The organism is Micromonospora sp. BL1, from assembly GCF_003667485.1.
Lineage (GTDB): Bacteria > Actinomycetota > Actinomycetes > Mycobacteriales > Micromonosporaceae > Micromonospora > Micromonospora tulbaghiae.
The window spans coordinates 1-57,671 of sequence record NZ_RCVK01000241.1 but is presented as its reverse complement, the minus strand read 5'-3'; the positions used below and the strand labels follow the sequence as shown (position 1 = coordinate 57,671).

Sequence of the window (57,671 nt, the reverse complement as noted above, 5' to 3'; positions counted from 1 at the left end):
GAAAATGGCCGCGATGACCACGACCGACAGCACGTTCGGGATGTAGAGGATGAACCGGTAGAGGTTTCGGCCGCGCAGCTTCTGCCGGGTCATGATGGCCGCCAGCGAAAGGCCCAGGCCCATCGTCACGACGGTGACGATCACGAGCAACGCGACCGTGTTCTGGAAGGCGCGCAGGAACTGCTGGTCGTCGATCAGCTTGGTGAAGTTGTCCAAGCCGACGAAGCGCATTTTCGGGGAGAAGCCGCTCCACGTGTAGAGCGACATCCGGAAGACGCTCAGCGTGGGCCAGATCATGAAGAGCGCGAACAGCGCCAGCGCAGGCAGCAGGCAGGCGGCGACGAATCGGCCGTTGCCACGCCGCCGGCGGGTGACGGCGTGGCGCAGGCGCGCCGGGGGTTCGCTGGGTGCCTGCTCGGCGGCGCCCGATGGTGGGGTGATGGTGGTTGTCACCGTGACCGGTCCTTGCCTCTAGCCGGGACGGGATGGCCGCAACGAACGGCCGGGAAGGACATTGGGGTGACCCGCGCGAGCGGGCGCGGCGGCAGCCCAGCCCCGGGGCTGCCGCCGCGTGCTCACTTGCCGGCCAGCCGCAGCTTCTCGCTGGCGTCGTTGAGCGCGGCCTGCCACTGCTCCACGGTCTTGTCGCCGCTGACGATGCTGTTGGCGGTGTCGAACAGGGTGGTCTTGATGCTCACGCCCTCGACCGGGGCGCTACTGGCGAAGCCGCCGACCAGCGCGGTGATGGCAGGGTCGTCGTAGAGCTTGTAGAAGTCGGCGATCTCGCCGGTCACGCTGGAAGCGATGCCCTTGATCGGCTGGATCGCGCTGGACTTTGCGAAGATCTTGGCGGCCTCGTCCGAGTACAGGTAGGCGATGAACTGCTTGGCGGCGTCCTTGTTGGCGGCGCCGCTCGGGATCCAGGACGACTCGATGATCGTGGTGAGGTGACGCTTACCACCGGCGGTGACCGCCGGCAGCGGGGTCATGGCCCACGCGAAGCCCTTCGCCCGCGGCGCGTCCTTCATCTCGCCGACGACCCAGGTGCCGTTCGGCATGAACAGCGCCTTGTTGTCCAGGATCGACTGCTGGTTCTTGGTGAAGTCCTGCTCGTTGGCGTAGCCGACCGTGGTCTTCGCCGCGTAGCCCAGCAGCCTGGCGGTGATGTCCAGGGTCTGGCGTGCCTGCGGGGTCTGCCAGACGCCCTGCTGGTAGGTCATCACATTGTTGAAGAACTCCGTGCCGCCGACGTTGGCGAGCATCGCGTAGAAGTACGAGTCGAGGTACCCGGCGGTCGGGTAGGTGAACAGCGCGATGCCCTGCGCCTTGGCCTTCTCGCCGAGCGCGAACATCTCGTCCCAGGTGGCCGGGACCTGCCAGCCGTGCTGCGCGAAGAGGGCCTTGTTGTAGACCAGGCCGGTCGGCGCGTAGAACATCGGCATGAGGTAGGTCTTGTCATCGCCGTACGGGTTGGTGCCGAGGCCGATGATCCCGTCGGCCAGCTTGGCCCGCACGGTGGTCTGCTCGCCGGGCACGGTCATGTCCAGCACGCCGGTCAGGTCCTCCAGCGCCTTGTCCTTGACCAGAGTCTCGGACAGGGCGGCCTTGCGGCCCTGGGGCAGCACCACGACGTCCGGGAACTTGCCGGCCTTCATGTTCGGGCTGATCTCGTCCTCGAGAGACTTCGAGATCTGCAGCTGCACGTCCAGGCCGGGGTTCTTGGCCTGGTACGCGGCGACGAGCTCGGTGTACATCTCGCGGCCGTAGCCGCCTTCGAAGGCGGCAATCTTGAGGATCTTCTTGTCCCCGGCAGTGGCGTCGCCGCCTCCGGAACAGCCGGCGATCAGGCTCAGCGCCGTCGCCGCCGCGGCGGCGAGGACGAATGATCTTTTCATCATGAGTGGTCCTTCGTGGGCGAGCGCGCATGGGTGAATTGGCCTGCGCCAAATCGCTCGGTCAGCCAGGCATTGTTACTGTGGCACCGATAACATGAGTAGTCAAGATCGATGCTGATGCGGAGGGACACGCTCCGTCCGGCAGCGGCGGCGGGCATGGCCGACGGGACGGGCCGGTCGGCCCGTCAGCAGGGCGGCGGTACGGCGGGTCAGCGGGCCGGCGGCGCCGTGGAGGCCCGGACCGTCAGGGTCGGCGGCTCGACGGCGGGCTCGACGGCGCCTGCGGAGCCGAGCAGCACGGCGACCGCGGCCGCGCCCGACCGGTAGAAGTCCTGCCGCACCGTGGTCAGCGGCGGGTGGCAGTAGGCCGCCAGGTCGATGTCGTCCACGCCCACGATCGACACGTCCTCCGGCACCGACCGGCCCCGTTCACGCAACGCCTTGATCACTCCGAACGCCATCTCGTCGCTGGCCGCGAAGACCGCGGTGACCTCGGGGATCATCGCGAGGATCCGGCCCTGCCGGTAGCCCGACTCCGGCGACCAGTCGCCCTCCAGCGGCGGCGGCGCGTCGATACCGGCCTCGGCCAGGGCCTCCTGCCAGCCCTGCCGGCGCTGGCGCGCCTCGATCCACTCGTCCGGCCCGGCCACGTGCCAGACCTGACGGTGTCCCAGCTCCAGGAGGTGCTGCGTGGCGATCCGGCCGGCCTCGCGCTGGTCGATGCCGAGCACCTTGGCGCCGGTGGTCCGGGAGCCGTCCACCGTGACGGTGGGGATCTCCCGGGTGATGTCCTCCATCCGCTGGGTCACCGAGATCAGCGGAACCGCGATGACGATGCCGTCGACACCCTGGTCGGAGAGCTTGAACAGGGCCTTCTCCATCAGCGCCGGATCCAGCTCGGCGATGGTGGTGATGCTGACGGAGTAGCCCGCGGCGCGGGCCGCGGCCTCCACGCCGTCGGTCACCGCGGACCGCGAGAAGTAGCCGCCGGCCTGCAGCAGCACGAGCCCGAGCGTGAAGCTGCGACCCGAGGACAGCACCTTGGGGGCGCTGTTGTAGCGGTATCCGAGCTGGTCGACGGCGTCGAGCACCCGCCGGCGAGTCTCCGCGTTGACGTTCGGAGAATCGCGCAGGGTCCGCGAGACCGTCTGCGCCGACACACCGGCAGCGCGTGCCACGTCAGCCATGCTCGGCTGCCTGTTACGCGTGATGGCCTCGGTCATGCTGTTCTGCCGCTCCTCAGACTCGGGGTGGCCTGATCATAGCGCCATTGTTCGCTATGGCATCGGTAACATAGGCTCACGCCATGATCGAGACGACCACGTCGGGCGTAGCGCCGGAGCCGGCCACCACGGTCTCCCCCACGCTCGGCTGGCATGACCGGCGGCTGTACAGGCGCGGCATCCCGCACCGCATCCTGTCCGGGGCCATGCACTACTTCCGCGTGCACCCCGACCTCTGGCACGACCGGATCCGGCGACTGGTCGACCTCGGGCTCAACACCGTCGACACGTACGTGGCCTGGAACTTCCACCAGCCGCGCGCGGACCGGGCGCCCCGGTTCGACGGCTGGCACGACGTCGAGGCGTTCATCGCGCTGGCCGGCGCCGAGGGCCTGGACGTGATCGTGCGGCCCGGCCCCTACATCTGCGCGGAATGGTCGAACGGCGGCCTGCCCGCCTGGCTCACCGCCCGCGACATGGCGTTGCGCAGCTCCGATCCGGCGTTCATCGGGTCGGTCGAAAGGTGGTTCGACGAGCTCATCCCCCGGATCGCCGGGCTGCAGGCGAGCGCCGGCGGGCCAGTCGTGGCGGTCCAGATCGAGAACGAGTACGGCAGCTACGGCGACGACCACGCCTACCTGCGCTGGAACCGGTCCGCCCTGCTCGCCCGCGGCATCACCGAGCTGCTGTTCACCGCCGACGGACCGACCGAGCTCATGCTCGACGCCGGCACGATCCCCGGCACGCTCGCCGCGATCACGCTCGGCTCGAAGCCCACGGCCGCCCGGGACCTGCTCCGGCGGCTCCGCCCGGATGAGCCGTTCGTGGTCGCCGAGTACTGGAACGGGTGGTTCGACCACTGGGGCGAACGGCATCACGTCCGCGGGGTGGACAGCGCGGCCGGCACCCTGGACGCCATCGTGGCCGATGGTGGCAGCGTGAGCATCTACATGGCACACGGCGGCACCAACTTCGGGCTGTGGGCGGGCGCCAACGCCGGTCAGGGCCGGATCCAGCCCACCGTCACCAGTTACGACTCCGACGCCCCGATCGCCGAGGACGGCACGCTGACCGCCAAGTTCCACGCCATGCGGGCGGTGCTCGGCGCCACCGCGCCGGTGCGGGTGCCCGAGCGGATGCCGGTGCTGCCCCCGGCCCGGGTGCCGCTGACGCACTGCGCCGATCTGCTCGCCGGGCTGTGCGCCGTGCCGGCGCTCACGGTGAACACCCCGCAGCCGGTCAGCTTCGAGCAGCTCGGACTGGACGCGGGCATGATGCTGCTCACCGCCCGGCCGAGGATCCCGGCCGGCGAACACCGGATCGTCCTGAGCGACGTCCGGGACCGGGCGGTCGTGTTCGCCGACGGGGTGCCGCTCGGGATCGCCGACGCCGACAACCGCGAGCTGCCGATCCGCGGCACGGGGGCGGCCGTACGCCTGGAGATCCTGGTGGAGAACCTCGGCCGGATCAACTACGGGCCGCTGGTCGGGCAGCACAAGGGGCTGCTCGGGCCGGTGCTGGTCGACCGGCGGATCGTGCACGGCTGGACCAGCACACCGATCGCGCTGCCCGAGTGGACGGCCGACGACCTGCTGCGGGCCACCGGAACCGGGCCGGCCCGCACCGAGGCCGGCTTCGCGGTCGCGACGGTCCGCGTCGACGAGCCGGCCGACACCTTCCTCGCCCTGCCCGGCTCGGTGCACGGCGTGGTCTGGGTCAACGGGTTCCTGCTCGGCCGGTACTGGGACATCGGCCCGCAGGTGACGCTCTACTGCCCGGCGCCACTGCTGCGGGCCGGGGAGAACACGGTGGTGGTGCTGGAGACCGACCGGCTCGGCCCGGTCCTGGAACTGCGTGACCGCCCGGAGCTGGGACCGGCCGAGGAGTACGTCGAGGAGTTCGACTGAGCGACGGCGGTCACAGCGCCTTGCGGAGCCACTCCTCCACCCCGGCGACGTGCACGGTCGCCCAGGACCGCGCCAGGTCGGGTTGACCCGACGCGATCGCGTCGACGATGGCCTGGTGCTGCTCGCGGGTCCGGGCGACCGCGCCCTCCTGCGTGACACCGCGCCAGATCCGCGCCCGGGTGGTCGGCCCGGAGAGGCCCTCGAGCAGGGAGCACAGCACCGTGTTGCCGGAGCCCACCGCGACGAGCCGGTGGAACTCCAGGTCGTTCGCGACCAGCGCCTTGACGTCGAGGGTGTCACCGAGGCCGTCGAGCACGGCCTGCAGCTTGGCGACGTCCTCAGCGTTCATCCGCTGCGCGGCCAGCGCCGTGGCCGCCGGCTCCAGGATGCGCCGGACCTCCAGGAACTCGAGCACGGTGTCGTCCTGGTGGAAGTCCACGACGAAGCCCAGCGTGTCCAGCAGCAGCTGCGGGGCGAGGCTTGTGACGTACGTGCCGTCGCCCTGCCGGACGTCCAGCACCCGGATGATCGACAGCGCCTTCACCGCTTCGCGCAGCGAGTTGCGCGACAGGCCGAGCCGCTGTGCGAGATCACCCTCCTTGGGCAGCCGGTCACCGGGGCCGAGCTCGCCGGACGTGATCATCGACTTGATCTTGCCGATCGCCTCGTCGGTAAGGGCCATCGCTGCCTCCGCGGAAAAGTTCAGGGTACGGGCGTCGCCATGATGGCGCGGATCAGACCCGCAGGCCGTAGACGCGCGCCGCGGTGCCGCCGAGAATCGCCGTCCGGGCCGCCTCGGACAACGGCGCCAAGGCCTGCAGCAGTGCGGCCCGGACCCGGCCGTAGCTGGCAGCGAGCAGGCACACCGGCCAGTCCGAGCCGAACATGAGCCGGTCCGGCCCGAACCGCTCCAGCGCCTCCCGCGCGAAGGGGCGCAGGTCGTCGGCGCGCCACGAGTCCCAGTCCGCCTCGGTCACCAGGCCGGACACCTTGGCCGCGACGTTGGGTTGCTCGGCGAGCGCAGCGAACGGCCCGCGCCACCGGGCCAGCCCGGCCGCGCCCGCCCGGATTTCCGGCTTGCCGAGGTGATTCAGCACGAAGCGCAGCTGCGGCAGCGCGGCGGCCGCCCGGGCGGCGGACGGCAGCTGGTCGACCCGGACCACCAGATCGAAGGCGAGTCCCGCAGCCTCGACCGCCCGCAGTCCCGCCCGGACGTCCGGGCGGTCGAGGTGATCCGGATCCGGTTCGCCCTGGACCTGGCTGCGTACCCCGACCACCCGGTCACCGCCGGGCCGCCGCAGGTGCCGGGCCAGGCGGCCGGCGAGCGCCGGATCGGCCAGGTCGGCCCAGAGCACGACGCCGGCGATCTGCGGCGCCTCGGCCGCCCACCGCAACAGGTCGTCGGACTCGGCCTCGTCGCAGCGGCCACCCTCGACCAGCACGGACCGGCCCACCCCGGCGGAGCGCAGCTGCGCCTGCAGCTGCGCGACGGTGAACTGGCGGTGGATCATCCGCATCCGGTCGTCGTCCAGCCAGGCGTACGCCTGCGGCACCTGCCAGAGGTGATGGTGGGCGTCGACCGTCAGCATGCCGGCTCCCCCTCGTGATCCGCGGACGGCAGCGGCGCGTCCGGGCGCAGCAGCCCCGCCGCCACCGTGTCGGCCCACAACGCCGCCGGTGGCGGACACCGGAACAGGGCCACGTTGCGGATCAGCTCCTCGGGCGTCTGCGCGCCCAGCAGCACGCAGGCGACCGCGGGATGACCGCCGGCGAAGGCGAGCGCCGCCGCGGGCAGCGAACTGCCGTGCCGGGTGCAGACGCCGGCCAGCGCCCGCGCTCGCCGCAGCACGCCGTCGGACGCGGGGCCGTACTCGTACGGCAGGCCCTCGTGCGGGTCGGCGACGGCGAGCAGGCCGCTGTTGAACACCCCGGCGTTGATCACCTGGACGTTCCGGTCCAGGCAGGCCGGTAGCAACTCGTCCAGAGCCGGTTGCTCCAGCAGCGTGTACCGGCCGGCCAGGAGGATCGTGTCCACGTCGGTCTGCGTGACGAACCGCTGCAGGATGCCGGGGTCCTTCGACCCCACCCCGATCGTGCCCACCACGCCGGCCGCCCTCAGCTGAGCGAGAGCCGGGTACGCCTCGTCCAGCGCCGCCCGGTCGTGCCCCTCCGGGTCGTGCAGCAGCACCAGATCGACCCGGTCGAGCCCGAGCCGCTCCAGGCTCTGGTCGAGGGAGCGGCGGACGCCGTCGCGGCTGAAGTCGCGGACCCGCCGGTGGGTGGCGGGCACGACGAACCCCTCGGGATCCGGGCGGCCGGCGCCGGCCGGGTCGGGCACCAGCAGCCGGCCCACCTTGGTGCTGACCGTGTAGACGTCCCGCGGCCGGCCGCGCAGCGCGCGGCCCAGCCTCTGCTCGGACAGTCCGAGCCCGTAGTGCGGCGCGGTGTCGAAGTAGCGGATGCCGGCCGTCCAGGCCGCCTCGACGGTGGCCGCGGCGACCTCGTCGGTGACCGCCCGGTACAGGTTGCCGAGCGCGGCGCAGCCGAGGCCGAGGCCGGTCCGGGTCACGGCAGCTCCCAGACCATCGGCAGCCCTCGGCCGTCGTCGTCGTAGTCGTCGGCCACCTCGAGCAGCTTCGCCATCCGCTGTTGCCAGACCTGGTTGGCCGGGTGGTCGCGCAGCGTTCGCCGCATGTGCGCCGGGTCCGCCACCCGGACCAGGTGGAACAGGTGCTGCCCGTCCCGCCAGATCCGCCAGCCGAGCACCCCGGCCTCGCGCAGCGCCCGGTCCAGCTCTTCCGGGATCACCGCGTGCACCTCGTCGTACCGTGCCTGCGCACCCGGCTTCAGGACAGTGTGCAGAGCGATCTCCACGGCCATCGTCAGTCCTGCGCCTTTCCGGTGGTGAGCCGGGCCAGCAGCAGCGCCACCAGGATGATCAGGCCGTAGATGGCCTGGATCCATTGTGCCGACACCCCGGCGAGGGTCAGGATGTTGTTGATCAGGCCGAGGACGATGACGCCGCACAGCGCGCCGAACAGGGTGCCTTTGCCGCCGTCCATGCTGATCCCGCCGATGACCGCCGCGGCGAACACCGTGAAGATCATGCCGTCGCCCTGGGCGGCGGCGACCGAGCCGAGCCGGCCGGTCATCAGCAGGCCGGCGAGGGCGGCGAGCACCCCGCCCACCACCAGGGCGCTCCAGATCACCCGGTCGGTACGGATGCCGGCCGCCCGGGCCGCGTCGACGTTGCCGCCGACCGCGTAGAGCGCCCGCCCCTGGCGTAGGTAGCGCAGGGTCGCGATGCCGGCGCCGAACAGCAGCCCGGCCAGCCAGATGGAGGCCGGCAGGCCCAGCCACACGGCGTTGCCGAGGTAGAGCACCGATGGCGGCAGCTCGAAGAGGTTCTGCCCGCCGGTGATGCCGATCTGCAGACCGCGCAGCACGATCAGCATGCCGAGCGTCACGATGAACGCCGACAATCGCAGGCGCAGGATCAGCAGGCCGTTGAAGGCGCCGACCGCCGCACCGGCGAGCAGGCAGAGCGGGACCGCCAGCGCGGTGGCCCACTCGGTGCCGAGGCCGTTGCTGCCTGCCGGGATGACCAGAGCCACAGCCAGCGCGGGCGCCAGACCGACGACCGACTCCAGCGACAGGTCGAACTTGCCGCTGATCAGGATGATCGCCTCGGCCAGTACGACCAGGGCCAGTTCGGTCTGCTGCTGCAGCACGTTGATGAGGTTGACCCGGGTGAGGAAGACGGGGTCGACGAGGGCGCCGACCAACAGCAGGACCAGGATGGCCGGTACCAGCGCCAGATCCCGAAAGCGGGAGATGCGGACCACCCGGCCCGGTGCCGGAGCCACCGGCGTCATTGCGGTCATGGGGTTCCTTCCTCTGCGGCCAGCCCCTCGATCGCGGCGACCATCTCCGCGTCGTCCCAGCCGCGGTCCAGTTCGCGGCTCACCTCGCCGTGGTACATCACCAGCACCCGGTCGCAGGAGCGCAGATCGTCGAGTTCGTCGGAGACCAGCAGGACGCCGGTCCCGGAGGTCGCGACGTCCAGCACCGCGTCGAGCAGCGTCTCCTTGGAGCGCACGTCCACCCCGGTGGTGGGCGAGATGAGCACGAGCACGTCCGGCCCGGTCGACAGGGCGCGGGCCAGGACGACCTTCTGCGCGTTGCCGCCGGACAGGTTGCTCACCGGCTCGCCGGGATCGCTGGTCTTGATGTCGTACCGCGCGATCATGTCCGCCGCCACCTTGTCTCGGCGCGCGGGCAGGATCACCGAGGCGGGGCCGAGCCGGTCGCCGATCGGCATGGTGGCGTTCTCGGCCACCGACAGCAACGGCACCAGGCCCTCGCGATGGCGGTCCTGCGGCACCAGCCCGATGCCGGCGGCCCAAGCGGCCGGCACGTCGCCCGGCCGCACCACCCGGTCCCGGACCCGGATCTCGCCGGTGTCCGCCCGGCGCAGGCCGGCCACCGTCTCGGCGAGCGCCACCTTGCCGCTGCTGCCCGAGCCGGTCACCCCGACCAGTTCCCCGGACCGCACGGCGAGCCGGACGCCGGAGTAGGAACCGGCCAGGCCGAGATCGCGCACCTCGAGCGCCACCGCCGCGTCCGCCGGCACCGGCGGCCGGGCGGCCGGCGCCATGCCGCCGGCCGCCTCGCCGGTCATCGCGTCGACCAGCGCCTCGCGGCTCAGCCCGGCGACCGGCCGAGTCAACACCCAGCGTGCGTCCCGCATCACGGTGACCGTGTCGCAGACATCGAACACCTCGTGCAGGTGATGCGAGATGAACAGCAGTGTCACCCCGGCCGCGGACAGCGCGCGCATCCGCTGGAACAACCGCTCGATCGCGTTGGCGTCCAGGCGGGCGGTCGGCTCGTCGAGGATGATGAACCGCGCGCCGGTGGACAGCGCGCGGGCGATCTCCACGAGTTGCTGCTGCTCCACGTCGAGCTCGCCGGCGGGCCGGGCCGGGTCGACCGCGAGCTCGAACTCGTCCAGCAGGTCGGCGGCTGCCCGGCGCAGGCCACGCCAGTTGATCCACGGCGTCCGGCCGCGCGGTCCGGCCTCCTCGTGCCGGTTGAGGAACAGGTTCTCCGCGACGCTGAGCTCCGGGATGACGGTGCTCTTCTGGTACACGCAGGCGACGCGCTGCCGCCACTGTCGACGGTCGGCCGTCGGAGGCGCCGGCCGGCCGTCGAAGTGCAGCGTGCCGCCGTCCGGGCGTTGCAGCCCGGTCAGGACGGACACCAGGGTGGACTTTCCGGCGCCGTTACGCCCGACCAGGGCATGTGTCGAGCCGGGCGCGACGGAGATCTGCGCGTCGGCCAGGGCGACTGTGGCGCCGAACCGCTTGCTGATGCCGGTCGCCTCGACGGCCGGGGTCACTTGCTGACCTGGTTGCCCCACAGCCCGGCGTCATCGACGTTCTCGGCCGTGACGAGCGGGGCGGGGAGCTGGTCTTCGAGGACACCGTTGCCGACGTCGACGATCGTGCTGTCGTGGTCGGTGGGGCCGGGCTGGAAGGTCCTGCCGTCGATCGCGGCCTTCGCGTAGAACAGCGCGTACTTGGCGTACAGGTCGGCGGGCTGCGAGACGGTGGCGTCGATCTCGCCCTTGCGGATCGCCTCGAACTCCTGCGGGATGCCGTCGTTGGAGACGATGAAGACGTGCTTCGGGTCGGTCGGCGGCACGAGCAGGTTCTTGGAGCGCAGCAGCTGCAGCGTCGGCGCGAGGAACACGCCGCCCGCCTGCATGTAGATGCCCTTGATGTCCGGGTGTTGGGCGAGCCGGGTCTGCAGGGCGGCGGAGGCCTTGGTGCCTTCCCACTCGGTGGGCTCTTCGAAGACGGTGATGCCTGGGAACTTCGTCCTCATGCATTCGGCGAAGGCCTCGGAGCGGTCCCGGCCGTTGATCGACGACAAGGCTCCCTGGAACTCGACGACCTTGCCCTTGCCGCCGAGCTTCTGGCCGAGGAACTCGCACGCCTTCTGCCCGTACGCGCGGTTGTCGGCGCGCACCACCATGAAGACCTTGCCCTTGTCGGGGCGGGTGTCGACGGAGACCACCGGGATCTTCTTCTGTTCCAGCATGGTGAGCGTGGTGGCGATGGCGCCGGTGTCCTGCGGCGCCATGACGATCGCCTTGGCGCCCTGGCTGACCAGGGCCTGGCTGTTGGCCACGAGCTTGGCCACGTCGTTCTGCGAGTTGGTCGGCGCCATCAGGTCGGCACCCACCTCCTCGGCGAAGGTGGGCACGTACTTGGCGTAGGAGTTCCAGAAGTCGGAGTCGGCCCGGGGCAGGTCGACACCGACCTGCGGCTTGTCCGAGTTGCCGGACGCGGCGTCCGGGGATTCGGAGCCGCACGCGGCGGTGGTCAGCAGGGCAACGGCGGCCAGGGCGGCGCCCGTGGCGCGCAGGGACCGTTTCATGAGTTCCTCATTCGGGGTCGGGCGTGACGACGGGTGGAAGAGAGGCCGGCGGCAGCCGCAGATGCTGCATGCCGCCGTCGACGGCCAGCACGGTTCCGGTGGTGGCGCCGGCGAGCGGGCTGGCCAGGTAGGCGATCGCGGTGGCCACCTCGGTGGCGGTGACCAGCCGTCCGTTGGGTTGCCGGGCGCGCAACGCGGTCAGCGTGGCGTCCGGATCGGCGGCCCCGGCCACCAGGCGGCGCACCCAGGGGCCGTCCACCGTGCCGGGGTTGACGCAGCAGACTCGGATGCCGTCGCGGACATGGTCGGCGGCCATCGCGAGGGTCAGCGCCTGCAGGGCACCCTTGCTCGCGCTGTAGAGCGCGCGGTCGGGCAGCCCGACGTGCGCGGCGACCGAGCAGGTGTTGACCACCGCGGCGTGCCGGGACCGGCGCAGGTGCGGCAGGGCGGCACGGGTCACACGCACCGCGCCGACCACGTTGACGTCCAGGACCCGGTGCCATTCGGCGTCGTCGTTGTCCGCGACGGTGCCGACCGCGCCGATGCCGGCGTTGTTCACCACGATGTCCAGCCCGCCGAACCGGTCGGCGATCCGGCACACCGCCGTACGGACAGCCGCGTCGTCGGCGAGGTCGGCCACGAACGACGGCAGGTCCGGCGCGGCCACCCGGTCGAGGCAGGCGACCCGGGCGCCGCGCTCGGCCAGCAGGCGGGCGGTCTCGGCGCCGATGCCGGAGGCGGCGCCGGTCACCACGGCCGCCAGCCCGTCGAACTCGCGCACTGTCATCGAGCCACGCCCATCCACTGCGGACCGCCGGGGAACGCGTAGCGGGCCAGGGTCTCCGGTCGCATGGTGGCGCTGAAGCCCGGACGGAGCGGCGCCTGGTAGCGGCCGGCACGCACCCGTACCGGATCGACGAAGTGGTCGTGCAGGTGATCCACGTACTCGATGACCCGGTCGCCCATGGCGCCGGAGACCGCGACGTAGTCGAACATCGACAGGTGCTGGACCAGCTCGCACAAGCCCACGCCGCCGGCGTGCGGGCACACCGGGACGCCGTACTTGGCGGCCAGCAGCAGGATGGCGATGTTCTCGTTGACACCGGCCACCCGGGCGGCGTCGAGCTGCAGGTAGGACATCCCGCCGAGCTGCAGCAGCTGCTTGAAGATCACCCGGTTGGCGACGTGCTCGCCGGTGGCGACCGGCACCGGCGCGATCCGGCGGGCGATCTCGGCGTGTCCCACGACGTCGTCCGGGCTTGTCGGCTCCTCCACCCACCAGGGCGAGTACGGGGCGAGGGCGGCAACCCACGTCACCGCGGACTCCACGTCCCAGCGCTGGTTCGCGTCGACGGCGATCCGGAAGTCCGGCCCGCACACCTCCCGGGCGATACGCATCCGGCGCACATCGTCGTCCAGGTCGGCGCCCACCTTCAGCTTGATCTGGGTGAAGCCGTCCCGGACCGCCTCGGCGCACAGCCGGCGCAGCTTGTCGTCGCTGTAGCCGAGCCATCCCGGCGAGGTGGTGTAGGCCGGATATCCCTCGGCCAGCAGCAGGCGCCGGCGTTCGGCGCGCCCGGGCACCTGCCGCCGGAGGATCTCCAGCGCCTCGGCCCGGGTGAGCGCGTCGGTCAGGTAACGGAAGTCGACGAGGTCGACCAGGTCCTCGGGCGACATCGCGGCCAGCATCTGCCACAGCGGCCGGCCGGCCGTCTTGGCCTTGAGGTCCCACAGCGCGTTGACCACCGCGGAGACCGCCATGTGCATGATCCCCTTCTCCGGGCCGAGCCAGCGCAGCTGTGAGTCGTGCACCAGCTCCCGCCAGAACCCGCCGAGGTCGTCGAGCACGTCGTTGACGTTGCGGTCGACGAGGTACGGCGCGAGGGCGTCGATGGCGGCACGCTGGACGTCGTTGCCGCGCCCGATGGTGAACGCGAACCCGTGGCCCTCCAGCCCGTCCGGGGCGTCGGTGCGCAGCACCACGTACGCCGCGGAGTAGTCGGGGTCGGGGTTCATGGCGTCCGAGCCGTCGAGCGCCGTGGAGGTCGGGAACCGGATGTCGTGGGTCTCCAGGGCCCGGAATCGCGGGATCGTCACGCCGCTCCCACCGTCTGCCGCTGCCGGCCGAGCCCGTCGATCTCCAGCTCCACCACGTCACCGGGACGCAGGTAGGGCCGCGGCTCGGGCCGGCCGAGCGCCACCCCGGCGGGTGTGCCCGTGTTGATCAGGTCGCCCGGGTACAGGGTCATGAAGTGACTCAGGTACCGGATGATCTCGGCCACCCCGAAGACCATGTCCTTGGTGTTGCCGTCCTGGCGCAGCGTGCCGTTGACCCATAGCCGCAGGCCGAGCTGCTGCGGGTCGGCGATCTCATCGGCCGTGACGAACCACGGGCCCATCGGGTTGAACGTCTCGCAGGACTTGCCCTTGTCCCATTGACCGCCGCGGTGCAGTTGGAACTCGCGCTCGGACACGTCGTGCGAGACGACGTAGCCGGCGACGCAGGCCATCGCGGCCTCGTGCGACTCCAGGTAGCGCGCCGGGCGGCCGATCACCACGCCGAGCTCGACCTCCCAGTCGGTGCAGCTGCTGCCGCGCGGCACGAGCACCGTGTCGTCCGGGCCCACCACGGTGTCCGGTGCCTTGAGGAACACCACCGGCTCGGCCGGCAGCGCCGCGCCGGTCTCCTCGGCGTGGTCGCGGTAGTTCAGGCCAATGCAGACGATCTTTCCGGGGCGCCGGATCGGCGGGCCGATCCGTGCCCCCGTCGCCGGCCGGGACGCCCGCCCCGCCAACCGCTCGCGCAGACGGCCGATGCCGCCGGCCGCGAAGAACGCCGGATCCAGGTCGTCGACCACATCGGACACATCGACGAGGCCGTCGTCGGCGCCCAGCACGGCGACCCGTTCCTCGCCCGGAGGACCTACGCGGAGAAGCTTCACCACACCACCAAATACATCGGGTGTTTTGCCGTGTCGGCATCGAACATCGGATGTCTAACATCCGCCGATCGCTCGGGCAAGACCTCCGTCCGCCCTTGATGACCTTGCAGGATCGACCTTCGGCGGCTTTAGCTGCCAAAATACTCCGACGTCTTGACATAAAAAAACATCCAATGTTAACTGCGACGTATTGAGGAGGGCTTATGCGTCTACCTGCGGGGAGCCGAACCGTTTCGCGAGCCGTCGCCGTCACCCTGCTCGTCACCCTGTCCGCCTTGCCGGCGGTCGACCGCCCGCAGCCCGCACGGGCCGCGGCCGCCGATCCCAGCCAGGCCCTGTGGTACGACGAGCCCGCGGCCAACTGGGAGAACAACGCCCTGCCGATCGGCAACGGCGCGCTCGGCGCCATGGTCTTCGGCGGCGTTCAGACCGAGCGTCTGCAGCTCAACGAGAAGACGTTGTGGACCGGCGGCCCCGGTGCCGCCGGGTACGACCACGGCAACTGGACGGCGCCCCGGCCGGGCGCCCTGGACGCCGTCCAGGCACAGATAGACCGGGACGGCCGGATGGACCCGAGCGCCGTCTCCGCGGCGCTCGGCCAGCAGCCGACCGCGTTCGGCGCGTACCAGAACCTCGCCGACATGTACCTCGACATGACCGGCACGCCCGCGACGGTGAGCGGCTACCGGCGCGAGCTGGACCTCGCCGATGCGACCGCCCGCGTCGAGTACTCGCACGGCGGTGCGACCTACCGCCGCGAGTACTTCGCCAGCTACCCCGGCAACGTCGTCGTCTCCCGGTTGTCGGCCAGCCAGGCCGGGAGGATCTCATTCGTCCTACGGCCGGTGACCGCCCAGGCCGGCAGCTCCGTCACGGTGGCGAACGGCCGGATCACCATCCGCGGCACGCTCGGCAACGGCCTCATCCACGAGACCCAGTACCGGGTGGTGACGACCGGCGGCACCCGGACCGACGGCTCCGGCCGGGTCACCGTCACGGGCGCCGACTCGGCGCTCGTCGTGCTGTCCGCCGGGACGTCGTACGCCGGCGCCTACCCCTCCTACCGCGGCGCGGACCCGCGGACGAAGGTCACCCAGGCGGTCGACGCGGCCGCGGCCGCCACCCCGGACGCGCTACGCGCCGCACACCTGGCCGACTACCGCCGCCTCTACGACCGGGTGCGGCTGAACGTGGGCGGGCAGATGCCGAACATTCCCACCGACGAACTGCGGTCGGCCTACACCGGCGCGGCCGGCCGGGCCCAGGACCGCGCGCTGGAGTCGCTGTTCTTCTCCTACGGCCGCTACCTGCTCATCGCGTCGTCGCGCGGCGGCTCCCTGCCGGCCAACCTCCAGGGCATCTGGAACAACTCCAACAGCCCGCCCTGGAACGCCGACTACCACACCAACATCAACGTGCAGATGAACTACTGGCCCGCGGAGATCACCAACCTCTCGGAGACCGCGACGCCGCTGTTCGACTTCATCGAGGCGCTGCGCGCCCCCGGCCGGGTCACCGCGCAGCGCAACTACGGCACCACCGGCTGGGTCACCCATCTCGGCACCAACCCGTACGGCTTCACCGGCGTGGAGAGCTACGCCACCGCGTTCTGGTTCCCGGAGGCGGCCGCCTGGCTGTGCCAACACCTCTACGAGCACTACCGGTTCACCGGCGACACCGCGTTCCTGCGCGACCGGGCGTACCCGGCGATGAAGGAGGCGGCCGAGTTCTGGCGCGCCAACCTGCACACCGATCCGCGCGACAACAGGCTTGTCGTCTCACCCAGCTACTCCCCCGAGCAGGGTGACTTCTCGGCCGGCGCGTCGATGAGCGAGCAGATCGTGTGGGAGCTGCTGACCAACGTCGTCGAGGCCAGCACGACGCTCGGTGTGGACACCACCCTGCGCCAGCAGTGGCAGTCGACGCTCGACCGGCTCGACCCCGGCCTGCGGATCGGCTCCTGGGGCCAGTTGCAGGAGTGGAAGACCGACTGGGACGACCGCAACAACCAGCACCGGCACATCTCGCACCTGTACGCCCTGCACCCCGGCCGGCAGATCTCGCCGCTGACCACCCCGGCGTTCGCCGAGGCCGCCAAGGTCTCGCTGAACGCGCGCGGCGACGGCGGCACCGGCTGGAGCAAGGCCTGGAAGATCAATTTCTGGGCCCGGCTGCTGGACGGCGACCGCGCCCACAAGATGCTCAGCGAGCAGCTCAAGGGCAGCACGCTGGCCAACCTGTTCGACACCCACCCGCCGTTCCAGATCGACGGCAACTTCGGTGCCACCTCCGGCATGGCCGAGATGCTGCTGCAGAGCCAGCACGGCGTCGTCGACGTGCTACCCGCCGTGCCGGCCGCTTGGCCGGCCGGCACGGTCACCGGCCTGAAGGCGCGGGGCGACGTCACGGTGGACGCCGAGTGGCGCAACCGGCAGGCCAGCCGGATCACGCTGACCGCCGGCCGCAGCGGCAACCTGACGGTACGCAACCCGATCCTGTCCACCGCCACGCTGATCGACCTGAGCACCGGCCAGGCCGTTCCGGTGACCCGCTCGGGCAACCAGATCACGTTCGCGGCCATCGCCGGCCGCCGCTACCAGGCCGTGTCCACCGGGGTCACCGGCACGATCACCGGGGTCGCCAGCAACCGCTGCGTCGACGTGCCGGGCGCCGCCACGGCCGACGGCACCGCCCTCATCCTGTGGGACTGCTCCGGCGCGGCCAACCAGATCTGGTCCCGCGAGTCCGACACCACGATCCGCAATCGCGGCAAGTGCCTCACCGCCGCGAACGGTGCCGCCACCATCAGCACCTGCGGCACCGCCACCAACCAGCGCTGGACCTACGACACCACCGCACGGACCCTGCGCAACCAGGCCACCGGCACCTGCCTGGACGCCAACGGCGGCGGCACCGCCAACAACACCCGTCTCATTCTCTGGCCGTGCACCACCGCGGCCAACCAGCAGTGGCTGATGTAGGAGACATCTCCTTGGAATCGATCACACGCGCCACCGTCCTGACCCTGACCGCTTCCTTCCTCGTCGCCGTCGCCCCCTCCTCCCCGGCCGCCGCCGAACCCGCCGCGTTCACCGGACTGATCACCGGGGTGGGCAGCGGCCGCTGCGTCGACGTCCCCGGCTCCAGCACCACCGACGGCACCGCCCTGGTCCTGTGGGACTGCTCCGGCGCGGCCAACCAGATCTGGAACCGGATGGCCGACACCACCATCCGCAACCGCGGCAAGTGCCTCACCGCCGCGAACGGCGCCGCCACCATCAGCACCTGCGGCACCGCCACCAACCAGCGCTGGACCTACGACACCACCGCACGGACCCTGCGCAACCAGGCCACCGGCACCTGCCTGGACGCCAACGGCGGCGGCACCGCCAACAACACCCGCCTCATCCTGTGGTCCTGCGGCACCGCCACCAACCAGCAGTGGCGCATCGGCGCGGCCGAATACCAGCCACTGCTCAACGTCGGGTTCGGTGGCTCGTTCACCACCGCCAGCGGGTACACCCCGGCGCCCGGCGAACTGGTCGACGGGCAGCTCACCCGCTTGGCCGGCAACGAGACCGTCGACGGCTCCGCCGTCACGCTCACCGGCGGCGGCACCGGCGTCGGCTTCGCCCCGCGCATCGCGCTGACCAGCGCCAGGTACGTGAACCGGAGCCTGCTGGCCGAGGCGGTCGTGCGCCGCCGGGCCGGGGCCACGATGGCCTTCGACACGGTGCTCAGCCTGGCCGGCGGCGCCTACTACCGATACGCCAACGGGTCGCAGAACACCACCCAGTTCGGCATGTACGGACCGGACGCGCCCTACTACGACACCCGGCAGAACGGGCCGGACCTGTCCGACACACAGAACACCCACGTGGCACTGGCCTACGAGTACGTGAGCGACGCCTCGGCTCGCCTCGAGGCGTACGTGAACGGCTGCCGCGTCGGCACCGCCGTGACCACCCCGGTCGCCGCGGCGAACGCCGCGCAGGGCCTGCTGGCGTTCGGCAACGACGCCGGCACGAGGAACCGGGGCTGGCACGGCACCCTGGACGCGATCGCGCTGGCGACGATGCGCAGCGCGGCCGGCCCCGCAGACTTCCAGCTCGACGCGCCGCTCTGCGGCGGCACCGCCCCGCCGCCGGCGGGCTGTGAGAACAACCCCGGCACCAGCGGACCGGTCACCCCGGCCACCGTCATCCCGGTCGACCGGTGCGACACGCTCGAGCGGATCCGGCAGAAGGCCGCCCACGTCGTGCCGAGCCCCGGCCAGCTCGCCTGGCAGCAGCAGGAACTGACCGCCTTCCTGCACTACGGCATGAACACCTTCACCGGCGTCGAGTGGGGCACCGGCAACGAGGACCCGGCCCTGTTCAACCCGGCCACGGTCAACCCGGCGCAGTGGATGCAGGTGCTCAAGCGCAACGGCTTCAAGGAGGTCATCCTCACCGTCAAGCACCACGACGGCTTCCTGCTCTACCCGTCGCGGTACAGCACCCACTCGGTGCGATCCAGCCCGTGGCGCGACGACATCTTCCGCGCCACCGTCGACGCCGCCCGCGCGGCCGGGCTCGGTGTCGGCTTCTACCTCTCCCCCGCCGACGGCGCGGAGATCCCCGGCCGGCGCGGCGGCGACCGGTTCGGCAACAACAGCGCCCGGCGCTCGGTGACCATCCCGACGCTGGTCGCCGGCGACACCCGCACCCCGGCGCGGACCTTCACCTACCAGGCCGACGACTACAACGCCTACTTCCTCAACCAGCTGTACGAACTGCTCACCGAGTACGGCCCGATGTCCGAGGTCTGGTTCGACGGCGCGAACCCGTACACCGCGTACCCGCAGAACTACCAGGTCGGCGACTGGTACAACCTGATCAGGTCGCTGCAGCCGAACGCCAACATCGCGATCAACGGACCGGATGTGCGCTGGATCGGCTCGGAGTCCGGCGCCTTCCGCGCCGACGAGTGGAGCGCCCTCCCGTTCAAGGGCACCAATCCCGCCGCGCTCAACCGCGACGACGACCTGCTGGGCGGGCCGCAGTCGACCGACCTGGGCTCCAGCGCGCTGATCGGGCGCAACCTCGGCACCATCACCTACCTGTCCTGGTACCCGGCCGAGGCCGACGTGTCGATCCGGCCCGGCTGGTTCTGGAAGTCCGCGCAGAACGGCTCGGTCAAGACGCCCGACGCCCTGGTCCGGCTCTACGAGAACGCGGTGGGCCGCAACGCCAACCTGCTGCTCAACGTGCCGCCCAACCAGGCCGGCGTGCTGGACACGGCAGACGTCGCCTCGCTCGACGCGTTCGGCGCCACGATCCGCGGCCGCTACGGCAGGGAACTGTTCGCCCGGGCCGACGCCACCGGCACCGCCGCCGCCCTGACCGACACGTCGCTGGCCTCGTTCTGGTCGCCGGCGAACAACGCCACCACCGGCTCGGTCGAGCTGACCTCCTGCCGGGCGCGCACCTTCGACCGGGTGCTGGTGCAGGAATCGATCGGCAACGGCCAGCGCATCGAGGGCTTCGCCGTGGACGCCTGGATCAACGGCACCTGGCAGCAGGTCGCCACCGCCGGATCGGTCGGCTACAAGCGGATCGTGCCGCTGTCGTCCGCGGTCTCCAGCGACCGGCTGCGGCTGCGGGTCGCCTCCGCGCGGGGCGTCCCACAGGTCGCCACGCTCACCGCCTACTCCACCGACACCGCCGCCAACCCCTCCTCCTGCTGACCCCGATGGGAGCTCAACACATGCGACTCCGACACCTCGCGGTCACCGGCTCGGTGGGCGCCCTCGCCGCCGCGGTGATCGCCGTGCCCGCCGGTCCGGCCGCGGCCGTACCGGGCGATCTGCAGGTCATCCCCGCTCTCAAGCAATGGACCGCCGGCACCGGCAGCTACACCTTCGGTGCCACCTCCCGAATCGTTGTCGACCCCGCCTGGACCGCCCAGCTGAACGACGACGCGGCGACGTTCGCCGCCGACCTGCGCGACCTGACCGGCCGCACGGTTCCGGTCGTCACCGGCGCCGCCGCGGCCGGCGACATCCGGCTCACCCTCGGCGGCAACCAGCCCGTCGAGGGCTACACGATGACTGTCGGCTCCAGCATCGCCATCCAGGGCTCGACCGACACCGGTGCCTTCTACGGCACCCGCACCGTGCTTCAACTGCTCAAGCAGTCCAGCACCGTGCCGGCCGGCACCACCACCGACAGCCCGGTCAAGCCCGAGCGCGGCCTGATGGTCGACCAGGGCCGCAAGTACTTCACGGTGGATTGGCTCCGTAGGCACATCAAGGAGCTGGCCTACCTGAAGATGAACCGGTTCCACTTCCACCTGTCCGACACCTTCGGTTTCCGGCTGGAGAGCACCACCCATCCCGAGGTCGTCTCCGAGCAGCACTACACCAAGCAGCAGATGCGCGAGCTCATCGCGCTGGCCCGGCAGTACCACATCGAGATCGTCCCCGAGATCGACATGCCCGGGCACATGAACGCGATCCTGGCCGATCACCCGGAACTCCAGCTCACCGACGTGCGGGGCAACCGCGACCCGTACTACCTGGACCTGTCCAAGCCGGGCGCGTACACCCTGGTCCGGGACCTGATGACCGAGTTCCTGCCGCTGTTCCCGGGTCGGTACTGGCACATCGGGGCGGACGAGTACCTCGGCGACTACGCCAGCTTCGACGACTACCCGCAGCTTCTCGAGTACGCCCGCGCCAACTACGGACCGAACGCTGTCGCCCAGGACACCTACTACGGCTTCATCAACTGGGCCAACGACATCGTCCGCGCAGCCGGCAAGACCAGCCGGATGTGGAACGACGGCATCAAGAACAACGGCACCATCCGGCCGGCCTCGAACATCATCGTCGAGGCCTGGTACGGCCTCGGCATCGGCCCGCAGGCGCTGCTCGACCGCGGGCACACCCTCGCCAACGCATCCTGGGACCCGACCTACTACGTGCCCGGCCGCAGCAAGCCGAATCTGACCTGGGCGTACGAGACCTGGCGGCCGGACATGTTCCACGGCGGCGCCACCATCTCCGACCCGTCGCGCAACCTCGGCTCGCTCGTGCACGTGTGGTGCGACAGCCCGGACAGCGAGACCGAGGACCAGATCGCCGCGGGCATCCGCACCATCCTGCGGGTGGTGGCCCAGCAGACGTGGGGCTCGCCCAAGCCGGTCACCTCGTACACCGCGTTCACCACCGTCATGGACCGGGTCGGCCGGGCGCCCGGCGGCCCGGGCGCGGACGGCAACCTGGCGCTCAACCGGCCGGTGACCGCGTCCTCCACCGAGACGGCGAGCTTCCCGGCGACCGCGGCGGTCGACGGCAACCTCGGCACCCGCTGGTCCTCGGCCTGGACCGACCCCACCACGATCCAGGTCGACCTCGGCAGCAGCCAGGAGCTCTCCCGCGTCGTGCTGCACTGGGAGGCGGCCTACGCCCGCTCGTACCAGATCCAGACCTCCGCCAACGGCACCACCTGGACCACCGTGGCGAGCACGACCACCGGCGACGGCGGCAAGGACGAGCTGGCCGTCAGCGGCACCGCCCGCTACGTGCGGATGCAGGGCACCCAGCGCGGCACCAGCTTCGGCTACTCGCTCTGGGAGTTCGAGGTCTTCGGGCCCCGCCGCGGCGTGATCACCGGTCAGGCCAGCGCGCGCTGCATCGACATCCCGGCCAGCAACAGCGCCGACGGCACCGCGGTCAACCTCTGGGACTGCAACAGCGGGGCCAATCAGACCTGGACCCAGCGGGCCAACGGCAACCTGGTCACTCTCGGCAAATGCCTCGAACCGGCCGGCGGCAGCACCGCCGACGGCACCGGCATCGTGATCCGCACCTGCACCGACGCGGCGACCCAACGCTGGACCTACGACGCCGCCAGCAGCAGCTATCGCACCGGCGGTAAGTGCCTCGACGCCAACGCCGCAGCCACCGCCAACGGCACCCGTCTGGTGCTGTGGCCGTGCACCGGCGCCGCGAACCAGCGGTGGACCCTCCCCGCCGCATGATGCATGGAGGAGCAAGGTTGCGTCACGCACAATCCCCACCCGGGCCACGGTCCCGGCGGCGGCCCCTGGCCACCGTGCTGGTCGCCGGCCTGACCGCCGGCGCGCTCGCCACACCGGGCGGCCCGCCGCCGGCCGCGGCGGCGCCACCGTCGGACCCGGCCTACGTCAACGCATCCGGCCAGGTCTTCCCCGGTGTCCAGCCGGGCCCCGCCACGGTGTCGCTGTCCGGCGGCACCTTCACGCTGGCCAACGCGGCACTGTCGGCCACCTGGAACCTCAGCGGCAGCACCGTCTCGCTGACCCGCTTCGACAACCGGGCGGCGAACCGCACGGTGCCGATGAGCCTGCGCGGGCTGTTCACGCTCACGCTGGCCGACGGCACCACCATCACCCCGGCGAACATGACGGTCACGGCCGCTCCGGCGCTCAGTGACCTGCCGGCCGACGCGGCCTCGGCCCGGCTCGCCGAGCGCTACGCCGGCAAGGCCGTCACCACCACCTTCCGGTACGCGTCCGGCGGGCGCACGCTCGAGGTGCAGTGGCAGGTACGGCTGCGCGGCGGCGCCAACTCGGTGCAGCACAGCTTCACCGTGCGGTCGGTGGCCGGCACCTTCGACATCACCTCGCTGCGCCTGGTCCAGCTGAGCCTCGGCGAGGCCCGCGTCATGGGTCAGGACGACGGCAGCCCGGTGGTGCACGGCGCCGCGGGCAGCGAGACGCTGTTCGTCGGCATCGAGAACCCGATGGCGAAGCCCACCGTGAGCGGCAGCGACGTCGACATCGCGGTGGCGCGCGCCGGTGACCTGATCCAGGGCGAGTCGTGGAACTACACGGCGTCCACCGGTGTCGCCCCGGTCGGGCAGCTGCGCCGCTCGTTCCAGTACTACGTGCAGCGGGAGCGGGCCCACGACCGCCGGACGTTCCTGCACTACCAGTCGTGGATGGACCTCAAGCCGCCGGGTCTGGTCATCAACAGCGCGGAGCTGACCCGGGCGGTGAACCTGTTCGGCACGCAGCTGACCAACCGCGGCGCCAAGATCGACAGCTTCTGGGTCGACGACGGCTGGGACTACCTGCGCGCACCGGCGGTCAACGAGTCGAACCTCAACGTCTGGTCGTTCGACCCGACCCAGTTTCCCACCGGTTTCGCACCGCAGCGGGCCGCCGCCGCGCAGTACGGCGCGTCGATGTCGGTGTGGATGTCACCGTTCGGCGGGTACGGCCAAAGTGCCAGCACCCGTACCGCGCTCAACGCCAGCAAGCCGGCCGCCCAGCAGTACGAGACGCACGGCGGCGGCCAGTTCAAGCTGGGCGGCCCGAAGTACTACGAGCGGTTCCGGGCGGTCGCCTTCGACATGATGGACAACCACGGCGTCCGCGGCTTCAAGTTCGACGGCATCGGCGGCGGCCTCTACCAGCGGGGCCCGAACGCCGGCTACATCGCCGACTACGAGGCGCTGCTCAAGCTGACCGGCGACCTGCGGGCGCACCAGAAGGAGGTGTTCGTCAACGCCACCGTCGGCACGTGGGGCTCGCCCTACTGGCTGTGGTTCGTCGACTCGATCTGGCGCGACGGCGACGACGCGTACCTCATCGGCGCGGGCACTCCGCAGCAGCGATACGTCAACTACCGCGACTCCGAGACCTACCGCAACATCGCCGCGCAGAACCCGCTGTTCCCGGTGCCCAGCGTCATGAACCACGGCATCATCTTCTCCGACCGCACGCCGCAGTTCACCGCGGACCACGACCTGACCAAGCCCAGCGTGCAGGCTCAGGTCTCGCAGGACATCCGGGCGTACTTCGCGCTCGGGCTGAGCCTCCAGGAGCTGTACGTGCGCAACACGCTCGTCGACGCGGGCCGGCCGGGCGCGGCCTGGTTCTGGGACACCGTCGCGGCCAACGCCAGGTGGGCGCGCGCCAACCAGGGGCTGCTGAGCGACGTCCGCTGGGTCGGCGGTGACCCGGCCTCGGGCGCCGTCTACGGCACGACCGCCTGGAACTCCGCGACGGGCGTGTCGAAGGGCATGCTGATGCTGCGCAACCCGTCGGCGTCGGCGCAGACGTTCACGGTGAACCCGCAGACGCTGTTCGAGCTGCCCGGCGGGGTGTGGCAGCGATACCGGTTCACCGAGCGGGACGGGCTGCGCCCCGGCTTCGTGGTCGGCCCGGCCGGACCGATGACCGTCACCCTCCAGCCATTCGAGGTGGCCGTCTTCGAGGCGGCGCCGACCGACGAGCCGCTCGGCGGCACCCCGGTGCTGTCGCGGGCCGGCTGGACAGCGAGCGCCGACAGCGTCGAGACGACCGGGGAGAACGGCGACGCCGCCAACGCCATCGACGGCGACCCGGCCACGATCTGGCACACCCGGTACGTCGGCGGGATCGCCGGCATGCCGCACCAGATCACGCTCGACACCAGGCGCAACCACCGGATCGACCGGCTGGACTACCTGCCCCGCCAGGACGGCGGGACCAACGGCATCATCGCCGACTACCAGATCCAGACCAGCGCCGACGGCGTCACCTGGACCCAGGTGGCCGCCGGCACGTTCGGTGCGGGCAGCGCCCTGAAGTCGGTCTCGTTCACACCCACCACGGCCCGCTACGTCCGCCTGTGGACCACCCGAGCCACCAACGGCGCCGGGTACGCCTCGGCCGCCGAGATCAACCTGTACGGCTCGGTAGCCTGACCGATTCGGCCGTCCCGGGGCAGCACCGCCCCGGGGCGGCCGGCTCGTGCTGCAATGGCGAAAGGATCCACCACGCTGTGCGCGTAGCCCTTCTCATCACCTGCGTCAACGATCTGTTGTATCCGCAGACCGGACGCGCCGTCGTCACCGTGCTGGAACGCCTCGGCGTTCACGTGGACTTCCCGCAGGCACAGACCTGCTGCGGGCAGATGCAGGCCAACTCCGGTTACCGGGCAGAGGCCCTGCCCCTCGTACGAGGATTCGTCGACACCTTCGCCGCGTACGACGCGATCGTCGCCCCGTCCGGCTCGTGCGTGGCGATGGTCCGCGATTCCTATCCGGCGCTGGACCCGGCCGCCGCCGAGATCGGCGCACGCACCTATGAGCTCTCGGAGTTCCTCATCGACATCCTCGGCGTCACCGACGTGGGCGCACGCTTTCCCGCCCGCGTCGCCTACCACCCCACCTGTCACGGGCTCCGCATGCTCCGGCTGGGCGACCGGCCGGAGCGCCTGCTGCGCGCGGTGCGCGACCTCGAGCTGGCCGGGCTGCCCGGCGCGGACGAATGCTGCGGCTTCGGCGGCACGTTCGCGCTGAAGAACAGCGGCGTCTCGGGAGCCATGCTCACCGACAAGTGCGCGGCGGTCCGCGTTACCGGCGCGACGGTCCTCGCGGCGGCCGACAACTCCTGCCTCGCCCACATCGGCGGCGGCCTGTCCCGCAGCGGCGCACCCGTGCGAGCCCTGCACTACGCGGAAATCCTGGCGGCGGCGTGACCAGGAGACGGAGTCAGGCTCGCCCGGCGGCGCCGCTGGCCGAGGGCACGGCGTTTCCGGAGGCGGCCGCGGAGCGGCTGCGCGACACGCAACTGCGGGCCAACCTGCGCCGCGCCACCCACACCATCCGCGACAAGCGGGCCGCCGTGGTCGGCGAGGTCGAGGACTGGGAGGCGCTGCGTGACACCGCAGCTGCGATCAAGGCGGACGTCCTGTCCCGCCTGCCCGAACTGCTCACCCGGTTCGAGGTGGCGGCGACCGCGGCCGGCGCGACGGTGCACTGGGCGCGCGACGCCGCCGAGGCCAACACCGTGGTGACCGCGCTGGTCCGGGACACCGGCGCCGACCAGGTGGTGAAGGTCAAGTCGATGCTCACCCAGGAGATCGGGCTGAACGAGGCCCTCGCGGCGTCCGGCATCGAGGCGACCGAGACGGACTTGGCCGAACTCATCGTGCAGCTGGCCGACGACCGGCCGTCGCACATCCTGGTGCCCGCCATCCACTACAACCGCACGCAGATCCGGGACATCTTCCGCGCCCGCATGCCCGGTGCGTCGGCCGAGCTCGGCGACGACCCGGCCGACCTCGCCGAGGCCGCCCGGCTGCACCTGCGCCACCGCTTCCGTACGGCGAAGGTGGGCATCTGCGGCGCGAACTTCGCCGTCGCCGAGACCGGCAGCCTCGTGGTGGTCGAGTCCGAGGGCAACGGCCGCATGTGCCTGACCCTCCCGGAGACGCTGATCGCCGTGGTGGGCATCGAGAAACTGGTGCCGTGCCAGGCCGACCTCGGCACGTTCCTGCGCCTGCTGCCCCGCTCCTCCACCGGCGAGCGGATGAACCCGTACACGTCGATCTGGACCGGAGTGACCCCGGGCGACGGCCCGCGGGCGGTCCACGTCGTCCTGGTGGACAACGGCCGCACCGCCGCCCTCGCCGACCCGGTGGGCCGCCAGGCGCTGCGCTGCATCCGCTGCTCGGCCTGCCTCAACGTCTGCCCGGTGTACGAGCGCGTCGGCGGCCACGCGTACGGCAGCGTGTACCCCGGCCCGATCGGCGCCATCCTGTCACCGCAGCTGACCGGCGTCGCCGTCAACGACACCGCGCGCAGCCTGCCGTTCGCCTCGACGCTCTGCGGTGCCTGCTACGACGTCTGCCCCGTGAAGATCGACATTCCGCGGGTGCTGGTCCATCTGCGGCAGGCCGTGGTGGACAGCCGCCGTACCCGGCCGTCGGGCGAGCGCGCCGCGATGCGCGCCGCGTCCTGGGTGATGCGCCACCGTAGACGGTACGCGGCGGCACTGCGCGCCGCCCGTCGTGGCGCCGGGCTGATGCCCGGCGACCGGATCAAGCGCCTGCCGTGGCCGGCCTCGGCCTGGACGACCATCCGCGACGCGCCGAAGCCGGCCGCCGAGACCTTCCGAGAGTGGTGGATCCGTGAACGCTCGTGACGAGATCCTGGCCCGGGCCCGGCAAGCCGCGGCAACCGGCCCGACACACACGCCGGGCGACACGATGCCGTACATACCGCGCCCGGGAGATGCCGACCGGTTCGCCGAACGGCTGGCCGACTACGGGGCGCTCGTCACGAGGTGCGCGCCCGAGGGGCTGTCCCGGTCGGTCGCCGCGGCGCTCGCCGGCGTACCGGCGGTCATCGTGCCGGACGACGCTCCCCGCGGGTGGCTCGCCCACTACGACGGACGCGTGGTGACCGATGTGGACGCCGCGGACGCGGTGCTGACCGGCTGCGCGGCGGCTGTGGCGGAGACCGGCACGGTGATCCTCGACGCCGGGCCTGCCCAGGGTCCGCGAGTGCTGAGCCTGATTCCGGACCACCACATCTGCATCGTCCGCGCGTCGCAGATCCACGCCGACGTGCCGGACGCCGTGGCGGCGCTACGCCCCACCGCCCCACAGACCTGGATCTCCGGGCCGTCCGCCACCAGCGACATCGAACTCGACCGGGTGGAAGGCGTGCACGGTCCTCGGCGGCTGCACGTGATCCTGGTGCGCTGAGCCGCACCCGGCGGTCCGGGAGCGCGCACCGCGACTTCCGGGAACCGCCGGGCGCGGCCCGGCCCGGCTCAGCCGGCGCTCAGTCTCCAGTGCTGGCTGAGGTCGCCGTTGTCGGTCTGCTGCACGATCAACGCGCCGTCCCCGGTCGCGCTGCCGGACACGCCGAGCACCTTGCCGGTCGACACGTTCACCAGCTTGACGAAGTCGCCGGTCACCGTGACGAGGTGCCACTGCTGGTTGGCGCCGCCGTTGCTCGCCCACTGGATGATGCGGGTGCCGTCGGCGGCCACGTTGCCCTCCACGTCGACGAGCAGCGCCGAGTTGACGTTGGTGATCGTGGTGACACCGCCGGCCGCGCCGGCCATCTGCCACTTCTGGTTGGCGCCGCCGTTGCCCGCCCACTGCACCAGCTGCACGCCGGGTTCGGAGGACAGCGCCGGCACGTCCAGCACCTTGCCGCTGCGCCGGTTCGTCAGCGTGAAGGTGGACGCCCCGGCCTGGCCGCTGAGGGTGGCCTCGAAGGTGATCGGCGCGGCCTGCGTCTGGTGCAGGTCGAAGACCACGATCTCGTTGGCACCGGCCCGCAGCCAGGGTGCGGGACAGTAGAGCCGGTGCTGCGGGCCGATCTTCCAGTAGCGGCCGAGGTTACGGCCGTTGACCCAGACGACGCCCTTGGTCCAGCGCGACATGTCGACGTACGTGTCACCGGTCTGGGTGAGGTTCACCGTGGCCTTGAAGAAGATGCCGGGCCGGGACGGGTTGCTGATCACCGGGCGCAGGCCGGCCACGTACGCCTCGTCGACCGGCAGTGAGAAGGTCTGCCACCCGGTCAGCGTGGTGCCGCCCAGCGACACCGAGTTCGTGATGCCCTTGCGGTCGACCACGTACCGGCCGAAGTTGTTGCGGCCCATGCCCTCGACCAGGATGTCCAGCGTCGGAGCGGCGACGGCCGAGCTCTGCAGGGGCAGCGCCGCGTTGCCGAGCACGATGCCCAGCGGTCCGGTGTAGGTGGACGCGACGTTCTGCCGCGAGATGCCGCCCTGGTAGACGCCGTTGAGGAACACGGTGGCGTAGTCGCGCACCGAGTTGACGGTGAGGTCCGCGCGGGCGTAGCCGGGCAGGGTGCGCCGGTAGAGGATGAAGCCGAAGCTCTGCCCGTACATCTCCATCGGCTGCGGGTTGACCGCGGACGGCAGCGCGGCGGGCAGGTTGTCCCAGATCGACGCGTGCGGGGTGGGCTGGATGCCGGTCCGCACGATGGTGGGGATCGGCGCCGGCACGGCCGGCGGGGTGGTGCCGAGCGACGACGAGATGATCTTGCGGTACGCCGAGTACATGCGACCCGGCCCGCCCTGCTCGGTGATCGGCGCGCCGTAGTCGTAGCTGGTGATGTCGGCCTGGTAGCCGCTGCCGTCGTCGTTCGCGTTGGCCCCGGCGAAGTAACCGAAGTTGGTGCCGCCGTGCAGCATGTAGAAGTTGAACGACAACCGGCCGGACATCAGCCCGCGCAGCTCGGTGGAGATGTCGGTGGTCGCCCCGGCGAAGGTGCCGTCGCCCCAGTGCGTCAGCCATCCCGGGTACAGCTCGCCGGAGAAGGCCGGCACCGCCGGGAAGGACTGCCGTGCGGCCGCGATGGCGGCCGCGTCACCGCGGCTGAGCCCGATCGCCCCGCCGGTGACGACCGAGCGGGCGGCCTGCACCTGCGCCAGCGGGTCCTGGGTGTAGAACGGGCCGGTGATGCCGGCCCGCAGCCACAGCTGCCGCAGCTCCTCGAGGTAGACGGTGTCGTTGCCGAAGAAGCCGTACTCGTTCTCCACCTGCACCATCAGGATCGGCCCGCCGTTGGCGACCATCAGCGGACGCACCTGCGCGGCCAGGGCGTTGACGTACCGGGTGACCGCGGCCATGTAGTTCGGGTCGGACGCGGTCCGTACCCGCAGCTTGATGTTCGGGTGGCGCATCAGGTACGCCGGGATGCCGCCGGCGTCCCATTCGGCGCACACGTACGGGCCGGGCCGCAGCAGCACGTACATGCCCTCTTCCTGGCACAGCCGGATGAAGGCGGCGATGTTGCGGCGATCGGTGCTGAAGTCGAAGACGCCCTCGCGCGGCTCGACGTCGTTCCACATGATGTAGACGCCGATCGCGTTCAGGCCCATCGCCTTGGCCATCTGGATCCGGTGCCGCCAGTACTCCACCGGAATCCGGCACGGGTGCATCTCGCCGCTGCGGATCTGGAAGGGCTGGCCGTCCAGCAGGAAGTTGCTGCCGTCGGCGGAGAAGCCGAAGGTCTGCGGTGCGGCGGCGTGCGCGGGACCGCCCGACCCCAATGCGGCCGCGAACGGGGTGAGCGTGCTGACTGCGAGCAGTGTGCGTCGGCGCATGAGGCTCCCTTAGCTCGGTGCGACTACGCCGATCGTGCCAGCTCATGCTCGAAGCTGTAAATATTTACATCTAAAGTTGCTTATCTTTTCATGAAAGCGGTCAGTGCATCGGAAAGTCTCGATGCAGAAGGTGGCTCACCAGCCGGCCAAGACGGAGGTGGCGACCGCCAGGCCGCCCGTCAGGACCAGCAGGCCGCCCGCGGCCAGTAGAACCGCGTCGCCCGGCCGCCCCAGTCCGCCGGGCTGCCGGACGACCCGGTAGCGGCGGCGGGCCAGGACGGCCACCGCGACGGCCACCGGCGCGCAGGCCAGCACGCATCCCGCCGCGAAGGGATGGCGGGGCACCAGCTCCCGGCCGGCCAGCACCAGCACGGTGGCCGTCGCGAGAGCGGTGCGCAGCCACGCGAGCAGCGTGCGTTCGGCCTGCGCGCCGGGGTCGGGCGGCCGGCGTGGCTCCATCAGATCAGCACCGCCAGGCTGATCATCACGCCGGACACGATCACCGCCGCCGCCGACACCACCACGACGGGGGTGGACGGCAACGGCGCTCGCATCCGCAGGGCGCGCTCGTTGCGGATCCAGCGGGGAAACGCCTCGGCGGCCACCAGGACCGCCAGCAGTGCCAGCACCGCGGCGGCCCACTGTGCGCCGTCGCGGCCGAACGCCTTCACCGCGACAGCGGCCACCATGAGACCCAGGGACGTACGCAACCAGGCGAGGAAGGTGCGTTCGTTGGCCAGGGTGAACCGCGGGTCCGGCTCGTCGCCCGTCCCGTAGACCCGGCGCGGCCAGCGACGGTCGTCAGGCGGCCGGGGTCCATGGGGCGTCACCGCACTCCTCCTGCACACGGGCGAGCTCGCGGGTGAGCGACGCCCGGATCGCCGCATACGCCGGATCGTCGTAGACGCTGCGCATCTCCCACGGGTCGGCCCGCAGGTCGAACAGCTCCCACTCGGGCGGCTGGGGCGTCGCGGACGTGCCGGGCAGGCCGAGCCCGTCGGCGTAGTAGAAGACGAGCTTGTGGTCGTGGGTGCGCACCCCGTAGTGCGCCCACACGTGGTGCTCGTTGTCGTCGTGCTCCCAGTAGCGGTAGTACACCGACTGCCGCCAGTCGTCCACGTCGTCGCCACGCAGCAGGGGCCGCAGCGAACGGCCCTGCATCCGCGGGTCGGCCGGCACCCCGGCGTAGTCGAGGAACGTCTGGGCGAAGTCGACGTTCATGGCGAGGGCGTTCGTCGTCGTACCGGCCGGGATCTCCGCCGGGTAGCGGATGAGGAACGGCATCCGCAGCGACTCCTCGTACATGAAGCGCTTGTCGTACCACCCGTGGTCGCCCAGGAAGAAGCCCTGGTCGGAGGTGTAGACGACGATGGTGTCGTCGGTCAGCCCGTGCTCGTCGAGGTAGTCGAGCAGGCGGCCCACGTTGTCGTCCACACTCGCCACGCAGCGCAGGTAGTCCTTGATGTAGCGCTGGTAGGTCCAGAGCGCCGCCTCGTCGGGGTCGAGGTCCGGCGGCAGCAGTTCCTTGACGTCGTCGGCGGTCAGGTCCCGGTCGATGCGCATCCGGGCGGCCCGCGCGGCGGCGGCGTGCCCGGAATGGTCGTCGTCGAAGGTGGCCGGGACGATCACGTCGTCGACGTACATGTCGCGGTGCTTGTCATCGGGTTCCCAGTTGCGGTGCGGGGCCTTGTGGTGCACGAGCAGGCAGAACGGCCGCGACCGGTCGCGCTGGTCGAGCCAGTCGACGGCCAGGTCGGTGATGATGTTCGTGCAGTAGCCGGGCCGGACCCGCTCCACGCCGTCGGCGCCGTAGAAGACCGGATCGCGGTAGCGGCCCTGGCCGGGCACGACCTCCCAGTAGTCGAAACCGCGGGGGTCGTGCTCCGGCCCGTGCCCGAGATGCCACTTGCCGACCAGGGCGGTCTGGTAGCCGGCCCGGCGCAGCAGCTCGGGGAAGACGAGCTGACGGTTGTCGAACTCGGTCGACAGCGTCTGCACGCCGTTCACATGGTTGTAGGTGCCGGTGAGGATGGTTGCCCGGCTCGGTGCGCACAGCGAGTTGGTGCAGAAGCAGTTGTCCAACAGGGCGCCGCCGGCCGCGATGCGGTCGATGTGCGGTGTCTCGTTGATCTTGCTGCCATAGGCGCCAACCGCATGCGCGGCATGGTCGTCGGCCATGATGAAGACGATGTTGGGCCGCACGGCCTTCCTTTCTTGCCTGGAGTCGCTCAACCTCAGGCGGCGTAGGCGGCCGCGTCGTAGTAGCTGGCCGGGTCGGTGGCCTCGGGCAGCTTGCCGAGGTCCTTGAACAGGCCGTTGAGACCGCTGAGCCAGCCGTTCACGGTGCCGTCCTTCGACCTGGCGGCGAGTTCGGAGGAGGGCAGGAACCGGGCGTTGGTGGCCTCGGCGCGCAGTTGGTCGGCGGGCGCCGACCTGAGGAACTTCGTGGTCACCTCAACCGCGGCGTCGAGGTTGGTGGCCCGCTCGTCGTTGGCGGCCTTGAGGACCGCGAGCACCTTCTTCACGAGCTCCGGCTTGCCGCTCACGACCTGATTGCGTCCCACGTACGCGGACGGGAAGCTGACCTTCGGGTAGAAGTCCTCGTTCTTGGACAGCTCGGCGAGATCCGGCACCCGCTTCTTGATCGTGCCGATGAGCGGGTACCAGATGCCCGCCGCGTCGATCTGCCCGGAGCCGAACGCGGTGACCACCGTGCTGGCGTCCATGGCGACCTTCTGGATGTCGTCGATGGTGAGCCCGGCCTGCTGCAGGGCCAGCCGCACGATCATGTCGCCGGAGGTGCCCTCCGGTACGCCGACCCTCTTGCCCTTGAGCGCGGCGACCGAGGTGATACCCGGCTGGGCGATGACCCGGTCGGCGAAGCCGAGCGAGTTGATCGCGATGACCCGCGCCTTGCCGGAGGCGGGCAGCCACATCGCGCCGGGGCCGACGTAGCCGAAGTCGAGGTCGCCGGCGCCCAGCGCCTGCACCTGCAGCGGCCCGTTGGTGAAGACCTTGAGCTCGGGCTTGAGGCCGTGCTGCGCCCACAGGCCCTTGTCCTCGGCGATGGCCATGAGGCTGGCGCCGGTGAAGTCGGCGATGTAGCCGAGCTTGACCGGCTCGGTGGCGGAACCGGAGCCGCCGGTTCCGGACGGCTCCTCGTCGCCGCAGGCGGCGAGGGCGGCGGTGGCGCCGATGCCGGCGAGGCCGGCGAGAACGGAACGACGGGACAAAGGACTCATCGGACGGAACCTTCCTGTACGGGCTGGTGATACACGGCGCGCCAGACCCGGTTGCGGATCCGGGTGAACTCCGGGGAGAGACGGACGGCTTCGGTGCGCGGGTACGGCAGGTCGACGTCGATGACCTCCTGCACCCGGCCGGGCCGGGCGGCCATGACGACGACCCGGTTGGCGAGGTAGACGGCCTCGTCCACGTCGTGGGTGATGAACATGACGGTGCGCTGCTCGGAGCCCCAGGTCGCCAGCAGCTGGTCCTGCATCTGCACGCGAGTGAGGGCGTCGAGCGCGCCGAACGGCTCGTCCATGAGCAGCACCTGCGGGTCGACGGCATACGCCCGGGCGATCGCGCAGCGCTGCCGCATGCCGCCGGACAGCATCCGCGGCAGCACGTCGGCGAAGTCGGTCAGGCCCACCAGGTCGATGAAGTGCTGCGCCCGCCTGCGCCGCTCGGCCCGGCCGACCTTGGCGATACGCAGGCCGAACTCGACGTTGTCCCGGACGGTCAGCCAGGGGAACAGCGCGTACTGCTGGAAGATGACGCCGCGTTCCGGGCTGGGCCCGCGCACCGGACGGTTGTCGACGAGCACCTCACCGCCGGTGGGCTCGACGAGGCCGGCCGCAATGTTCATGAGCGTCGACTTGCCGCAGCCGGAGGGCCCGACCACGGTGACGAACTCGCGGTCGGCGATGTCCAGGTCGACGCTCTGCAGCGCCTGGAAGGGCTTGCCGCCGACGTCGAAGGTGCGGCTGGTGGAGCGGAAGGAGATCTTCTCGGTCATCGGCGTTCCTGCCATCCGGTGAGGCGCTTCTCGGCCGCGAGCAGGAGCCGGTCCATGATCAGGCCGAGTACGCCGATGGTGATCAGTCCGACGAAGATGCTGGGCAGGTCGTAGTAGATCTGGGCCTGCTGCATCCGGTAGCCGAGCCCCTCCTGCGCGGCGATCAGCTCGGCGGCCACCAGGGTGGCCCACGCCGCGCCGAGGCCGACACGCATGCCGACCAGGATGAACGGGGTGGAGGCGGGCACGACCACCCGGCGGAACACCACGGCGTCGCCGGCACCCAGCACCCGGGCCGCGTTGATCGTGGTCTTGTCGACGCTCACCACGCCCTGGAACGTCGACACGACGCAGGACAGGAACGCGGCCAGGAAGATGACGAAGACCTTGGGGGTCTCTCCGATGCCCATCAGCAGGATGGCGAGCGGGATGACGGCCAGCGGCGGGATGGTGCGGAAGAACTGCACGTAGGGCTCGATGAGGCCGCGCGCGGTGCGGTACCAGCCCATGAGGAAGCCGACCGGGACGGCGAGCGCGGTCCCCAGCGCGAAGCCGATGAACACCCGCCGGAGGCTGGCCAGGGCGTCGTCGAGCAGCGTGCCGTCCATGGCCAGTTCGCCGGCGCGGACGGCGACCTCCTGGGGGCCGGGCAGTCCGGACACGCCGGCCCGGGCCAGGCCGGCCCAGATGCCGAGGCCGAGCGCCACGGCGAGCACGTTCCAGACCGGCAAGGGCAGGACGCGGCGCGACGGCGAGGCCGCGCGGGTGGTTCCCGGCGCGCGCGGCCGCGACGGACGGACATCTGTCGGCACGGTGGTCCTCCGTAGCCAGGTCGGGGAGCGGGGCTGGACGAATCTTGGGCGTCATCGCGAATCTTGTCAACCCTTCGGACTAAATAAGTCGAGCTGGTCGCGAGGTAGGACGTCTCATCTTTGGCGGCAGTGTAGCCGCAGATTTTTGTTCAACCCATTTACGTTAATGAGCGGCGCCGCCATACTCCGCATAACCGACTCGCGGAGACGAAGGAGTCCCATGCCATCCCCTCGACGCCGCAGGCTCGCGGCGTACCTCGCCGTCGTGCTCGGCACGACGATCGTCGCCCCTCTCACCGGCGGCACGGCCCCGGCCGCCGCCGCTCCCGTGAACCTCGCCCGCACGGGCACCGCCACCGCGTCCAGCGTCGAACTGGACCGCTCCGATTTCGTCGCGGCGCACGTCAACGACGGCAATCGCAACAGCCGGTGGTCGTCGAAGTATCAGGACGACAGCTGGGTCCAGGTGCAGCTGGCGTCCGCCGCGCGGGTCGACCACGTCACGCTCAGCTGGCCCAACGCCTGCGCCCGTGACTTCGTCCTGCAGACCTCGGCCAACGGCACCACCTGGACCGACGTGGCCCGCGTCCAGCGCGACACCTGCCCCCGCACCGACGTCATCGACGTGAAGTCGGCCCAGCCGGTGACCCACGTGCGGATGCAGGGACGCCAGCGGTGGTCGACCTACGGGTACTCGATCTCCGAGTTCGAGATCTGGGACAGCGTCGCGCCGGCACCCGCGCCGTCGCTGGGCCTGATCCCCAAGCCGGTGTCGTTGTCCGAGAACGGCGGCACGCCGTTCACCCTCGCCCCCGGTAGCCCGATCGTCGCGCTCGGTGCCGGAGCGAACGCGCCGGCCAACCACCTGGCCGACATCCTGCGCCCGTCCACCGGCTACGCCCTGCCGGTCGTCGCACAGAGCAGCGCCGCCTCGCAGATCGTCCTCGACGTCGGCCCCGGCAAGGGACCGGCCGGCCAGGCCGCCGAGGGATACCGGCTGACCAGCACCTCGTCGTGGGTCACGATCAGCGCCGACACCGCGGCCGGGGCGCTCCACGGCGTACAGACGCTGCGGCAGCTCTTCCCGCAATGGGTGGAGTCGGACACCGTCGCCGCCGCGGTCTGGCAGGTACCGGCCGTGACCATCACCGACTACCCACGTTTCGCATACCGCGGGATGATGCTCGACGTCGCCCGCAGTTTCTACCCGATGAACGAGGTCAAGGCGTACATCGACGCCGCGGCCCAATACAAGATCAACCGCCTGCACCTGCACCTGACCGACGACCAGGGCTGGCGGATCGTGATGGACAACCCCGCGTCCAACCCCGCAGGGATCGACTACTCGCTGCTCACCCAGGTCAGCGGCCGCACGGCGATGACCTACAGCCCCAGCGGCCAGCTGATGGGCACCGAGCTCGGCGTCACCGGCTTCTACACCAAGGCCGACTACGCCGAGATCGTCCGCTACGCGGGCGTCAACGGCATGACGGTGGTCCCGGAGATCGACGTGCCGGGGCACACCAACGCCGCGCTGCACGCCATCCCGCAGCTGAACACCGCGGGCGCGCAGCCGAAGCCGGCCCCCGGGCAGCAGACCGTCCCGCACAACGGCACCGGCAACGTCGGCTACTCCTCGCTCGACGCCGACAGCCCCGCCACGTACGAGTTCGTCCGGCAGGTGCTGACCCAGATCGCGGCCATGACGCCCGGCCCGTACCTGCACATCGGCGGCGACGAGGCCCACGTCACCAGCCACGCGGACTACACCACGATGGTGAACAACTTCAACGCGACTGTCGCGTCGCTCGGCAAGACCGTGGTCGGGTGGAACGAGTACTCCGGCACGACGCTGCCGCAGAACGACGCCGTCGTGCAGTACTGGAACGGCGACCGCACCGCGGTGGCCACCGCGGTGAACAACCGGGGCGCCAAGGTGCTCCTGTCCCCCGCGCCGCACACGTACGTGCCGCAGAAGCAGGACCCGCGCCAGCCGCAGGGCGGCACATGGGCGTGCGGCGGGCCGTGCGGTCTCGACCGGCACTACAACTGGGACCCCGGCACCTTCATCCCGAACATCGCCGAGAGCAGCGTGCTCGGCGTCGAGTCGGCCCTGTGGGGCGAGTGGATCCGCCGCCTCGGGCAGGCGCAGTACTACAGCTACCCGCGGCTCATCGCCACCGCCGAGGTGGGCTGGACCCCGCAGGCTCAACGCGGCTACGCCGACTTCACCACCCGGCTGTCGGTGGCCGGCGGCCGGCTGACCGTCCAGGGAATCAACTTCTTCCCCACCGCCGACGTCCCGTGGCGGCGCCAGGTCATCGCTAGGCCGGCCACCGTGACCGTCGGCGCTCAGGCCGACGCCACCTGGACGGTCACCGCCCCCGGCGCCGCGTCCGCCGACCTGATCGCCACGGTCACCTGGAGTGACGGACGCGTCGAGTCGCTGCCGGTCACCGCGACCCGGGAGGCGAACATCACGGCGATGCAGATCAACAGCGCGTTCACCGTGGTGTCCCGGCGTACGTTCGCGGCGGCCGGCACCTACACCGGCACGCTGTCGGTGCGCTCGGCCGGACAGGCCCCGATCACCCGGGCACTGACCGTCACCGTGCGCGCCACCTGACCGCGGCGTCGCCGCCGTCGCCCCGCCCGGAGCGACGGTGGCGACCGGCGCCGACACGGGGAAGGCATGATGGTGCGGTGATGGAACGCCCGGATGCCATGCAACGCGTGCGGCGAGCGCACACCGAGACCCTGCTGGCGCAGCTGCGCAGTGCCGGGCCGCTGAGCCGGGCAGAGCTGATCCGGCTGACCGGGCTGTCGCGCACGACGCTGTTCGACATCATCGGCGACCTCATCACCCGCGGCGTCGTCGTCGAACGCGAACCCGAGCTGTCCGGCCAGCGCGGACGCGGACGGCCGACCTCGACGGTCAGCCTCAACCCGTCCGCCGGCCGGATCATCGGTATCGACCTCGCCCGCGCGAGCATCACCGTCGTCATCGCCACGCTCGGCCACGACATCCTGGCCAGCGGCACCCGCGCCGTCACGCTCACCGCGGGACCGGCCCGGCGCGCCGACGCGGCCGGCAAGCTCATCGACGACCTCGTCCGCGAGCACGACATCGACCTGCGGGCCCTCGAGGCGATCGGCATCGGCCTGCCCGGCCTCGTGACCGGGCGCGGCCGCCCGGCCGGCGGCGGCGGCTCCTCGGCGACCGCCAAGCAGATCAGCACCCGCATCCACGAACGCTACGGCGCGGCGGTGATCACCGACAACAACTCGCGGCTGGCCGCCCTCGCGGAGGGCACCTGGGGCGCGGCCCGCGACGTCCGTGACGCCGTCTACGTGCGGTGGAGCGATGGCGTGGGCGGCGGCTTCATCGTCGACGGCCAGCTGGCCCGCGGCGCGCACGGCGCCGCCGGCGAGATCGGGCACGTCAGCGTGGACCCGGACGGCGATCCCTGCCCGTGCGGCGGACGCGGCTGCTTGGAACTGCTGATCCGCCCGTCCGCACTGATCGAGCAGTGCGCCCGCCGCGGCGTCACGGTGCAGGATCCGGCCGACCTGGTCGCGCAGGCGCAGGCCGGCGTGCCGGCCGTACGGGAGGTGCTGCACGACGCCGCGGTGCTGCTCGGTCAGGTGCTGTCGGGCTCGGTGGTGCAGCTCGACCCCGGCACGATAGCCATCGGGGGCCTGCTGGCCCAGGCCGGCGACACGGTGCTCGAACCGGTGCGCACCGCGATCGCCCGGCTGGCGATCCCCCGTCATCCCCGGCGCGTGGACGTCGTGCCCGCCCAGTTCGGTGACGAGGGCGGAGCGATGGGCGCGGTGGCGGCCGCCCTGCGGTTCACCGCGTCCGAATCCCTGCTGCCGACCCGGCCGCTGACGTAGCCGTAGCCGCAGCGACGGCGCGCAGGAGACAAATCAGCCGGCGCAGCACCCACAGGTCCTCGGCCACCGCTGTCGCCCGGCTAGTCGGCCGCGGACAGGACGGTGAGCAACTCGGCGACCACATCGGTCATCGCCTCCCGGCCGGCCGCCAGGTATCGCCGCGGGTCCGCCGAGGCAGGCAGGGCCCCGCGGACCGCGTCGGTGAACGCGACGTTGAGCGCGGTGCCGACATTGATCTTCACCATGCCGCGGGCGGCGGCGGCCCGGAGCTGCTCCAGCGGGACCCCGGACGAGCCGTGCAGGACCAGGGGTACCGGCACGGCGTCGCGAATCGCGGTCACCAGGTCGAGGTCCAGCGAGGCCGTCCGCTCGGCCATGGCGTGTGAGCTGCCCACCGCCACGGCGAGCGCGTCGACTCCGGTCTCGGCCACGTATCGGGCCGCCTCGGCCGGGTCGGTGCGGACCCCGGCGGCGTGGGCGCTGGCCGGGGCGTCTGGTTTCCCGCCGACGTAGCCGAGCTCCGCCTCCACCCACAGCCCGCGGTCGTGCGTCCACTCGGCGGCCTTGCGGGTGGTGGCGACGTTTTCCGCGTACGGCAACGCGGAGGCGTCGACCATCACCGAGCTGAAGCCGGCGACCGGAGCCTGCATCAGCAGGTTCAGGTCGTCGACGTGGTCCAGGTGCAGCGCCAGGTCCGCGGACGCCCGATGCGCGATGTCGGCGGTGGCCGCGGCGATGGCCGACACGCCGCCGTGGTAGCGCGCCGCGTTCTGGCTGATCTGCAGGATGGCCGGCCGGCCGGCACGCTGCGCGGCGGCGGCGATCGCCTGCGCGTGCTCGATCGTGATGACGTTGAAGGCGAGCACACCGGTACCGGCGGCGCGCGCGGCGGCCACCAGGTCGGCGGTGGATACGAGGGTCATCGGAAGTCCTCAGGCGGTCGGTGCGGGCAGGACGACGGCGCGCGAGAGCAGCCGCGGCCGGTCCGGGTTCAGGCCGCGGCGCACGGCGAGCTCGACCGCGAGCCGCTGGGCGGTGGTGAGATCGGCCATGGCGTCGATGCCGTTCTGCACCACGAGCGCGCCCGAGGCGGCGAGGTCCTCGCGGAGTCCGGGCACCGGCTCTCCGAAGATCCACACCACCGACCGGTGGTCCACCACGCTGATCGGGCCGTGCCGGAACTCCATGGCGGGGTAGGACTCGGCCCACACCTGCGCGGCCTCCCGCACCTTCAGGGCCGCCTCGTGTGCCACGCCCACCGTCCAGCCGGTGCCGAGGAAGGTGAACTGCTGCCGGTCGGCCAGGGCCGGGTCGAGCGGCGCGTTCAGCGACGCCTGCGCCTCGAGGACGGCCGGCGTGAGGTTCTCGCCGAGGCCGGCCCGCCACGCGGCCAGCGCGGTGGTGGCGAAGCGGGTCTGCACCACCGACTCCTCGTCGGCGAAGTCCAGCACCACACTGGCGTTCGCGAGCTTGGCCGCGGGCCGGTCGGCAGCGGTCGTGATGACGGTGGAGCGGCTGTCGGCCGGCAGCTGACCCAGCAACCGCAGGATCTCGGTCGTGGTGCCGGAGCGGGTGATGGCGACCACCCGGTCGTAGTAGCGGCGGGCCGGGAACTCCGACGCCGCGAACGCGTCGGTCTCACCCTGACCGAGCGCCTCGCGCAGCGCCGCGCAACTCTGCGCCATGAAGAAGGACGTACCGCAGCCGACGACCGCGACCCGTTCGCCCAGGCGCGGGAGCATCTCCGTGGCACGGGACCGGGCGATCAGATCCGCGGCGCGGCGCCAGGTCTCGGGCTGGGCGGCGATCTCGGAGGCGACGTGGAACACGATTCCTGCTTTCTGTCGGTGTGGTGCGTCTACAGCTGTTCGACAGTGGCCACGGTCAGCAGCCGGGCGGCCACGGCGTCGTCGTACTCGCCGGCGTAGGGACAGGCGACGGCCGCTGCGGAAACGGCCACGGCCCGGGCGAAGACCTCGGGCCACGGCGTCCCGGCGACCAGACCGGCCGCGAGCACGGCGGCCAACGCGTCTCCGGCCCCGGTCGGGTTGCCGTGCACGGCCTCCGGAACGCGGGCGTGGTAGGTGGCCCCGCCGGCTACCGCCACGAAGCCGTCGGCGCCGCGGGACACCACGCCGGCTCCGGCGCCGTCACGCACCAACCGGTGCGCCACCGCCACGGCGTCGTCACGGGTGCGCACGGGCCGGCCGAGCAGCCCGGCCGCCTCTTCGGCGTTCGGTTTCGCCACCGCCGGCCCGGCTGCCAGGGCGCCGAGCAGGGCGGGTCCCTCAGCGTCCACTATCGCCTCGGCGCCGGCGGCCCGGGCGACCGTGACGAGATCGGCGTACGCGCTCTCGGGCACGCCCGGCGGCCGGCTCCCGGACAGCACCACGACCCGCGCCTGCCGGACCTGGCTCGCGAAGGTCGCGCGGAACTCCGCCCACTCCGCGCCCGTGACGGGCGGACCGGGCTCGTTGAGGACCGTCGCCGAGCCGCCGGCGACCACGGTCACCGTCCGGCGGGTCTCGGCGGCCAGCCGGGTGAACCGCGCCGGCAGGCCGGCACCGGTCAGTTCGGCCTCGAGACGCTCGCCGGTGGCGCCGCCGGCGAGACCCAGGACCAGGACCGGGGCACCCAGCCGGTGCAGCACCCGGGCCACGTTCACGCCCTTGCCCCCGGCGCGGGCGATTACCTCCGAGACCCGGTGCGAGCTGCCCGGAACCAGCGCCGGCAAGGCATAGGTGAGGTCGAGAGCCGGGTTGAGCGACACCGACGCGATCACTTGACCGACCCCGCGGTGAGGCCGCCGACGACCTTCCGCTCGATCAGCGCGAACAGGATGATCACCGGGATGGTGGCCACCACGGACGCGGCGAACAGTTGTCCCCATTCGATCTGGTAGCCGCCGAGGAAGCTGTCGAGCACCACGGTCAGCGGTTGCTTGTCCGGATCGGACGTCAGGATCAACGCGACGACGAACTCGTTCCACGCCGAGATGAAGGTGAAGATCAGCGCGGTGACGATGCCGGGCCAGGCGAGCGGCAGGGTGATCCGGAACAGCGCTCCGAGCCGGCTGCTTCCGTCCACGGTGGCCGCCTCCTCCAACTCCGGCGGGATGGAGCTGATGTAGGCGTTGAGGATCCACGTCGCGAACGCCAGGTTGAACCCCGCGTTGACCAGCGTCAGCCCGAGCACCGAGTTGTTCAGGCCGAGCGCAACGAACTCCCGGTAGATGCCGACCAGCATCGCGGTGGGCTGGAACATCTGGGTGACGAGAACCAGCAGCAGGAACACCATCCGGCCGCGGAACCGGTACCGCGCGGTGTAGTACGCCGCGGGCAGCGCCACGAGCAGGACCACCAGGGTCGCGCCGGCCGCGACCTGCAGGCTGATCCAGAGGTTGGCGCCCAGGCCGCTGGTCCACAGGCTGACGAAGTTCGACCAGTCGAACTCCGACGGCAGGTAGTTCGGGTCCTTGAGCTGGTCGGACGGGCGCGCGGCAGCGACCACCATCTCCAGGTACGGGAGCAGGAAGAGGGCGGCGATCGCGTACGCGATGACGGCAAGAATGATCTTGCGGGCCGAGGGGCGGGGCTTGACGCGACGCGGGGGTCGGCGCATGGGGCTCGGCGCGACGGCTGTGGTCATGACTGCACCTGTGATTTTCCGCTGCTGGCCTTGACGAAGAGCCCGACGAGCACGATGACGATGCCGAAGTTGACCACCGACATGGCCGCCGACTCGGCGATCGACGACGACTTCAACTGGTACATGAAGATGGTGGTGGTGGCGGTCTCGTCGCCCGGCCCGCCGCCGGTCATGGCCCAGATGATCGGGAAGCTGTTGAAGACGTTCATGATGTTGATCAAGGTGGCCACGAGCAGCGCCGGGCGCAGCAGCGGCAGGGTGACTGAGAGATAGGTACGCCACGCGGACGCGCCGTCGAGCACAGCCGCCTCGTAGACGTCGCCGGGGATGCCCTGCAGGCCGGCCAGGATGGCGTAGGTGGTGAACGGCACCGACACGAACACCGCGACGCCCATCATCCACCAGATCGCGACGGACGGCCGGCCGAGCCAGTCCGCCTGCGCGGTGCCGAGCTCCGTCAGCACCCCGATGTCGTGCAGGAAGATGTTGATCAGCCCGGACCGGGAGTCGAGCATCCAGCGGAACACCACGGCGGTCATGAAGACCGACGCCGCCCACGGCGCGATGAGGGCCCAGCGAGCCACCCTGCGGCCGGGGAAGCTCTGGTTGAACAGCTGCGCGAGAAGCAACGAGACGATCACCGTGACCGTCACGACGACCACGACCCACAGGACCGTGCGCATCACGACGGCGCGGAGCGACGGCTCCTGGAGCAACGCTTCGAAATTCGCGAAGCCCACGAAGCCGTGGTCGAAGCCGATCGCGTCGATCTCGTGGAACGCGGTGCGGAACATCAGGACGACCGGCACCAGCACCACGCCGATGATCAGCAGGATCGCCGGCCCGATCCAGATCAGCGGCTCCAGCCCTGCCCACCGGGAGCGCCGGCGACGGCGTGGCGGGCCGTCCGGCTTGGCACTGACCGCGGCCGGGGGCCGCGGCAGCGTCGCAGTTCTTGCCATTCTCAGTCCCATCCGGGCGTCGGACGGTGACGCGCGGGCTCGGGGCAGCCGCGCGCCACCGTGGTCTACGCGGGGCCGGTCAGCGCCCGGTCGCCTTGGCCTGCAGGTCGCCGAGCACGGTTGCCGGGTCGTCCTTGACGGCCAGGCCGATGCTCTTCTTGACCGCGGGCAGGACGGTCGCGGTCCACTTCTCGTCGCTCGGGAACTGCACGGACTGCGGCAGCAGGCTGGAGAACGTGCCCAGCACCGGGTCGCTCTTCAGGCTGTCCAGCGCCGACTGGGTGCCGGGCAGCAGGGCGTACTGCTTGGCGAACGACAGCTGGTATTCGTCGCTGAGCGCGAAGTCCATGAACTTCTTGATCGCCGCGGCCTTGCCGGCGTCGTCGGTCTTGAAGGCCTGGATCGCGTCGGCCACGCCGAGCGTCTGCTGGACCGGGCCGGTCTTGCCGGGCACCGGGGCGGTGGCGTAGTCGGTCTCGCCGAGCTTGCCGGCCTTCGCGATGGTGGCGGTGAGGAACGGGCCGTTGAACTGCATGCCGACCTTGCCCGCGGCGAAGTCGGCGGCAGAGTTGGCCGTCCGGTCGTAGGTCGCCGGGTTGGGCTGGGTGAGGCCGGCGCCGACGAGATTCTTCAGGAACGTGAAGGTCTCGACGTTCTGCGGGCTGTCGATGGTGTACTTGTCACCGGTCTTCCAGCCACCGCCGTTGCCCAGCATCCACAGCGTGGACTCGGCCTGCGCCTCCTCCGGTCCCAGCGGCAGGGCGTACGGGATGTAGTTCTTGGCCTTCAGCGCCTTCGCGGCCGTCTCGAGCTCGGCCCAGGTGGTCGGCGGCTTGGCGATGCCGGCCTCGGCGAACGCTTTCTTGTTGTAGAACATCGCCCGGGCCGAGGTGACGAACGGCGCGGCGTACTGCACGCCGTCGACGCTGAGCGCGTCCTTGAAGGTCGCGGTGCCGGCGTCGGGTTTCGACATGACCTCGGAGAGCGGCGCGATCAGCTTGTTCGTCGCGTACTGCGGGTAGAACACGCCCTGGAGGATGTCCGGGTAGTCCTTGTTCTGCAGCTGCGTCTTGACCTTGGTGTCGTAGTCGGTCCAGTTGATGGTGGAGACCTCGACCGTGATCGTCGGGTTCTGCGCGTGGAACGCGTCGGCGATCTGCTGCCAATACTTCTGCGTGGTGTCGGCCGGGCCGGTGCCGTAGTCGGCGCCGACGAGCTTGAGGGTGACCGACCCGTCGGATGAGGACTCTCCCGAAGAACCACAGCCGGAGATCAGGAGTGCCGCCGCGGTGGCAGCGGCGAGCGCCACGCCCAGACGTCGATTCATATATGCCTCTTCCCGTGTTGGAAGCCGTGAGAGCGCATGAGTTTTTATGACGCGAAAGTGCCAGAGTCAGTCAAGATATTGCAGACCCTAGGGGCCGATGGCCGGGGCGTCAAGGCTGTCGGCGACAAGTTGAGCCTTGACCTCAGCTGAAGGTTGCAGGAAGTTGCATCGACCCTCTTGACGGCGTCACGCCGCGTTCTTACTGTCGTCCCACATCGGACGTCAGATGTCTACCACGGTCGCGATGCCCTGGCCATGCCCCGCTCGGTGCCACCCGCTCCCGCACTCCCCGACCCCCGGAGGCCCGTAACCGATGAAGTCATCCGCCCGTTCCTGTCTCACCGCGATCCTGGTGGCCGCCGCCTGCCTTCAGATACCCACCGCCGCCCAGGCGGCCAACCCGGCGCCACCGGTCGCGCCGAGCGTCCGGCAATGGACCGGCGGCGAAGGCGCCTTCACCCTGACGACGTCCTCGCGCATCCTGGTGGACCCCGCACAGACCGCCGCGCTGACCCCGGCGGCCGAAACCCTGCGTGCCGACCTCGGCGCGATCAGCGGCATCACCGTGCCGCTCGTCTCGTCGGCGACGCCCCGGGCCGGCGACATCCTGCTCAGCACGACCGGCGCCGACGCCGGCGTCGGCGCACAGGGCTACGTGATGGCCGTCGGCACGCACCTGGCGATCCGCGGGCCCGCCGCCGCCGGCGTCTACTACGGCACACAGGCGCTGCTGCAGATCATCAAGCAGAGCGCGACCCGGACCAGCGTGCCGGCCGGCACGATCCGCGACTTCCCGCAGTTCCGCGAGCGCGGCGTGATGCTCGACGTCGGCCGGCACTACTACGACATGGACTACCTGGAGAACCTGCTCCGTCGCATGTCGTGGCTGCGCCTCAACACCCTGCACCTGCACTTCACCGAGTGGAACGGCTTCCGGCTGCGCAGCGACCGCTACCCCGGATTGGCCTCCGCCCAGTCCTACAGCAAGGCCGACCTGCGCCGGCTGCAGGACGTCGCCCGCCGGTACCACATCACCATCGTCCCGGAGATCGACCTGCCGGGTCACGCGACCGCGATGACCACGTACGACCCGACGATGCGCTTCTCCTGCCAGTCGATGAGCGTCGCGCCCTGGCCGGGCGGCGAGCTCGGCGGCTGGACGCTGAACCTGACCAAGCAGAACGCCCGGGACTTCGCCATGAACCTGCTGGACGAGTTCGTGCCGCTGTTCGACGGCCCGTACTTCCACATCGGTGGCGACGAGTACCAGAACGACGCCGCGAAGAACGCCTGCCCCGAGCTGGTGGACTACGCCCGCAGCCGCGGCTTCCCGTACCCGGGTGACGTCTTCACCGAGTTCATGAACCTGATGAACGACAAGGTGCGGTCGTACGGCAAGGCCACCCAGATGTGGAACTGGTGGGAGACCAACGGCCAGCAGACCAGTATCAAGCCGTCCACGCAGATCGTGCTCACGCCGTACACCGGCACGCTGAGCTACTTCTACAACCTCGGCTACACGGTGTCGGCCATCCCGGAGAACACCCTGTACGTGACGCCGGGCCTCAACCTGTTCGTCAACTCCAAGAACGTCTACGAGAACTGGGTGCCGGACACCAACGCCAAGGTCAACGGCTATCGGATGGCCCGTTGGTCCGACCAGCGCGAGTTCCAGACCGACGAGTGGTTCGACCAGTACGCGACCCGGCCCATGGAGGTTCTCGCCGAGCGGGTGTGGGGCGGCCCTCGATCCGCCACCGTGGAGGCGTACTTCGCGCGGGTGGACGCGATCGGGGACGCGCCCGGCGTGCCGACGGTGACCCAGCTCAACGACGACCAGCTTCAGTACGCGGGCGCGTGGAACCGCAGCACCGGCGGCGCCCGGCAGTTCCAGGGCGACGACCGTTACAGCAGCACCGCGGGCAGCACCGCCGAACTGCGGTTCACCGGCACCAAGGTCAAACTGTTCGGGGCGCGGGCCGCGAACCACGGGCGGGCCGGCATCTCGATCGACGGCGGCCCGGAGACCGTTGTCGACCTGTACTCCGCCACCCGGATGGACCAGGCCCATCTGTTCACCAGCGGTCCACTGGCGCAGGGCCAGCACACCCTGCGCATCCGGGTGCTGAACACTCGCAACGCCGCCTCGACCGGCACCGCGGTCGCAGTGGACAAGGCCGAGGTGTCCTCCATCGCCGTGCAGGCCGGCGCCTTCGACCCGGCGGTGGAGTACCGCATCCTCAACCGCAACAGCGGCAAGGCGCTCGAGGTGCCGGCCGGTGCCGGGGACGGCGGCCACGCCATCCAGTGGACGAACAACGGCGCCCTGCACCAGCGCTGGACCCTCACCGACGCCGGCAACGGCTACTACCGCATCGCCAACCGCAGCAGCGGCAAGGTACTGGACGTGTTCGGCAGCCAGACGGCGGACGGCGCGGACGTCATCCAGTGGGCCTGGACCGGCAACGACAACCAGCTCTGGAGCATCGTTCCGGAGGGCGGCTACCACCGGATCGTCAATCGAGCTACCGGCAAGGCGCTCACCGTGGCGGGCTCCGACCTGACCGACGGCGCGGACGTCGTGCAGTCGACCTACACCGGAGGAAACCACCAGCAATGGACACTCACCCGATGAGACGGACAGGTAGTTTCATCATCGCCGGGCTGATGCTCGTGCTCGGCATGTTGATACCGTCGTCGGCCGCGCAGGCGGCGACCGCGACGACCGTGAACTATGCGGTCAACCAGGCCTTCGACGGCAGCAGCACCTTCGTCGACCGGTCCGCCGATGTGTCCCGGGTGGCCGGGCTGACGCAGGGCAGTATCGCCGTCCGGTTCCGGACCTCGAGTCCGGCCACGGCGAAGACGCTGTTGAGCGCATCGCACACCGCGGACGAGTCCAGCAACATCTCGCTGACCCTCAACGGTGGGACGGTGTACTTCGAGAACCGGGAGAACGGCGTCAACGCCACCCGGCTGAACTCGTCGGGCGGACCGTTCAACGACGGTCGCTGGCACGTCGCCATCGTCACCGTCGGCGCCGGGGGCACCCGGCTGTACGTCGACGGCACGCTGCGGGCCTCGGCCCCGTCGACGCGGTTCTTCTCGAACGTCACCGGCCTCGACGGCATGTGGATCGGCCGCAACGTCGACTCGCGGGGCGCTGAGTGGCACTACGACGGCGACATCGACTTCGTCCGGGTGTACGGCACGCCGCTGCCGGCCGGCGAGATCAGCGACCTCAGCATGCGCATCGACTACACGATCCCGTTCCTGGACCTCAAGGACGACACCGCCCGCCAGGTACTCACCGACCGCCAGGCCGGGCAGTACCTCGGTCAGCCCGACTCGGTGCTGCTCGACGACGGCCGGACGATCTTCACCGTGTACCCGCGCGGCCACGGCGTCGGCCCGGTGGTGCTCAAGCGCAGTGACGACGGCGGTCGCACCTGGTCGGGCCGGCTGCCCACCCCGGCGAGCTGGGAAACGAGCCAGGAGACACCGACGCTCTACAAGGTGGCCACGCCGGCCGGCCGCAACCGCCTGCTGCTGGTCAGCGGACTGCCGCGCAGCCCCGGCGGCTTCAAGACCGCGTTCTCCGACGACAACGGCGCGTCCTGGTCGGAGTTCACCCACCACTTCGCCGGCTCCGGCTTCAACGGCTGGGTCGCGCACGCCGCCCTGACCCGGCTGAAGACGGCGGACGGGTCCTGGGACTTCCGGTACATGGGCGTCTTCCACGACGGCGCGTACGACAACTGGAAGACCTACCTGACCTTCGACGCCGCGGGCAACGCCGTCTGGAGCACACCCACCCGGCTGCTCGCACCGCACAACGCCATCGAGAAGTTCGCCGGCCTGTGCGAGATCGAGATCATCCGCTCCCCCGACGGGCGCCAGCTGGCGCTGCTCGCCCGCGCACAGCACAAGAGAACCAACGCCATGGTCGCGTTCTCCGACGACGAGGGCAACACCTGGACCGAGCCGCGCGAGATGCAGGGCGCCCTGATGGGCGAACGGCACGCCGCGACGTACGACCCGGCGAGCGGCAGGCTCGTCATCACCTTCCGCGAGATCATCCGCAACAGCGTCAGCAACACCGGCGCTTGGCTCGCCGGTGACTGGGTGGCGTGGGTCGGAACCTATGACGACCTGGTCAACTCCCGCGAGGGCCAGTACCGGGTCCGGCTGATGGAGGACTTCACACCCTCGGCGCGAAGTGGCGACACCGGCTACGCCGGCAACGTCGTCCTGCCCGACGGTACTTTCGTCCTCACCTCCTACGGCTACTTCGACCGGACCGACACCAGCAACCCGTACATCATGACTGTCCGGTTCACGCTCGCCGAGCTCGACGCCCGAAACGGCTCGTTCGACCCGAACGCCTCCTACGCGATCAGGAACCGGGCGAGCGGCAAGGTCATGGAGGTCGCGGTCAGCGCGCCCGGCGACGGCGGCGACGCCGTGCAGTGGACCGACAACGGTGGCGCGCACCAGCGATGGTCGATCACCCCCACCAGCGACGGGTACTACCGAATCATCAACCGCCGCAGCGGCCGGGCACTCGACGTCACCGGCAGCTCCACCGCGGACGGCGCCGACGTGATCCAGTGGACCTCGACCGGCCGGGCGAACCAGCAGTGGCGGATCACCCGGTCCGGCGCGCACTACGTCATCACGAACCGCAACAGTGGCCTGCCACTGGACCTTCTCGGCCCGGTGGCGAGCGACGGGACGGACATCGTCCAGCGGACCGCCAACGGCGGAACCGGTCAGCAGTGGTCCATCTCGTGAGCTAGGTGACTGGTGTTGAACGATGGCCGCCACTTCGTGGCGGCCATCGTTCTTCATCTACTGACGTTGCCGACGGCGCGACGGCGGTCGGCACGAACTCTGTTCCTCAGGTGCCGGAACGGTCAGCCGATCACCCACCGCTGGAGCGTGCTGCCGGTGTCCGGCTGCTGAGTGACCGGGGCGCCGTCGGTCAGGGAACCCGCGGTGAGCAGGAGGCCGCTGCGGACAGAGGCCATCGTGTAGGCGCCGTCGGCTCGCGGGGTCATCCGCCACCGCTGGTTGGTGCCGCCGGTGCAGGTCCACTGGATGATCCGGGCGCCGGCGGTGGTGACGCCGCCCTCGACGTCGGCGCACAGCCCCGACTCGCGGTTGGCAAGGGTGTAGGAGCCGTCGCTCTGCTGGGTGAGGATCCAGCTCTGGTTCGCGCCGCCGTTGGTGGCGTACGTGATGAGCTGGGTGCCGGCGACGGTGCTGTGCCCGGGGTTGTCGAGCGCCTTCCCCGAGACGGTGAGGGTGCGGGCGCCGCTCGGTGCGTCGCCAGTGGCGGTGACCGTGACGGTCTGCTCGCCGGCCGTGCGCCCGGCGCCCACGATGGTGCCGCTGGTGTCGGTCCAGGCGCGGACGGGAGTGGTCTCGGCGAGCCGGCCGGCCGTGGCGGAGAGGCCGATGACCAAACCGCTGTGCCGGTTCACCAGGCGGTACGTGCCCCCGCTCGGCACGATCCACCACTGTTGCCCGACGGCCGCCGTGCCGGCGCCGGGAGCGGTGACGGTGGGCGCGGTCCCCCAGGCACGGCCGGCCGGGGCGCCGGGCACGCCGAGCAGGTTGCCGGTGGCGGCGTTGGCTATCCGGTAGGCGCCGTCGCCGGTCGGGGTGAATCGCCAGCCGTCCAGGCCTGTTCCGGTGGCGCCGGCCGACGAGGTGGTGGCGGATCCGCCGGCGACCTGGGCCAGGACACGGCCGTTGCCGTTGGCGATCCGGTAGGTCCTGGCGGGATCGAAGGGCACGACCGCGGGGATCGAGCCGGTGATGGTGACGTTGACGTATTCGCCGGAGGCGCCGCCCGAGCACCCGAAGGAACAGTAGGAGCGGAAGCTCTTGCCGACGATCCGCGAGCTGGTCTTGCTGGTGCTGTCGAGGAACCACCGGTACCACGACGCGTTGCGGTAGCTGCCGGTGTCGCCGATCAGCGTCCACTTCTGCGTGGCGAGGTTGTCGGTGGCGTAGAACTGCTGCGGCGCGTTGCCGGACTGGTCGACCGCCTGCGGCTGACCGATGTAGAGGCCCAGGTGGGCGTTGTAGGTGATGTCCATGACGAACAGCGGCGAGGTGGGCGGGGTGGTGCCGGCCGCCACCTGCTGGTCGACGGTGCCGGGGGTGGTCGGCTTGTATTCCTTGTCGACGGCGACGTAGCCGGTCGGCGCGGTCGCCGTGACCGGCATCAGGGTGCTTTCCCGGCCGCCGACTCCGGGTTCCGACCAGGCCCCGTTGTACCACTTGCGCCAGGAGCCGGGCGCCATCTTGCCCGCCATGGGCGCCCGGGCGACGTGCCCGTAGAACGCCTTCCAGCCGCCGTACTTGTCAACGATGCGCGAGCCGTAGAAGGCGTAGAAGTAGCCCGAGGCGGCGTCGACGTACAGGCGCTGATCGCCGTCGCCGTAGTGGTAGGTCTGCTGCGGGAAGGCCACGTTGTCGCCCCGGTCGGTGCTGTACGGCGACGTGATGACGTGGTCCCTGATGGTCCAGGTGCGGCCCTGGTCGGTGGAGACGGCGTAGTCGATGCCGTCGTAGTGGATGCCGTCGCCGAAGGGCTGCGGGGTGAACTCGTTGTGGACCAGCCCGTACCAGTGGCCGGTGTCCGGGTCCACCCAGACGCCGGACAGCACGCAGAAGTTGCGCTGCGAGTAGCCCGAGCCGCTGGGCGCGTACGTCGACTCCACACCGGTGGGGCTGTTGTTGCACAGCGCCGTGGTGTCCGGGTTGGTCCCGGCGTCGCTGACGGCGGCTCGCGACGCCGAGTCGAAGTCGGCACCGGTGTAGAAGCTCCACGAGCGACCGTCGTTCGGTCCGTACAGCGAGTGGGACTGCTGGTAGTAGAAGGTGCCGTCCTTGTCGATGAACGGGAAGGCCGGAGTGTCGTCCGGGCGGGTCCATGACGATCTGCTGTCGACGCTGACGGTGAACGAGCCGGGCACTGCCGCCGACGCTGCCGAAGCGGTCAGCGGGGCGCTGGTCAAGATCAGGGCGACGGTCAATGTCACGCGGGCTGACGGTCCGTGGCGATGACGCATGAGACCTCCCTGTGGCGGAGCGCTCAGCATGGCAGGAATTGATACCCATAACAACCACTGCCATCGATTGAAGCGCAACCCGGGGCCGCAGATCATGTTACCCATGCCATAGATGCCCGGGCATCGCCCCGCTACCTCTTGACCGTCCTAGCCGGGTCGATGCCGCCGCCCCGCACGCTGAAGATCAAGTTAGACCTGTACGACGTTCACGCCGGCCTGCTCGATGAGTTGCACCGCGTCCTGGTCCGCCGCCTTGTCGGTGATCAGGGTGTCGACGTTGCCCAGCGGGCAGATCCGGTTGAACGTCCGGCGGCCGATCTTCGAGGAGTCCGCCACCACGATCGTCCGGGCGGCGCTGGTCACCATGATCTGGTTGATCGCCGCCTCGCTGTCGTTGTGCGCGCTGGCGCCGTGCTGGTGGTCGATCGCGTCCACGCCGAGGACCACCAGGTCCAGCGCCACCGAGGTGAGCATCGTCTCGGCGATCCGGCCGACCAGCTCGTACGACTGGGGGCGAGCCGTACCTCCGGTCAGCACCACCCGAAGGTGCGGCCGCACGATGAGCTCGTTGGCGATGTTCAGCGCGTTGGTCACCACGGTGACCGCGGGCGCCTGCCCGTTCGGGTCGGTCCGCAGCGCGAGCGCCCGGGCCACCTCGGTCGTCGTGGTGCCCCCGTTGAGCCCCACGGTGGCTCCGGCCGGGATCAGGTCCGCAGCGGCCGCCGCGATGCGGTGCTTCTCCGGCGCCTGCCGGACGGCCTTGTAGCGCAACGGCAGGTCGTAGGAGACGCTGCTGGCGACGACCCCGCCACGGGTGCGGGTGACCAGCTGCTGGGTGGCCAGCTCGTCGAAGTCCCGCCGGATGGTCGCCGCGCTCACGCCCAGCTCCCGGGCGGTGGACTCGATGTCGAGCTGGCCGGCGGCCGCCACCATCTCCAGGAGCCGGTGCCACCGCTCGTGCTGATTCACGTTTCACTCCGGTCCTCGGGCCTGCGCATGCGGCCATCCTTGCATCCTCGATGCAACGTCTGGGCGGCACCTTAGCTGCTTCCGGCCCTTCAACCCCCCATGTCCAGGCCGATCGATGATAAGAAATGCAACTAGATTGCCTCTGTATTTCATTTGCAGTCACGCTGAACGATCGTCACTGCACCTCGGGCAGCAGGGTGAGCAGCCGCTCCACCAGCCCAGGACTCCGCCAGGATCGGTGCCGGGCGAGACGCGGCTCGACCCTGTCACGGCCCGTTCGCGGCGCTCGCTGCCAGGTTCCGGTGACCCAGATCCCGATGGTCGTCGTGGCCGCGCGCGAGGCGGAGGCCGTTACCGCAGGAGCGGGGCGAGGCCGTCGAGAAGGCGCTGGAGGCCGAACTCGAAGAGTGTGTCCAGGTTCCAGACCCCGTCGTCGGCGGCGATGAAGCGGGCCAGCAGCGGAAGCCGCCCGTCGGCCAGGACCGCACCGATGCGTCCCTCCTGAGCCTCCAACCACTGAGCGTCGGTCAGGCCGCTGTCCTGCTCGGCCTGCGCCTCCTCGGCCCGGTTCACCGCCGTGCCGCGAACGTGGTTGGCCACCGTCACCGCCGCCGTGAACTGTGCGTTCAGGTCGAGCCCGCGTCCGTCCAGGGCCCGCATCATCCATTCGGTATGGACCATCGCGTGCGGGGCCGGCAGCGGCCGGGTGAAGGAGACCGCCTCGGCCAGCCAGGTGTGCCGACGGTACATCGCCCATTGCAGCCGGGCGATCGCCTCGAGGCAGGCCCGCCAGCCGTCGCGCTCCGGGGTGAGGGCCGGGGGCGGATTGTCGGCCATGACCTTGTCGATCATGAGCATCACCAGCTCGTCCCGGTCGGCCACGTACCGGTAGATCGCCATCGTCGGGATGCCGAGCCGACCGGCGAGCCGGCGCATCGACAGGCCGTGCAGCCCTTCGGCGTCGGCGGTGGCCACGGCGGTGGCGACCACCTGCGCACGGTCCGGGCCGGGTGCTCTGCCCACACCGGCGGCGGCCACCACGGTGCCGACGCCCCGTACGGGCTCGACGAGACCCCGCTCGCGCAGGGTCGCCAGGACCTTCGTCGCGGTCGCCATCGCCACCCCGTACTCAGCTATGAGCTGCCTCGTCGACGGGATCCTCGTTCCGGGGGCGAATTCGCCGGACGCGATCCGGCCGGCGAGATCGGCGGCGATCCGGCGGTACGGCGGTTCCTCCACAGCGGCCTCCCGTGCACTAGTGCAGTGACGATACCCCGAGAGAGGATACGGGGGACAGCCTCACTATTTTCCCTCATAGTGCACTCGTACCGTGTACAGCATGACTGATCTCGTGCAGCTGGGCCCGATGCGTAGGACCTACGACGATCCGGTGGCCGCGCTCGACGGCGTCGCCGTCGACCTCGCCCCGGGGGGTGTTCGCCGACGGCACCGAGCCGACGGCCACCGAGATGCCGCGACGAAGAGGCGGCGCGTGCCCGTGGTGGTCGCGAGAGGCTCGGCGTCATGAGTGCGCTCCGACCTGACCGGCAGGGCCGCGCCCGGGGTGTGGCCGCCCACCACGACGACGCCCGCATCAACGTCGTGGATGCGTTGCGCGGGATCGCGCTGCTGTTCATCCTGCTGGCCAACGTGTGGTACTTCAGCTCCGGATTCGAGTTCCACCTGGTCGACGATCCGGCGCACGGCACGGTCGACCGGCTGGTCGCAGGTGCGGCGGAACTGCTGTTCGCGATGAAGGCGTACCTGCTGTTCTCATTCCTGTTCGGCTACAGCTTCACCCTGCAACTCGACTCAGCGGCCCGGCGTGGGGTGACCTTCGGCCCGTCGTTCCTGCGCCGGCTGTCCGGGCTGTTCGTGCTCGGGGCGCTGCACGCGGTGCTGCTGTACCACGGCGACATCCTCACCACGTACGCGTTGCTCGGTCTCGTGCTGCTCGCCGCTCGACGGACCGAACCGCGCGCCGCCCTGCTCGCAGCGGCGGTCATCGTGGGCGTGGTCGCGACCGTGATCGGTCTGGCCGCGGTCCTCGGCGCCACGGTGGTCCCGGACGAGGCCGCCGCGATCGCCGCCGGTGCGCGTTCGACGGAGGCCCTACGCGGCGGGCTCGGTGACGTCGTCCTGGAGCACCTGCGCTCATTGCCGGCAATGCTCGGCGCACTCGCCGTGCAGGGGCCGTTGGCCTTCGCCGCGTTCCTGGTCGGCCTCGCCGCCGGCAGGCACCGGATGCTCGCCACCGTACCCACCCACGAGAACCTGCTGCGCCGCTGCGAGCGGGTCGGCTATCCGGTCGGCCTCGCCGGCGCCGCCGTGTTCGCCGTCGGCGGCGGCTCGGCGAGCATGACCGGGCTGATGGTCAGCGCCGTCACCGCGCCGTTCCTCGCCGCGGCCTACGCCGCGACCCTGCTGCGCCTGTTCACCCGGCGACCGCGCGTCGCGGACGCCCTGGCGCCCGCCGGACGCATGGCGTTGACGAACTATCTCGGCCAGTCACTCCTCTGCGTGCTCGTATTCACCGGCGTCGGGCTGGGCCTGGCCGGCCACACGTCGCCCGCGCAGACGCTGCTGATCGCACTGACGATCTTCGCGGTGCAGGTGGCGACCAGCGCGTGGTGGATGCGGCGGTTCCGGTACGGCCCCGTCGAGTGGGCGTTGCGCGCATGGACCCACCGCCGCTGGCCCGACCTGCGGCGATAGCCACTCCGGCCGCCGAGCGGATCGACGAGCCCGGCCGCGCGCTGCGTGGCCGGGCTCGTCGTCGGCGGTCACCGTGCTGGAGGCCGGGGGTGCCGGCCCGCCGGCACGTCCGCGACGTGCCCGGCGGATCCGACAGCGCGTCAGCGCGCGGTGAGGCGTGGTCACCGCCTGGATCGCGCAGACCCAAGCCGAACGCGCCCGCGCGGAAACCGATCTACGCACCATCGCGCGCACCACCCCGCGCCGGATGAGCCAAGGAGAGGTCACAACCCTGGTGACCGCGCTCGGCGGCATCACCACCGTGCACCGTAACGCCGACCCAGCCGACAAAGCCGAGGTCTACCGACGACTCGGAATTCCGACTGAACTGCCAGCCGGAACGCAAACGGTGCGCGCTGAAGTCGATCTCAGCGCACACCGTGGGGTTATCGTTTGTGTCCGAGGGGGGACTTGAACCCCCACGCCCTATACGGGCACTAGCACCTCAAGCTAGCGCGTCTGCCATTCCGCCACCCGGACCTGCACGTACCAGCCTACCCGGTCGACCAATGTGAGCTACTCACCGCATCAGTCGGCCTGGCGGGCCGCACGGGGCATTACTGTACACGGCCCAGAACGATCATGCACATCAGCTCCAGCGCGACACGTTTGCGCAGGTCAACGGCCACATAGATCGGGTGGGTAGCGCGCAACAGGCCATTCCGGGCAGCATTGTTCCCGTGTCCCACCCCTCCCCGTTGATCGCCACTCAACACCAGGCTCTCGCGCTGCGCGCCGCGGGTGACCTGACAAGCGCCCGCCGCCTGCTCGCCGACGCGATCATCGCGGCCCGCCCGGCGTACGGCGAGGACCACCAGGACGTCCTGGCCACCGGCCACCTGCTGGCCCGGCTGCACCGCGAGGCCGACGACCCGGCCGCCGCCCGGCGCGTACTCGAGGAGGCCTACGCGGCCGGCGAGCGCCGCCGCGGCGAGGCCGACCCGCTGATGCTCGCGCTCAGCTTCGACCTCGCCGGGGTGTCCGAGGAGCTCGGCAACCGGCACGAGGCCCGCCGCAACTACAGCCGCGTGGCGACCGCCGGGTCCGCCGTGCTCGGTCCGGACCACCCCGCGGTACGCGCAGCCCGCCAGTACCTCGGCGGCTCCGCCGCCGCTGCCGGAACGCACCCCGCTCCGCCCCCGCCCGACTACCCGACTCCGGGACGCCCCGGGCACCCTTATCCGGCAGTGCCCGGACATGCCGATCCGGCACCGCCGGGGGGCCCTGGCCCGGTCCGGCCCGGCCAACCCGGTCCCGCCTCTTCCGGCTACCCCGGGCACGGAGGGTCCGAGCCGACCGTCTCGCTGCGGCCTGTCCCACCGCCGCACCCGCACGCTCCGGCACCGCCCCGGCCCGTCGCCCCGGGTGCGCCCGTCGCGCATTCGCCGGCGCCCGGTTCACAGTGGGCTGCCCGCCCGGGCCCGGCACCGCAGACGCCCCGCGCCGGGCAGCCACCTCAGGCCGCGCCGATCGTTCCTCCGCCCTCGGTGCCGCCTGCCCCGCCCCAGCACCCTGCCGGCACCGGGCCGAGCGGACCCGCAAATCCGTGGGCGCCGCCCTCGCCGGCTGCATCAGAGGCGACGACCCGGTTCGCGCCCATCACGGAAGAGGCCACCTCCCGGTTCCCGGTAGTGCCCGTCGAACCCACCGCACCAGCGACACCGCCGACTGCCGGGGTCGCCCCGCAGACTCCCGGCGTCCGCCCGGTGCCCCCGGCCCACGGTGTCACCCCGGTTCCGTCGGCTCAGGGCGTGACCGCGGTTCCACCGGCTCCGGGCGCCACCTCACTTCCGCCGGGAACCTATGGTCGACCGGCCGTCGCTCCCGGCGTGACGCCGGTGCCGCCCCGCGCCCCGGTTGCCGCACCCCCGCACCCGGCGACCTCCGGCACGTC

Annotated in this window: 44 protein-coding genes, 1 tRNA gene and 1 pseudogene (1 of these 46 running past the window's edge); 16 read left to right on the top strand and 30 right to left on the bottom strand. The window is 71.0% G+C overall.

Annotation, left to right across the window (positions count from 1 at the left end):
• The 3 genes from EAD96_RS16040 to EAD96_RS16030 all read right to left on the bottom strand — a co-directional run.
• Nucleotides 1-453: the 5' end (the start) of a carbohydrate ABC transporter permease gene (locus tag EAD96_RS16040; RefSeq protein WP_233585827.1), read on the bottom strand. It extends 519 nt beyond the left edge of the window; 453 of the gene's 972 nt are visible here — the first part of the coding sequence; it begins with the start codon at nucleotides 451-453; its stop codon lies off the left edge, out of view.
• 122 nt (nucleotides 454-575) lie between these two features.
• Complete coding sequence (locus tag EAD96_RS16035) at nucleotides 576-1,898, bottom strand: carbohydrate ABC transporter substrate-binding protein (protein ID WP_199733191.1); 1,323 nt, start codon at nucleotides 1,896-1,898, stop codon at nucleotides 576-578.
• Nucleotides 1,899-2,104: 206 nt separating this feature from the next.
• Nucleotides 2,105-3,082, bottom strand: a complete 978-nt coding sequence (locus EAD96_RS16030) for a LacI family DNA-binding transcriptional regulator (protein WP_233585825.1) — start codon at nucleotides 3,080-3,082, stop codon at nucleotides 2,105-2,107.
• A gap of 119 nt (nucleotides 3,083-3,201) precedes the next feature.
• Between EAD96_RS16030 and EAD96_RS16025 the strand changes: the two genes are divergently transcribed.
• Nucleotides 3,202-5,025, top strand: coding sequence for a beta-galactosidase (locus tag EAD96_RS16025; protein WP_121684866.1), 1,824 nt, complete (start codon nucleotides 3,202-3,204; stop codon nucleotides 5,023-5,025).
• A 10-nt stretch (nucleotides 5,026-5,035) separates the two neighbouring features.
• Here the strand turns inward: EAD96_RS16025 and EAD96_RS16020 are convergent, their stop codons facing one another.
• From EAD96_RS16020 to EAD96_RS15975, 10 genes are read right to left on the bottom strand one after another with little or no spacing between them, the layout of a single operon-like run.
• Nucleotides 5,036-5,707 carry a FadR/GntR family transcriptional regulator gene (locus EAD96_RS16020; RefSeq protein WP_121684865.1) on the bottom strand — a complete coding sequence of 224 codons (672 nt, stop codon included), beginning with the start codon at nucleotides 5,705-5,707 and terminating at the stop codon, nucleotides 5,036-5,038.
• 52 nt (nucleotides 5,708-5,759) lie between these two features.
• On the bottom strand, nucleotides 5,760-6,614 hold the full coding sequence (locus tag EAD96_RS16015) for an amidohydrolase (RefSeq protein ID WP_199733190.1): 855 nt from the start codon (nucleotides 6,612-6,614) through the stop codon (nucleotides 5,760-5,762).
• Nucleotides 6,608-7,594 (bottom strand): aldo/keto reductase, encoded by a 987-nt coding sequence (locus EAD96_RS16010; protein ID WP_305034163.1) that lies wholly within the window; start codon nucleotides 7,592-7,594, stop codon nucleotides 6,608-6,610. The genes EAD96_RS16015 and EAD96_RS16010 overlap by 7 nt, the downstream gene beginning before the upstream one ends.
• Nucleotides 7,591-7,905, bottom strand: a complete 315-nt coding sequence (locus tag EAD96_RS16005; RefSeq protein WP_121684863.1) for an L-rhamnose mutarotase — start codon at nucleotides 7,903-7,905, stop codon at nucleotides 7,591-7,593. Before EAD96_RS16005 ends, EAD96_RS16010 begins: the two co-directional genes overlap by 4 nt.
• A gap of 2 nt (nucleotides 7,906-7,907) precedes the next feature.
• On the bottom strand, nucleotides 7,908-8,909 hold the full coding sequence (locus EAD96_RS16000; RefSeq protein ID WP_121684862.1) for an ABC transporter permease: 1,002 nt from the start codon (nucleotides 8,907-8,909) through the stop codon (nucleotides 7,908-7,910).
• Nucleotides 8,906-10,426, bottom strand: coding sequence for a sugar ABC transporter ATP-binding protein (locus EAD96_RS15995; protein ID WP_121684861.1), 1,521 nt, complete (start codon nucleotides 10,424-10,426; stop codon nucleotides 8,906-8,908). Before EAD96_RS15995 ends, EAD96_RS16000 begins: the two co-directional genes overlap by 4 nt.
• Nucleotides 10,423-11,469: a sugar ABC transporter substrate-binding protein gene (locus EAD96_RS15990; RefSeq protein ID WP_121684860.1), complete on the bottom strand. Its 1,047-nt coding sequence runs from the start codon at nucleotides 11,467-11,469 to the stop codon at nucleotides 10,423-10,425. Before EAD96_RS15990 ends, EAD96_RS15995 begins: the two co-directional genes overlap by 4 nt.
• Nucleotides 11,470-11,476: 7 nt before the next feature.
• On the bottom strand, nucleotides 11,477-12,256 hold the full coding sequence (locus EAD96_RS15985) for an SDR family NAD(P)-dependent oxidoreductase (protein WP_233585823.1): 780 nt from the start codon (nucleotides 12,254-12,256) through the stop codon (nucleotides 11,477-11,479).
• Nucleotides 12,253-13,566: an enolase C-terminal domain-like protein gene (locus EAD96_RS15980; protein WP_233585821.1), complete on the bottom strand. Its 1,314-nt coding sequence runs from the start codon at nucleotides 13,564-13,566 to the stop codon at nucleotides 12,253-12,255. Before EAD96_RS15980 ends, EAD96_RS15985 begins: the two co-directional genes overlap by 4 nt.
• Nucleotides 13,563-14,411: a fumarylacetoacetate hydrolase family protein gene (locus EAD96_RS15975; protein ID WP_121684916.1), complete on the bottom strand. Its 849-nt coding sequence runs from the start codon at nucleotides 14,409-14,411 to the stop codon at nucleotides 13,563-13,565. The genes EAD96_RS15980 and EAD96_RS15975 overlap by 4 nt, the downstream gene beginning before the upstream one ends.
• 275 nt (nucleotides 14,412-14,686) lie before the next feature.
• Between EAD96_RS15975 and EAD96_RS15970 the strand changes: the two genes are divergently transcribed.
• The 7 genes from EAD96_RS15970 (at nucleotide 14,687) to EAD96_RS15940 (ending at nucleotide 27,918) form a co-directional block, all read left to right on the top strand.
• Nucleotides 14,687-17,392, top strand: coding sequence for a glycoside hydrolase N-terminal domain-containing protein (locus EAD96_RS15970; RefSeq protein ID WP_233585819.1), 2,706 nt, complete (start codon nucleotides 14,687-14,689; stop codon nucleotides 17,390-17,392).
• An 11-nt stretch (nucleotides 17,393-17,403) separates the two neighbouring features.
• Nucleotides 17,404-20,139 (top strand): alpha-L-fucosidase, encoded by a 2,736-nt coding sequence (locus EAD96_RS15965; RefSeq protein WP_158614797.1) that lies wholly within the window; start codon nucleotides 17,404-17,406, stop codon nucleotides 20,137-20,139.
• 20 nt (nucleotides 20,140-20,159) lie between these two features.
• Entirely contained in the window at nucleotides 20,160-22,436 is a 2,277-nt protein-coding gene (locus EAD96_RS15960; protein ID WP_121684856.1) for a family 20 glycosylhydrolase, read from the top strand.
• Nucleotides 22,437-22,453: 17 nt separating this feature from the next.
• Nucleotides 22,454-25,129 (top strand): discoidin domain-containing protein, encoded by a 2,676-nt coding sequence (locus tag EAD96_RS15955; protein ID WP_147457888.1) that lies wholly within the window; start codon nucleotides 22,454-22,456, stop codon nucleotides 25,127-25,129.
• Nucleotides 25,130-25,206: 77 nt separating this feature from the next.
• On the top strand, nucleotides 25,207-25,905 hold the full coding sequence (locus tag EAD96_RS15950; protein WP_158614796.1) for a (Fe-S)-binding protein: 699 nt from the start codon (nucleotides 25,207-25,209) through the stop codon (nucleotides 25,903-25,905).
• Nucleotides 25,902-27,353 (top strand): lactate utilization protein B, encoded by a 1,452-nt coding sequence (locus tag EAD96_RS15945; RefSeq protein WP_158614795.1) that lies wholly within the window; start codon nucleotides 25,902-25,904, stop codon nucleotides 27,351-27,353. Before EAD96_RS15950 ends, EAD96_RS15945 begins: the two co-directional genes overlap by 4 nt.
• Nucleotides 27,340-27,918, top strand: coding sequence for an LUD domain-containing protein (locus EAD96_RS15940; protein ID WP_233585818.1), 579 nt, complete (start codon nucleotides 27,340-27,342; stop codon nucleotides 27,916-27,918). The genes EAD96_RS15945 and EAD96_RS15940 overlap by 14 nt, the downstream gene beginning before the upstream one ends.
• Nucleotides 27,919-27,986: 68 nt before the next feature.
• On the opposite strand, the gene EAD96_RS15935 is transcribed toward EAD96_RS15940, so the two are convergent.
• The 7 genes from EAD96_RS15935 to EAD96_RS15905 all read right to left on the bottom strand — a co-directional run bounded on the left by EAD96_RS15935 (nucleotide 27,987) and on the right by EAD96_RS15905 (nucleotide 35,054).
• Nucleotides 27,987-30,302 (bottom strand): beta-galactosidase, encoded by a 2,316-nt coding sequence (locus EAD96_RS15935; protein WP_158614794.1) that lies wholly within the window; start codon nucleotides 30,300-30,302, stop codon nucleotides 27,987-27,989.
• A gap of 135 nt (nucleotides 30,303-30,437) precedes the next feature.
• Nucleotides 30,438-30,761 carry a DUF202 domain-containing protein gene (locus tag EAD96_RS15930; protein ID WP_121684852.1) on the bottom strand — a complete coding sequence of 108 codons (324 nt, stop codon included), beginning with the start codon at nucleotides 30,759-30,761 and terminating at the stop codon, nucleotides 30,438-30,440.
• Nucleotides 30,761-31,132: a YidH family protein gene (locus EAD96_RS15925; RefSeq protein ID WP_199733189.1), complete on the bottom strand. Its 372-nt coding sequence runs from the start codon at nucleotides 31,130-31,132 to the stop codon at nucleotides 30,761-30,763. The genes EAD96_RS15930 and EAD96_RS15925 overlap by 1 nt, the downstream gene beginning before the upstream one ends.
• A complete protein-coding gene (locus EAD96_RS15920) occupies nucleotides 31,104-32,504 on the bottom strand; it encodes a sulfatase (RefSeq protein ID WP_255498987.1) in 1,401 nt (466 codons plus the stop codon). The genes EAD96_RS15925 and EAD96_RS15920 overlap by 29 nt, the downstream gene beginning before the upstream one ends.
• Before the next feature lie 32 nt (nucleotides 32,505-32,536).
• Nucleotides 32,537-33,544 (bottom strand): aliphatic sulfonate ABC transporter substrate-binding protein, encoded by a 1,008-nt coding sequence (locus EAD96_RS15915; RefSeq protein ID WP_121684851.1) that lies wholly within the window; start codon nucleotides 33,542-33,544, stop codon nucleotides 32,537-32,539.
• Nucleotides 33,541-34,323 (bottom strand): ABC transporter ATP-binding protein, encoded by a 783-nt coding sequence (locus EAD96_RS15910; protein ID WP_121684850.1) that lies wholly within the window; start codon nucleotides 34,321-34,323, stop codon nucleotides 33,541-33,543. Before EAD96_RS15910 ends, EAD96_RS15915 begins: the two co-directional genes overlap by 4 nt.
• Nucleotides 34,320-35,054, bottom strand: coding sequence for an ABC transporter permease (locus EAD96_RS15905; RefSeq protein WP_199733188.1), 735 nt, complete (start codon nucleotides 35,052-35,054; stop codon nucleotides 34,320-34,322). Before EAD96_RS15905 ends, EAD96_RS15910 begins: the two co-directional genes overlap by 4 nt.
• 301 nt (nucleotides 35,055-35,355) lie before the next feature.
• Between EAD96_RS15905 and EAD96_RS15900 the strand changes: the two genes are divergently transcribed.
• Entirely contained in the window at nucleotides 35,356-37,761 is a 2,406-nt protein-coding gene (locus EAD96_RS15900; protein ID WP_121684848.1) for a family 20 glycosylhydrolase, read from the top strand.
• 80 nt (nucleotides 37,762-37,841) lie between these two features.
• Nucleotides 37,842-39,032 (top strand): ROK family transcriptional regulator, encoded by a 1,191-nt coding sequence (locus tag EAD96_RS15895; protein WP_121684847.1) that lies wholly within the window; start codon nucleotides 37,842-37,844, stop codon nucleotides 39,030-39,032.
• 80 nt (nucleotides 39,033-39,112) lie between these two features.
• Here EAD96_RS15895 and EAD96_RS15890 read toward each other — a convergent pair whose 3' ends face one another.
• From EAD96_RS15890 to EAD96_RS15865, 6 genes are all read right to left on the bottom strand, one after another.
• The gene (locus tag EAD96_RS15890; RefSeq protein WP_121684846.1) at nucleotides 39,113-39,955 is read right to left on the bottom strand and encodes a class II fructose-bisphosphate aldolase; all 843 of its coding nucleotides are present in this window, start codon (nucleotides 39,953-39,955) and stop codon (nucleotides 39,113-39,115) included.
• A gap of 9 nt (nucleotides 39,956-39,964) precedes the next feature.
• Nucleotides 39,965-40,861, bottom strand: a complete 897-nt coding sequence (locus EAD96_RS15885) for an SIS domain-containing protein (RefSeq protein ID WP_121684845.1) — start codon at nucleotides 40,859-40,861, stop codon at nucleotides 39,965-39,967.
• 29 nt (nucleotides 40,862-40,890) lie between these two features.
• Nucleotides 40,891-41,814 carry a 1-phosphofructokinase family hexose kinase gene (locus EAD96_RS15880; RefSeq protein WP_121684844.1) on the bottom strand — a complete coding sequence of 308 codons (924 nt, stop codon included), beginning with the start codon at nucleotides 41,812-41,814 and terminating at the stop codon, nucleotides 40,891-40,893.
• Nucleotides 41,811-42,680, bottom strand: a complete 870-nt coding sequence (locus EAD96_RS15875) for a carbohydrate ABC transporter permease (RefSeq protein ID WP_121684843.1) — start codon at nucleotides 42,678-42,680, stop codon at nucleotides 41,811-41,813. The genes EAD96_RS15880 and EAD96_RS15875 overlap by 4 nt, the downstream gene beginning before the upstream one ends.
• Nucleotides 42,677-43,642: a carbohydrate ABC transporter permease gene (locus EAD96_RS15870; protein ID WP_121684842.1), complete on the bottom strand. Its 966-nt coding sequence runs from the start codon at nucleotides 43,640-43,642 to the stop codon at nucleotides 42,677-42,679. The genes EAD96_RS15875 and EAD96_RS15870 overlap by 4 nt, the downstream gene beginning before the upstream one ends.
• 79 nt (nucleotides 43,643-43,721) lie before the next feature.
• Nucleotides 43,722-44,969 carry an extracellular solute-binding protein gene (locus EAD96_RS15865; protein ID WP_121684841.1) on the bottom strand — a complete coding sequence of 416 codons (1,248 nt, stop codon included), beginning with the start codon at nucleotides 44,967-44,969 and terminating at the stop codon, nucleotides 43,722-43,724.
• A gap of 313 nt (nucleotides 44,970-45,282) precedes the next feature.
• On the opposite strand from EAD96_RS15865, the gene EAD96_RS15860 reads away from it, so the two are divergent.
• On the top strand, nucleotides 45,283-47,604 hold the full coding sequence (locus tag EAD96_RS15860; RefSeq protein WP_121684840.1) for an RICIN domain-containing protein: 2,322 nt from the start codon (nucleotides 45,283-45,285) through the stop codon (nucleotides 47,602-47,604).
• On the top strand, nucleotides 47,601-49,763 hold the full coding sequence (locus EAD96_RS15855) for an RICIN domain-containing protein (RefSeq protein WP_158614793.1): 2,163 nt from the start codon (nucleotides 47,601-47,603) through the stop codon (nucleotides 49,761-49,763). The genes EAD96_RS15860 and EAD96_RS15855 overlap by 4 nt, the downstream gene beginning before the upstream one ends.
• 122 nt (nucleotides 49,764-49,885) lie before the next feature.
• Here EAD96_RS15855 and EAD96_RS15850 read toward each other — a convergent pair whose 3' ends face one another.
• The 3 genes from EAD96_RS15850 to EAD96_RS15840 all read right to left on the bottom strand — a co-directional run bounded on the left by EAD96_RS15850 (nucleotide 49,886) and on the right by EAD96_RS15840 (nucleotide 54,262).
• Nucleotides 49,886-52,024, bottom strand: a complete 2,139-nt coding sequence (locus EAD96_RS15850; protein WP_233585811.1) for an RICIN domain-containing protein — start codon at nucleotides 52,022-52,024, stop codon at nucleotides 49,886-49,888.
• A 219-nt stretch (nucleotides 52,025-52,243) separates the two neighbouring features.
• Nucleotides 52,244-53,023, bottom strand: a complete 780-nt coding sequence (locus EAD96_RS15845) for a DeoR/GlpR family DNA-binding transcription regulator (protein ID WP_121684837.1) — start codon at nucleotides 53,021-53,023, stop codon at nucleotides 52,244-52,246.
• Between the two features lie 351 nt (nucleotides 53,024-53,374).
• Complete coding sequence (locus tag EAD96_RS15840) at nucleotides 53,375-54,262, bottom strand: TetR/AcrR family transcriptional regulator C-terminal domain-containing protein (protein WP_121684836.1); 888 nt, start codon at nucleotides 54,260-54,262, stop codon at nucleotides 53,375-53,377.
• A 100-nt stretch (nucleotides 54,263-54,362) separates the two neighbouring features.
• Here EAD96_RS15840 and EAD96_RS30875 point away from each other — a divergent pair, with 100 nt between their 5' ends.
• The 3 genes from EAD96_RS30875 (at nucleotide 54,363) to EAD96_RS30870 (ending at nucleotide 56,192) form a co-directional block, all read left to right on the top strand.
• The gene (locus EAD96_RS30875; RefSeq protein ID WP_147457887.1) at nucleotides 54,363-54,551 is read left to right on the top strand and encodes a hypothetical protein; all 189 of its coding nucleotides are present in this window, start codon (nucleotides 54,363-54,365) and stop codon (nucleotides 54,549-54,551) included.
• Nucleotides 54,548-55,738 carry a DUF418 domain-containing protein gene (locus tag EAD96_RS15835; RefSeq protein WP_121684835.1) on the top strand — a complete coding sequence of 397 codons (1,191 nt, stop codon included), beginning with the start codon at nucleotides 54,548-54,550 and terminating at the stop codon, nucleotides 55,736-55,738. Before EAD96_RS30875 ends, EAD96_RS15835 begins: the two co-directional genes overlap by 4 nt.
• 157 nt (nucleotides 55,739-55,895) lie before the next feature.
• On the top strand, nucleotides 55,896-56,192 hold the full coding sequence (locus EAD96_RS30870; protein ID WP_147457886.1) for a hypothetical protein: 297 nt from the start codon (nucleotides 55,896-55,898) through the stop codon (nucleotides 56,190-56,192).
• Here EAD96_RS30870 and EAD96_RS15830 read toward each other — a convergent pair.
• Nucleotides 56,174-56,257 (bottom strand) — tRNA-Leu (locus EAD96_RS15830). The two genes, EAD96_RS30870 and EAD96_RS15830, sit on opposite strands and share 19 nt — an antisense overlap.
• 218 nt (nucleotides 56,258-56,475) lie before the next feature.
• Between EAD96_RS15830 and EAD96_RS30865 the strand changes: the two are divergent.
• A pseudogene (locus EAD96_RS30865) lies at nucleotides 56,476-56,871 on the top strand (tetratricopeptide repeat protein); the annotation flags it as partial.
• Nucleotides 56,872-57,671: the final 800 nt, after the last annotated feature.

Coding starts and splice junctions, on each gene's coding strand:
- EAD96_RS16035 (WP_199733191.1), bottom strand. CDS start 1,898: ATGATGAAAAGATCATTCGTCCTCGCCGCCGCGGCGGCGACGGCGCTG.
- EAD96_RS16030 (WP_233585825.1), bottom strand. CDS start 3,082: ATGGCTGACGTGGCACGCGCTGCCGGTGTGTCGGCGCAGACGGTCTCG.
- EAD96_RS16025 (WP_121684866.1), top strand. CDS start 3,202: ATGATCGAGACGACCACGTCGGGCGTAGCGCCGGAGCCGGCCACCACG.
- EAD96_RS16020 (WP_121684865.1), bottom strand. CDS start 5,707: ATGGCCCTTACCGACGAGGCGATCGGCAAGATCAAGTCGATGATCACG.
- EAD96_RS16015 (WP_199733190.1), bottom strand. CDS start 6,614: ATGCTGACGGTCGACGCCCACCATCACCTCTGGCAGGTGCCGCAGGCG.
- EAD96_RS16005 (WP_121684863.1), bottom strand. CDS start 7,905: ATGGCCGTGGAGATCGCTCTGCACACTGTCCTGAAGCCGGGTGCGCAG.
- EAD96_RS16000 (WP_121684862.1), bottom strand. CDS start 8,909: ATGACCGCAATGACGCCGGTGGCTCCGGCACCGGGCCGGGTGGTCCGC.
- EAD96_RS15990 (WP_121684860.1), bottom strand. CDS start 11,469: ATGAAACGGTCCCTGCGCGCCACGGGCGCCGCCCTGGCCGCCGTTGCC.
- EAD96_RS15985 (WP_233585823.1), bottom strand. CDS start 12,256: ATGACAGTGCGCGAGTTCGACGGGCTGGCGGCCGTGGTGACCGGCGCC.
- EAD96_RS15960 (WP_121684856.1), top strand. CDS start 20,160: ATGCGACTCCGACACCTCGCGGTCACCGGCTCGGTGGGCGCCCTCGCC.
- EAD96_RS15935 (WP_158614794.1), bottom strand. CDS start 30,302: ATGCGCCGACGCACACTGCTCGCAGTCAGCACGCTCACCCCGTTCGCG.
- EAD96_RS15930 (WP_121684852.1), bottom strand. CDS start 30,761: ATGGAGCCACGCCGGCCGCCCGACCCCGGCGCGCAGGCCGAACGCACG.
- EAD96_RS15915 (WP_121684851.1), bottom strand. CDS start 33,544: ATGAGTCCTTTGTCCCGTCGTTCCGTTCTCGCCGGCCTCGCCGGCATC.
- EAD96_RS15910 (WP_121684850.1), bottom strand. CDS start 34,323: ATGACCGAGAAGATCTCCTTCCGCTCCACCAGCCGCACCTTCGACGTC.
- EAD96_RS15900 (WP_121684848.1), top strand. CDS start 35,356: ATGCCATCCCCTCGACGCCGCAGGCTCGCGGCGTACCTCGCCGTCGTG.
- EAD96_RS15895 (WP_121684847.1), top strand. CDS start 37,842: ATGGAACGCCCGGATGCCATGCAACGCGTGCGGCGAGCGCACACCGAG.
- EAD96_RS15890 (WP_121684846.1), bottom strand. CDS start 39,955: ATGACCCTCGTATCCACCGCCGACCTGGTGGCCGCCGCGCGCGCCGCC.
- EAD96_RS15875 (WP_121684843.1), bottom strand. CDS start 42,680: ATGACCACAGCCGTCGCGCCGAGCCCCATGCGCCGACCCCCGCGTCGC.
- EAD96_RS15870 (WP_121684842.1), bottom strand. CDS start 43,642: ATGGCAAGAACTGCGACGCTGCCGCGGCCCCCGGCCGCGGTCAGTGCC.
- EAD96_RS15865 (WP_121684841.1), bottom strand. CDS start 44,969: ATGAATCGACGTCTGGGCGTGGCGCTCGCCGCTGCCACCGCGGCGGCA.
- EAD96_RS15860 (WP_121684840.1), top strand. CDS start 45,283: ATGAAGTCATCCGCCCGTTCCTGTCTCACCGCGATCCTGGTGGCCGCC.
- EAD96_RS15855 (WP_158614793.1), top strand. CDS start 47,601: ATGAGACGGACAGGTAGTTTCATCATCGCCGGGCTGATGCTCGTGCTC.
- EAD96_RS30875 (WP_147457887.1), top strand. CDS start 54,363: ATGACTGATCTCGTGCAGCTGGGCCCGATGCGTAGGACCTACGACGAT.
- EAD96_RS15835 (WP_121684835.1), top strand. CDS start 54,548: ATGAGTGCGCTCCGACCTGACCGGCAGGGCCGCGCCCGGGGTGTGGCC.